The organism is Mycobacterium sp. 1245111.1, from assembly GCF_001673405.1.
Lineage (GTDB): Bacteria > Actinomycetota > Actinomycetes > Mycobacteriales > Mycobacteriaceae > Mycobacterium.
Genome location: NZ_LZLV01000112.1, coordinates 112714 through 170384 on the forward strand (window position 1 = coordinate 112714; position 57671 = coordinate 170384).

The following is a 57671-nucleotide window of genomic DNA, read 5'->3' on the forward strand; positions in this document are numbered from 1 at the left end:
TGAACATGGCGATGTCGTCGGCGGTGATCTCGGGGCGCAGGCCACCGGCCTTGCGGAGTCGAGTGGTGAACGGTTCGACAAGGTCGGCGATCAGCCGATGTGCGTGTGACCTGGCCCGCGGGCTCGTCGCCGCCAGCCGGAGAAACGTTTCGGTTTCGGTGTCGGAAAGATCGCAACTTCCGATGAACACCGACCGAAACGCTTCCAATGCGTCGGGGATGTCTGCGGCGGAGTCTGTGCCGTCGCGGGCGTCGGCGATCAGCTCGTCGAGAACAGCGATCACCAGATCGTCCTTGTCGGGGAAGTGGCGATAGAGCGTGGTGGGGCCAACACAGGCTCGCCGGGCGACCTCCTCGAGGGTCGTCCCGGGCCCCTGTTCGTTGAACGCCTCGCGGGCCGCACTGACCAATCGTTGGCGATTGCGCTGTACATCTTTCCGCGGCGCTCGCATCTGATCCTCCTTAACCGGTAGCGGAGATCCCATATTAGGGGCTACGGTTTCACGAAACGGAGGTACGACTACCGCATCGCCCCGGATCTTGGAGGTGTCGTGACAGCTTTCATGTCGTCGACTTCACGGATCTTCGCCCCGGGCACCCGCGCCGCCAAACCCCGGGCCGACACTCGATTGCAGGGCCACTGATGCCGCCAGTTTCACGCAACCCTCTGAGCTGCGAGGGTTCCCATTGGAGAGCAAGCGCCCTTGCATGTCACCGGGTGAGTTCGTTTAGCCTCGCGGCGTACCTCGTCCACTCTGGGGGTACGCGTGACTCCAGTGTTTTCCGCCGATCATCGTGAGCGCCTCATGCCTGTGACAGCTATCCGAATGACGCTGCAGCGCAGCTCCGTTCGGGCCGTCGTCGTGCCGTTGCGGATTCCGATCATCGCGGCCATCGGCCGATTTGAAACCTGGCCGCTGGTGCTCGTCGACGTGGAAATGTCCGATGGAGTCGTCGGCTCGAGTTACATTGCGCCGTATCGTGTCAGGTCGCTCTCGGCGGTAGTGGCCGAGCTTCGCGAGCTGCTCGACGGCCTGTGCGGTCACCACGTTGCACCTGGTGACGTGTTCGATTCGGCGCTGAAGTCGCTCAATGTCGTAGGGGTAGAGGGTGTCTCGACGATCGGGGTCTCGGCAATCGACATGGCATTGTGGGACGCCCTCGCCAAGACAGTCGATCTTCCGTTGGCCCGGTTGCTAGGCGGATCGATCGGACCAGTGCGGGCCTACAACAGCAATGGCTTGTGGCGCCACGAGGTCTCCACATTGGCCGCCGAGGCCGAGATGTTGGTCGGCGAAGGTGGATTTACCGCAGTGAAAATGCGTCTGGGCAACGCCCACCTGCGCGACGACTTGGCGGCTATCGATGCCGTCAGACAGGGCATGGGCCACGACATCGACCTCATGGTCGATTTCAACCAAGCCCTTGGCCTCGGCGATGCGATACGGCGATGCCACGAACTCGACGAGCATGGCCTTTACTGGTTCGAAGAGCCCATCGCCTACGACAACGTCCGCGGCTACGGGCAACTCGCCCGCAAGATTCGGACTCCGCTGCAGGCTGGCGAGAATTACTACGGCGCACGCAATTTACTCAACTCTGTTGATACCGGTGGCATCCACTACGCGATGGCCGACCTCATGCGGATCGGCGGTGTCACCGGCTGGATGCAGACTGCCGGCGTCGCGGCAGCCGCCGGCATCCAGCTCTCGAGCCATCTGTATCCAGAGTTCGCCGCGCACCTACTTCGGGTGACTCCCTCGGCTCACTGGCTCGAGTGGGTCGATTGGGCGTATCCGATCCAGGCTGACCCGGTGCAACCTCACGCGGGCACGCTCGCCGCCCCCGATCGGCCGGGCGCCGGATTGGTCTGGGACGAACGGGCAGTCAACAAGTACGCCGTCGCGGTCTGACAACACTTTCCGAACGCAGTCGAAAGGCAACCATGCCAACAGTACGAGAAGCCTTCTACGATGTCGCGCGCCGGCTGGCTCTCACGACCGTCTTCGGCAACCCTGGTTCGACCGAAGAGCCTTTCCTCAAAGACTTCCCGGCCGACTTCCGCTATATCCTTGCGCTTCAAGAAGCCTCGGCCGTGGCGATGGCCGACGCGTACGCGCAGTCGATAGGCCGAGCAGCACTGGTGAATCTGCACACCGCTGCCGGCATGGGCAACGCCATGGGGAATATCGAAAGCGCATGGTACAACCGCGCGCCGCTGATCATCACCGCCGGCCAGCAAACCCGCGAAATGCTTTTGCTGGAACCGTATCTGACCAATGTCCAGCCGCAGATCGTTCCGCAACCTTTCGTCAAGTGGTCGTATGAGCCAGCCCGCGCGGAAGACGTTCCGGCCGCACTGCTGCGGGCTTACGCGACGGCGATCCTGCCACCCGCCGGACCGGTGTTTCTCTCGATCCCGATGGACGACGCTGACCAGGAGTGTTTTTCGGTTCCACTCCTGCGCAAGGTAAGTCGTCGACTGCCCGCCGATCAGGAAGCCTTGGAGTCGGTGATTGCAGCCCTGACTGAGTCACGATCGCCGGCATTGGTCATCGGCGGCGCCGTCGATCAGGCCGGCGGCTGGGACGAGGCAGTTGCGCTCGCAGAGCGCATCCGGTGCGCCGTGTGGGCCGCGCCGGGGGAGGGGCGACCGGGGTTTCCCGAGACCCATCCGCAGTATCGCGGCACGTTGCCCCCAGCGATCGGCCCTCTGGCGAGGGCGTTATCGGGCCATGACGTGATCGTCGTCATCGGTGCACCAGTGTTTCGTTACTACCCGTATGTACCCGGCCAGTACCTTCCAGACGGCGCCGAGCTCTTCCACATCACCGACGACCCGTCCGAAGCCGCCCGCGCGCCCGTCGGGACGTCGATTCTCGCCGACCCTGGCCGATCGTGTGCGGTACTCGCTGCGGCTGTCCCACAGGCGAATTGGGCGCTTCCAGCCCCGCGGGCTGCTCGGGTACCCATGCAGAGTGGTGACGTCATAACTGCCGAGTGGCTGTATCACACAATTCAGACGGTCCGTCCTCCTGATAGCGTCATCGTTCAAGAATCGCTGTCCACTCTTCGTGAGCTGCGCGAGCAGATACCCACCGATCGGCCGCGGTCATTCTTTTCGATGTCCAGTGGAGTGCTTGGCTACGGCCTGCCCGCCGCCGTCGGCGTCGCGCTGGCCGAACGCGACGAGGGCACCAACCGGAAGGTCATCTGTATTGTCGGTGACGGCGCCGCGAACTATGTCATCCAAAGCATCTGGACGGCAACACAATACAGGCTCCCGATCCTGTTCGTCGTCGTGCGCAACGGCGCTTACAACATTCTGAAGTCGTTCGCCGAGCTTCTGGATACGCCGGGTGTTCCCGGCCTCGACCTGCCGGGGCTGGATTTCCTAGGCTTGGCCCAGGGCTACGGCTGCACGGCGGAACGGGTGACATCGACAGGCGCCGTCGCCGAGGCCGTCAAAAGTGGGATCGATGCTGACCGACCCCATCTCCTCGAGGTGCTGGTCGATGCGAGCGTTCCGCCGCTACTGGCACCGCAGTCATGAGCACAGTGTCGCCGCGCCCGATCGGTAGTGACGCTCAAGCCGACTACGAAGTGGTGGCTGAGTTCAGCAACCTAATGCCCACCGGCGTGACGGTCAGCGACGACGGCCGCATCTTCGTCTCGTTCCCTCGATGGGGCGACGACGTCGCTTACACCGTCGCCGAGGTCATCGATGGGAAGGCCGTTGCATTTCCCGGTGAACATGTCAACTCCTGGGGCGGCACCCGAGCCCGCGAGCGGCTAATCTCGGTCCAGAGTGTGGTCATCGACCCAGAAGGGTTTCTGTGGCTGCTGGACACCGGGGCACCATCGTTCTCACCTTATGTGGATGGCGGTCCAAAGCTGATGCGGGTTGACCTGGCCAGCAACGAAATTGACCGCGTGCTGGTTATCCCCGACACAGCGATGACCGCGACGACGTATCTGAACGACGTGCGTTTCGATTTCAGCGAGGGTCGTTACGCGTACCTCACCGATTCGCAGCCCGTCGGTGCTCTCATCGTTGCCGATCTCGACAGCGGTGAGTGCTGGGATCGGCTGCGGGGCCACCAGAGCACTCAGGCGCAGGATCAATTTCGCGCGGTCATAGAGGGCGAAGTGCGCGATCAGTACCGGGTGGGCGCCGACGGTATCGCGATCAGTCCGGACGGCGCGCGGCTCTACTACTGCCCCCTCTCATCGCGACGGCTCTACAGCGTCGATACCGCCGCGCTTAAAAGCCGCGATATCTCCGACAATCTCGTGGCTGAGGCGGTTCTCGATCATGGCGACAAATGCGCATCCGACGGCCTCGAATCAGACAGCGCCGGAACCCTTTACGCCACCGCCTACGAGCATGGCGCAGTATTACAGCGCAAAGCCACGGGGCAGTGGACGACGGTGCTGCAGTCTCGGAGGCTGCTGTGGCCCGACACTTTGTCGATTGCCTCGGACGGATATCTGTATGTCAGCGTCAATCAGTTGCCGCGCACCCCGCTGTTCAATCATGGGATCGACGATCGGGTACCGCCATATCTGATCGTCCGGGTCAAGGTCGGCGCCAAACCTATCCGGCTAAAGCCATGACTCCCACGCGAGCAAGCTGATCAACACATGAAAGGTTCCCGATGAAGTCGATCGTTTACACGCATGCTGGTGACCCGTCAGTGTTGACGGTCGTTGAAAGGCCTGTCCCCGCAGTAAATGACGGCGAGGTCCGCGTGAAAATGGCTGTCTCGGGGGTGAATCCGACCGATTGGAAGGCGCGACAAGATCGCACTGCCAACATCAGCGCCGGAGGCCAGGTGCCCAACCAGGATGGCGCCGGTGTCGTCGATGCCGTAGGCGATGGCGTTACCGGACTCAAACCCGGTGACAGGGTATGGGTCTGGGACGCGGCATGGCAGCGATCCGACGGAACCGCACAGCAATTCGTCTCCCTACCCGCCGCGCAAGTAGTGCCGCTGCCAGACAATGCCAGCTTCGACGTCGGTGCCTCGATGGGCATTCCGGCGCTCACCGCCCACCGCGCGCTCACATCCCATCGCAGCGCGCCGATGCAACTGCGCCCGGGTGCGCTGAGCGGATTGACCGTTCTCGTCGCAGGCGGTGCCGGCGCAGTCGGCCATGCCGCAATCCAACTGGGAGTGTGGGCTGGTGCGGCCGTCGTGACCACCGTCAGCAGTGACGAAAAGGCCGAGTTGTGCAACGCAGCGGGGGCCCATCAAATCATCAACTACCGCCGTCAGCAGGTTGCGACCGAGCTACAACGGCGACATCCTAGAGGCGCCGACATCATCGTCGAGGTAAACCTGCGCGCCAACGTGGAGCAAGATCTCGCGATGCTGGCCCGCGACGGGGCGATCACTGTATATGCATCGGACGATCAGGACACGATTCCCGTCCCCACGCGCGCGGGCATGATGAAAAATGCTCGTCTGCAATACATCCTGACCTATCTGACCGACTACGAGGCAAAGTTGGCATCCGTCCGAGCCGTCAACGCGGCGATCGCCGACGGGGCTATGGAGGTCGGTCGTCAGGCGGGACTGCCGTTGCATCGCTATGGGCTGGAACGCACCGCCGACGCCCATCGTGCATCTGAAGCCGGTGTCGTCGGCAAGGTTCTCATCGACGTACCCTGAGCAATGCCCGGCGTGATGTATGCGCTGAAAAGCGTTGGCCAAGAGCAGATTTCAGTAGCACCCCTGCCTGTTGGTTAGCGGTAGTACCACAACCATTTTGTGTGTATGATATCCGATAGTGATACTACCGTTTTTGGGGAGGGTGGAATGAGCGGCGAATCGACACGTGAAGATGCGGCTGACCGGTCGGGCTGCGAACCAGCTCGAATGCGGGGTTCCGACGCTGTACGCGTCGAACGCGTGACATTCAGCTCGTCCGGCGAGGTCCTTGTCGGAGATCTGTATTTGCCAAGTCTCGACGTTGACCAGCGGCGGCCCGCCGTCGTGGTAGCCGGGGCTTGGGCAACGGTCAAAGAGCAGATGGCCGGAGGGTATGCACGGCAGATGGCCGCTCGCGGACACCCTGCTTTGGCTTTCGACTTTCGCACCTGGGGGCAGAGCGGGGGACAACCAAGATCGATGGAGGATCCTTACGCCAAAAGCGCCGACATCGTCGCTGCCGCAGAGTTTCTCGCTCGGTACATCGCTGCGGACCAGGAAGCAATCGCAGGGCTGGGCATTTGCGCCGGTAGTAGCTACATGGTCGCGGCCGCGACCACAGCGCCGCTGATCCAATCAGTTGCCTTGGTTGCCCCTGCGTTACCGACGTCAGCCGATGTCAGGGAAAACCTCGGCGGAACGCAGAGCATGGCCACGCTGATTGGCGCGGCGAATGAGGCGCTGGCGGAATATCGCCGCACCGGCCAACAGGTGCTGGTACCCGCGGTCCAACTGCCGGCCGGAGATCCCGTATCCGCGGGCGACTACTACGCCGACAGGCGTCGTGGCGGTGTTCCTCAGTGGGATAACACCTTTAATCCAGCATCGTGGTCGAGCTGGATCCCTTTCGATGTGCACTCGTTCGCCGACAAACTCACCCAGCCACTTCTCATCGTCCATAGTGATGCCGCGGTCAACCCCGGCAGCGTCCGCGAGTTCGCGTCAAAAGTGCCCGGCCCGGTAGCTCAGTTGTGGCTCGACGGGATAAGCCAGTTCGATTTCTACGACCAGCCTGGACCGATGAAAGCAGCGTCGGACGCCGCGGCGGCTCACTTCAGTCGGAAGCAGAGTCCGTGATCGCGGCGCAAACCGGCACTGCGCGGCCGCGCAGGATTGGGCTGAAGTGCATCTAGCGCGACGGATTTTTCTCTGGTTGGTACGGCAGCATCGTCTTCGGCGAACTTGAGTGTCACAGTGACAAAACGGTCACGTAAGGCGCATAACTGTCATCACACAACCTCGCCCTCAGCCGCACTCGGAAGTGCTGACGACCGTTAACACGTTGCGCCACAATGCTTTGCGCGCTCCACAGTGCATGCGGTGAGGCGCGGATCTGTCACACACTTAGGCAGCGTAATGCCGAACCTGGCCACATCGCTATCACGAAATTAGGTGCTTCAGCACGGCTTTCCCGAAAGTGTCGCCGGTCGCCGCAGCCAATCGGCCCTGCGCCTCATCATTGAACGCCAAAGTGAAGCAAGCTCATGCGACCAAAAGCGGTGACTACCCGTGCCCACTGACGATCTGCTGGAATGCCGCTGAGCGGCAGTCGGGCAGCGAAGATTGAGGAGCCCCCGCGGGCCGCCGAAGTTTTATCAAACTAGCCGGGCGTGCCTTGTAATCTTCGTTGCATCTCGACATATAAGGACTAGCTGAGGCCGAAGACCTTGTGCTGCAAAACGATTCGTGGGTTACCGGTGTGGGTGAACACTCACGCTGGCAGAGCCACATTTGCAGATCAGGATGGATCGATCGTGTTTATCGGGCGCGCGGGTCAGATCGCTCCTCGCTCGATAGCAGTGCGCCGCGCGAATTGGGCGTAGGTGGTGGGTGGGCGATTGAGCAGTCCCGGCAGGTCGTCGAGATCGCCGGCCGGCAGACCGTGGCTGTCGTAATAGGTCATCATCGTGACGTAGGCATCTCGCGCCTCACGTGGCCAGCTGTTGATACCGCGGGCATTGGAGGCTTCACGCAAGCCCCGAATCACCCCAGTCAGCGCCCTGAGCCCGACGTTGCGCAGCGATTCGAACACGATGGTGGGCAGAGTCGAGGCAGCGGCGAGGGGATTGTTCACCGCGTCCGGCGGCAGCCGCACGGCGGTGACGTTGTGTCCGAGTGTTTCGGCCCAGATCTCGGCCATTTGGTCGCGGGTGAGTTCTTGGGCGGACAGGTCATAGGTTTTGCCGATGTGGTCATCGGGTCGGGCGAGCACATTGGCGGCGGCCTCGGCGACGTCCTCGACGTCGACGACCCCCATGACGCTGCCCGTCGATACCGGATAGGGCGCCAGTCCGGCCAAGATCAGCTGCCAAAACTCGAGGTAGTTCTGCATGTAGTGCGACGGGCGCAAAATGGTGAACGGGATCTGGGATTGGTGAAGCAATTCTTCGACCAGACGCTTCTGGTGGTGGTGCACCAATTGCTCGATATCGGGGTGGATCACCGAATGAAACCCGATGTGTTCCACGCCCGCTGCGCCGGCTGCTTTGATCAGCACCTCAGCAATGGGTACTTCGTCGATGACCTGAGTCGGAGCCACGTGATAGACCTGCCGAACACCGACGAGCGCCCGCTCGAGGTCAGCGGCGGCGCGTAGATCACCCACCGCGATCTCGGCGGCCCCGTCGGCCCGCGAGAGTTGGGCCTGGGCAGTGTTTTTGACGAACGCGCGGACCTTGAGGCCGCGCGCGGTGAGCCCGCGCACCAGCGGTCGGCCCACCCCGCCGGCAGCGCTGATGATCAGGATCATGACTGTGCTCCCGTGGCGGGCAGCGCCGAGCGGCCGAATGCTGTCACTGGATGCGTGCCGCGGCGCGGGGTGTCCAGGTCGTCTGCGGTACTCATGGATCTCCTGTCGTTGAGAGGTGGCCCCGATCCCACATAGGAACGGGAAGCGACGCCGGCGACGGTTGACGCCGGGAACCAGGGGGCGGTTACTGCAGTGGCACGGCGGCCACGGCCGCACTGCCGTCTTCTGAGCCGGGCGTTGTCGGCATCGGGTGGAGCATGCGAGCCACTATCGGGATCAATAGCCGGCGTGGGGTCAGTCCTGCGATCCGGGCGTTGATCGCGTTAGCCCGGCCAGAGACCACGTAGGGCGGCGAGCAACGGCGGTCAAGGGCGCGCATTCCGGTCGAGACCACCTGTTCAGGCGACTGCATAGCGCCGGCGACGGCGGCGTTATCGCCGATGACGTCGAAGAATTCGGTGCGGGTCGGGCCGGGCGCGAGCGTCACCACTTTGACGTTGTGCTGTTTAGCTTCAAACCACAATGATTGAGAAAAGCTGTGCGCGAATGCTTTCGCCGCTGAATATACCGCTAGGGTGGGAATCGGCTGAAACGCCGTGGTACTCGTGACGTTGATGATGGCGCCCCGTCGACGTTGCGCCATTGGCGCAAGGAACGCGTGGCACAGATCGACCATGGCGCTGACGTCCACGGCGATCACTCGCGCGAACTCCTCGCCGTCGCCGTCGAGGAACGGGCCTTGAGTGGCGAATCCGGCGTTGTTGACCAGCAAGTCAACCTCGCCGCGGACGCGTTCGCGCAGCCCGGCCCCCGGCCGGTTCACCGAAAGATCAAATTCGACGGTCTCGCAACGTACCGAGTAGGCCTGAGTGAGCTGTGTCGCCAGCCGGTCGAGGCGCTCTTTGCGGCGTGCAACCAAGACGAGATCAGAGCCCCGGGCCGCCAGCGCGTGCGCGAACGCCTCGCCAATGCCGGAGCTGGCGCCGGTAACCAGTGAGCGCCTGGGTTTGAATGACATCATCCTCCTGTCTGAGGCACCGGCTTGCGCCGCCGCGACTTAGGTGATTGCGTAGCCGGGCTGACCGGCTTGCGGTGGTCTCACAGCATGAATTCGCCGCCGTTGACGTGAATGACCTGACCGGTCACGAACTTGCCTGACTCGCCAGCCATGAATAGACACGCCTCGGCGATGTCTTCAGGGTCGCCGGTCTTCTTGATGGCCAGGCGCTGGGCGATCGCTTCGGTGTCGACATGGGTGTACCGCGACTTGTCGCGAATAGTGTTGATGGCGCCGGGTGCAACGGTGTTGCAGGTGATGCCCCAGACTCCCGCTTCGCGCGCGACGGCTTTGGTCAGTCCGTGCATGCCGGCCTTGGCCGCCACATTGTGTGCGCGTTGAGAGATGTGCCCGGTCCAGGCATCGTAGCCGGCGATGTTGATGATGCGGCCCCACCCGCGCTGCCGCATGCCCGGCAGTACGTAATGAACGACGTAGAATGCCGAGTTGAGGTTGTAGTTGATGGTTTCCTGCCACTCGGCGATGGAGATCTCTTCCAGGGGTTGACGTTTGCGTCGCGCAACGTTGTTGACGGCGATATCGATCGAGCCGAATCGCGTTGCACCCTCGGCAATCATGGATGCAACCGCGTCAGGGTCGGCTACGTCGGCCATGATGGCGATAGCTGTGCCGCCGAGATTTTTGATCTCGCGGACGGTGTCGTCGACCGCACTTTTGTGCTGATGTCCGTTGACGATGATGTTGGCACCCTCGCGGGCAAACAGCACAGCGATGGCGCGTCCGATGTTGCGGCCCGACCCGGTGACCAGTGCGGTGCGGCCTTCGAGGCGACGGCTCATGAGGCTCCTGGGGTTTGGCAGGCATTGCGTATCACGAAGCGACGTCAAGCGCGGCGCGTACGATACTGTCGGCGTCGATGCCGTGGTAGTGGTACACCGCGTCGAGGCCGCCAGCCTGCCCGAATGTGCTCACCCCCAACGATTTACAGCGCACCCGATTGATGGCGGCCAGGAAGGCGAGGGTATGGGGATGTCCGTCGAGAACGGTGACCATGGGTGCGGATCGCTCGGCGGGGAAGATTTGTTCGAGGATCCAGGAGGGCGCCTCGGCCAGCCCGTCGCGACTTCGAACGGCGCGGTGGAGGAGGTCTGGGCTTGTCACGCATATGATTTCGGCGTCAACACCCATGTCGGCGAGCCGGTCGGCGGCGTCGCTGGCCTCGGTGGCTAGCGCGCCCATCGCGGCGATGCAGACCGCCGGCGTGGCGACCGGACGTAGCGTGTACGCACCGGCGAGTACGTGACGGCGACGCCGTTCGCGGGCAGCAGGATCCTTCGGGATGCGTGCCAGCTCTTGGCGGACGGGCCGGGTGGACAGCCGAAGATAGGACGAGGCTCCCTCGGGGCGTCCCAAGAGGCCGAGGCAGTGCAGCAGGATCCACTCGACCTCTGCGGCGAAGGCCGGCTCATAGCTGATGCAGCCGGGTTGCTCGATGCCGATGGACGGCGTCTTGATCGACTGATGCGCACCGCCTTCACCGGCCAGGGAGACTCCGGACGGGGTGCCGACCAAAATGGACTGCCCGCCGGCGTAGATGCCGAACGACCACGGTTCGAGTGCACGCTCGACGAACGGGTCGTAGAGGACGCCGATGGGAAGCAGCGGCTGGCCCCACCGGCTCCATGTGGCACCGAGCTCACTGAGCAGACCCACCAGGTTGACTTCGGCGATGCCGAGTTCCATGTGTTGCCCGGTCGGGCTTTCACGCCAATGCATGATGGAGTCGGCGTCGTCAGCGAACCAGTCGGGCCGCTCCGAGGGCGACCACACACCCACCTTGTTGAGCCATCCGGCGAGGTTAGTGCTGGAGCTGACGTCGGGGCTCACCGTCACCACTCGTCGTGCGACCTCGGGTGCCTCCCGCGTCAAGTCGAGTAATGTGCGCCCTAGCGCGCTCTGGGTGTTCGACACAGCCGGAGGAGTGCGCCCGATGTCGGTCGGCACCGGCGGTGGTTCATCGGTGGGAATCTCGCCCCGGCGTAGTCGTTTGGCGGTCTGCTCGCAGAGCTGGCCGGGCGGTGAGTGAGAGTCGAAGCGCTGGAACGGATTTTGCGGGTCTTCGCCCAATGTGTGGGCCAGCTGAACGAACTGCTCATCGGTCAGCAGTGAGGAGTGGTTCTGCGGATGGCCTTGTGTGGGCAGCCCGTACCCCTTGATCGTGTAGGCGAGGATGATGGTCGGACGGGAGTCGTCGATCTGGTCGTAGGCCCGCTGCATTGCGGTGATGTCGTGGCCACCGAGGTTACCGATCGCCTTCAACAGAGTGGCATCGGCGAGATCCTCGATCACGGTGGCAACGGTGTTGGCGTCCGGCCCGGTGCCGGGTAGTCGTGAGCGCAGCTCGTGGGCTGAACAGCGCAGCAGGCGTTGATATTCGGGGTTGGGCATGGTCAGGATGCGGGTACGCAGCGCATCGCCGCCGGGTCGGTTGAACAGCTCTTCGAGCAGCATTCCGAATTTCACCGTGAGCACTTGCCAACCCGCGGCGGCGAACGCGTCCTGCAGGCGCTGGGAGGCGATGTGGGGTACGACGCGATCCAAGGACTGGCGGTTCATGTCGACGATCCAGACGATCTCGCCGAGTTCCTGCACGGTGGGGTCCATCACCGCTTCCCAGACCGCGCCCTCGTCGAGCTCTGCGTCGCCCACCAGAGAGTATTGGCGTCCCGTTCCGGCGCCCCCGAATACGGTGTCGACGTAGCGGCGAGCAAACGTGGCCCAAATAGGGGCGGTGGCACCGATTCCCACCGATCCGGTGGAGTAGTCGACCGGATCGGGGTCTTTGGACCGACTGGGGTAACTCTGCAGGCCGCCGAATTCCCGCAATGTCGTCATATACCGCTCGTCAAGGGTTCCGAGCAGATAGTTGATGCTGTGTAGAACCGGGGAGGCATGGGGCTTCACCGAGACCCGGTCATCGGGTCGGAGTCGCCCGAAGTACAACGCCGTCATGATGCCCACCATCGAAGCCGACGATGCTTGATGTCCACCAACTTTCAAACCATTGGGATTCGGCCGAATCAGGTTGGCGTGGTGGACCATCGCCGTCGACAACCACAGCACACGCGAGGCGATCAGATCGAGGTCGGGCGTAGTGCTCCGGTCGTGCGGGGACGGGGCGGAGCCCAGTGGATGAGCGATGGTCACGGTGCCTCCTGGAGGTTCGGCACCCGCGTCGGATAGACATCGGCCCACGCGTGTTCGATGAATTCCAGAAGCCGATCAGCCGCAGAGACGTCGATGTTCGTGCGCCACACCACGTGTCCGTCGGGCCGGGCCACGACGGCACCGCGGTCGCCGACCTCGAATAGCTCAATTAGCGCAGCGCGATCGTCAGTGTTCGCCGCACTCAAGGCGACCACCGTGATCGGCACCGTCATCGGTGTTCCGGCGAGGCTCGCGCTCCAGCCCTGCGGGTCCGCGGTGAACAACGTCAGCCCCGTCTCGGCGAGGACCTCGTGGGTCGATACCTGCGAACCGTCTTCGGTGGTGACGGACGCGTGCGGCAGCCGGGCGCCCGGATGGGTCGTCGGTTGATAGAACGCGACATCGCTGTCTGGGCAGGGTCCTTCGGAGGCGTCAATGAGCGAGCTGGTGTAGGCGTAGCCGAATTCCAGTCCGCTGGCTACGAAGTGTTCCTCTTGGCCCGGCACAGCATCAGTGATGTGTTGGCGCAGTCGCCGGCCGCGTTTCCCCTGCCGCAGCAAGGTTTTGGTGCGCGAAGTTTGGGCATAGGTCAGCGCGTCGGCGACGGCCGCTACTACTCGGTCGGGAACTCTTGTCAGGCGCAGCTTTCCCGCGAATTCGGTCGCTTGGTGCAGCGAGCGATTGGTGATGCCCAGTGGCTCGGTTACTTGGTCGAGTGTGAAGTGGTTGTTGGTGCTCTGCTCGGCGAAACGGGCGACGACGGGCCGCCGTTCGGTCTCGTAGGTATCCAGCAGTGTGTCCGATGTCCCGGCGCGCAAGACCGCCGCCAGCTTCCAGGCCAGGTTGTGGGCGTCTTGAACACCGCTGTTGAGCCCGAATCCACCGGTGTGCGGGAACCGGTGTGCGGCGTCACCGATGAGCAGCAGCCGTCCACGGCGGAACCGATCAGCCATCTGCGAGGTCATGGTCCATGTGCCCGTCGAGCGGATCCGATAATCGGCCGCGCCAATCACCTTGGGCAGGAGGCGATCCCAATATCGGTGACTGTCGCGCGCGATCAGTTGAGCCTCGTGCAGATAGGGGGTCATCAGCACGTAGTCGTCGTCGGCGTGGGCGATCATCACGCCGCTGAAGCGGGGATGGTAGATCCAACTGAGCAGTGGACGGTCGGCGCCGTCGGGATAGACCCCGGGCGCATGGAAGAAGACGCTGCCCATATTGGCCAGCACCGGGCCCTGCATGGTGATCCCGGCAGCGTCGCGCAACGTGCTGTTCGCACCGTCTGCGGCGATGATGTATCGCGGGGACACGACGGTCGGTGGAGAGCCCGCCGAGCGCAGGGTCAACCTCTCGCAGTCCATCTCGGCGCAACACCCCCGCCGGAAGTCGATCAAAGCCTCGTTGTCGAGGGCGTCCCACAACACCGGCATGAGCAGGTGCTGACCAATGTGGGAAATGAGATATGGGCTGTGCGTTCGCACTTCGGCCAGCCGGTCGGGTTGCGACAGCAGGTCGATCTCCCCGAGTGGCGCGGTGCGCACGTCGGTACACCAGCGAATGATGTTGACCGTGTCGATCGGCGGAGTGATCGATTCCAGGGCGCGCGTCAGAACGGGGGAGGCCCGGTTCCAGATCTCCAAGGTGCGCGCGTTGATGACATGCGCGGCCGGATGCAGGCGCGGGTCACTGCGTTGTTCGACAACCGTGCACGCAATGCCGTAACGGGCCAGCAGCAAAGCCAGGGTCGACCCGGCGGCACCGGCCCCGACGATGACGACAGCTTCAGTATGCATGTATCACAACGTCTTCCAGGTGATGGCACGCTTGTTGGAGCGGGGCTTGGTGCCGGGCCGGGTGCCCGCACCGCGCGTCAGCAGGTCCTCTCGACGTACACCTGCGCGCAGCTGTTCAAGAAGATAGTCCGGATCGATGTTCGTGCCGATCGGGTTCTCGCTGAACTCGTCACTGGAGAAGTACTCGGCGGTCTGCTGGGCGGTGGGAAAGTTCTCGGTCTGAAATTCCAGCCGGATGCCTTCTGGGTCCTCGTAATACAGGCTGGTCGTGGGCCCGTGGTTGATAGACCAGACAGGAATGATTCCCACCTTCTTCAACCGTTCATAGGTCAGCAGCAACCTCTCAACCGAGGTGAAGGTGAATGCCAGATGGTCGATGCCGTAGGCCTTGCGGCGCCACCGCGACAGCGGGAAGACGTACCGCAACGGCGGGGGGAGCTTCACCAGCGCCAACCGATGGCTCTCGTGATCCCAAGTGAGAAACGCGATCTGATTGTCCTCGTGGACGACGCGGGCACCGAATACGCGTCCGTACCACTCGATCATTTCGGCGCTACGAGCAGTCTTGACCACCCAGTGGGCGATGAAATCCGGCACGAGCCGGTCGGGAAGGTCTCCAAGGTTCGGTGGTCCCGAGACGGTGCCGTCGGAGCCCGCCGAATCGGAGGGTTGCAACGGACTTGGCGTGGCGCTCAACGTAACTCCTTTCTAACCGCTCGGGGCGACGATGACGTTTCGCTGCGTGCCCAGATCGAGAGTCCCGGCGGCGTTGCGTATCGAGGCGGTGACGATGTCACCGGGACGCAGATAGGGCTTGCGCTGGTTCTGCTTGATGAATGCCGCCCATAGCGTCTGTTCGGGCAGCAGGGCGGTTGCGAGCCGGCGGATCAACGCGGGCGGGGAGCTCGCCGTGCAACCGTGCGGGGTGCCGGTGAGTAGTACGTCACCGGGGCTGATGTTGCAGAACTCGGTCAACTCGGTCAGCGTCTCGGCGGGCCGGTAGAGCATGTTGGCGGTGTTGTCGCTCTGGCGTAGCGAACCGTTGACCTCCAGCCGTAATTCGAGGTCGTCGAGCAGGGCGAAGTCGTCGGGCTCGAGGACGGCCAGGACGGGCCCCAACGGACAGAATCCGCGATAGCTCTTGCCCTTCAAGAACTGCCCCTGTGGCAGCTGGACGTCTCGGGCCGAGAAGTCATTAGCGATGGTGACGCCGAAGACGTACTCGTGAATGTTGTCGGAGGTGACTGTCGTTGGCGCGTTGACCGTTTGGCGCAGGACGAGCGCCAGCTCGATCTCATAGTCGAGCAATGTGACATGGGCGGGGCGGATCACCGCATCGTGTGGTCCGGTGACGGTGGCGTCGGTCTTGTCGAAGAACAGGTTGAATGCGCGGTTGTCGGGGTCCATTCCGGACTCGATGGCGTGTTGACGGTAGTTAGCGCCCTGACACATCACCCGGCACGGCGTGGTGACCGGTGAGAGCGACTCGACGTCGGGCAGCACTACCTCGGCTGGTGCTCCCGCCGCCACGCTCCAGTCGGATTCACCGCGCTCGATGAGGTCGGCGGTGCTCTCGTATTGCCCGGTGAGCGGAGAGACGAGGTCGCCGGTGATGACGCCCCATGCGATTTGCTCGTTGTCCCGGTACCGGACGAGATGAACAACCACCGGTTTCTCCACTTCCGCTCGTCATTGGACAGGGCTCAGTGTCAGTCAAGTGGGCGGCAAGACATCGCCACTTGTACTCAAGCCCACAGTTACTTGGCTCGACTTGGACTTCAGCCCAACGTCGTTAGTGATGATCAGAGAACCGTGGGGCCCAGCTCTTCGGCGAGCGTGAGGGCGGCGTGCAGCTGCAGCCGGCGATCGGCCACAGGTTGGCCGCGAAGTTGCTGGGCGCGCTGCACCCGATAGGCCACGGTGTTGCGTGCGACGTGGAGATCGGCAGCGGTGGCGGCCAAACTCCTGTCACGGTCGAGGTAGCACTTGAGGGTGCGACGGATCGTCGCAACGGAATCTGCGTTAGCGGCCAAATCGCCGAGCTCGCGGGCCACGAACGCGCGGGCGGCGGGCAGGTCGGTACTGAGCATGGCGACCAAGTCGTGGTCCTGATAGCAGAAGGACCAGGTATCACGTGTCGTCATGGCGCCCACACGGGCCGCCTCGGCGGCCTGCCTGTGGCTGTTCCGGAACCCCTCGACGCCGGTGCCGGGAAGTCCGATTGCGATGCGCACGCCCGGAGGCGGCGGCGTGGTTGCGATCACCGACTTTGGCGGCTGCGACGTCCGTGAACCCCACGCCCACACTTGTTGCGCGCCCACGGGAAGCACGAGCGTCGAGACACACCCTGCCGCCGAAAGGACTTCGCAAGCAACAGTTTTCAGCTGTCTCGGCTCAGCCGGCGTCGCTGCACCAGTCCACACGACGACCGCCAGGTGCCAGCGGCTCAGGTCGTACCCGAGAACTCGGGTGACCCTCTCCATCGGCACGGCATTTCCCTGCAGGAGGTCCTCGACGATCTCCATGCGCAGGGCCACCGAACTGCTCAACCACGCTTCGTGGGCGCGGGTGTACTCGCCGGCCATTCGCTCGGTCAGGACGTCGACGATGCCGAACAGGACCTGGTCAATGCGCCGCATCTCGGCAAAGCGCTGTGACTCAGGAACCAGGCGTTCGGCGGTGTCGAGCAGCACGCGCGAGGCAGCGGCGTGGGCGACGTGGATGCTGCGCAGCATGTGTTCGATGCCGATGCCGCGCGCCACCACCTCCGTTGGACCCGTGAGCACCTCGGGCATCGCCGCGAACGTCACGTCGTCACCGAGCGCGAGTGCGGTCAGTGTGCCCAGCGCCACTGCCTCGCAGCCCTTGTGGACCTCGGACGCGACCGCATCGACGGCAAGCTCCGGGATAGCGGCGGTGACAGCGGCTGTCATCAGCGTGCCCAGTTCAACTGCCCAAGCGGCCGGCCCGGGCCCCAGGAGTGCGGCCAGTTCCTCGGCGCGCTCGGGGAGCACGGAAGTATCCGGAAATGCGTGTCGCGCAACCGGTTCGAGTTCGCTGAACCACGGACGCGTCAACGTCATCACCGGGCCGGGTTGATCAGTGCGATGGCGCTCCGCACCGCCTCGTCGGTGACAGTAGCCAGAGGTCGGCCACGTTCAACGGTGTGTGCCGCCAGTTCCCGAAGTCCGCCGATCAAGAGCACAGCTCGGACGTAGGGAACAGGCGCGATTCCCATGGCCTTCAGTTCGTCTGTGTCGCTGAGAGTTTGGACCAATTCGACAAACTGCTCCATCGCGGCGCGCTGCAGAGAACGTGCAGCGGGACCCAACGCGGGAACGTCCCGAATCCAGGTCAGTGTGAGGTGCCGACGACGCTCGGCCCACTCGAACCACGTCTCGACCGCTTGCCGAACTTGGGTCTGCCACGGCGCGGTGGGGTCGACCGCGTCGCTGACTGCCGCGAGGTTGTCCTCGTTGGTCTGCGACAGCAGAGCGACCAGGCAATCCTCACGGTCGGAGAACACGGCATAGAACTTCGACTTCGAGGTCCGTGCCCGGCGGACGACGTCGGCCACCATTGAGTTTCCATAACCGACCTCGGCGATGCATTCCTCCATCGCGTCAAGAATGCGTCGCCGGTAGATCTCGGAATCCGTCCGAGTGACTGGCGCGAGTCCGGCCTCGTGCACTGCGTTCACGTCAAAGCCCTTTCTGGACCCTCGGTACACTAATGTACTGGAGTTTAGTACGCTGGTGTACCAAAGGAGGTCTGATGGCTCAGGTCACTACCGACCCGGTGCGATTGCCGCCCGGTGTAGCAGTCCCCGGCATCATCCAAGGTGCGGCGATGTTGCTCAACCGCCGGCGCGCGCTCGAGTTTGCTCGCCGACGCCACGGTGCGGTGTTCAGCATCTCGCTTCCAATCGTCGGGCCCAGTGTCGTCCTCGCCGATCCTGCGCTGCTCAAGGAATTGTTCACCGCCGGCGATCTGGTCAAGACAGTCACCAACCTCGGCGACGTCATCGGACCGGGTTCGTCGTTCAGCCTTAATGGCCCAGAACATCTCGCCCGCCGCAGACTGCTGATGCCACCCCTGCATGGCAAGCGGATGCCGGTGTACGAGCAGATTATCGAACAAGAAGTCGCCAGTGCGCTGTCCGAATGGCCGGAAGGTACGCCGTTCGCGACGCTGCCGTCGATGATGAACATCACCTTGAACGTGATTCTGCGAGCCGTGTTCGGGGCAGAAGGGCCAGAGCTTTCAGGTCTGCGGGAACTGCTTCCGCCTGCGGTACTGCTCGCATCACGGATGACCGTGCTGCCCTCTGCGCTACGTCGCGACCTGGGGCGGTGGAGCCCGTGGAGACGTCTCGAACGTATGCGGCGCCAATGTGATGAACTCATTGCGACGTTGATCCGCCGTGCCCGTGCCGCGCCCGATCTCGCTGAACGCACCGATGTGTTGGCCATGCTGGTCACCGGCGAGGGACGATGACGGCCAGCCGATCCCCGACGACCACATCATCGACGAGCTTCAAACCTTGTTGGCCGCCGGTCACGAAACCACGGCCACAACGTTGGCGTGGGCGGTGGAGCGGCTACGCCGACACCCCGACTTGTTGGCCCAGCTGGTCGAAGAGGTCGACGCGGGAGGTTCGGAACTCCTGCAAGCTACGGTGTGGGAGGTTCAACGCAGCCGTCCGGTGATCCCGGTCGTCCTTCGCGTGACGACGGCCCGCACTCGATTGGGCGAGTGGGTTTTACCCAAGGACCACACCGTCATCGCTAGCATCGCTCTGTCGCATTCGTCGAAGCAGAATTATGCGAACCCGGAGCGCTTCGATCCCAACCGTTTTCGGAACGCGAAACCCGATACCAGTGCCTGGATCCCGTACGGGGGCGGCGTACGTCGTTGCGTCGGTGCGGCTTTCGCGAATACCGAAATGCTGATCACGTTGCGCGAAATGCTACGCACGTACACGCTTGAGCCCACCTCGGCGCCCGACGAGAAGCCACGGTCTCGCGGGATCGCCAATGCACCCGCGCGCGGAGCCCTTGCCGTAGTACATCGGCGCAGCTCACCGAACAACCGACCCAAGATGGTAGTCAGCGGCGAGGCTGCCGCCGCGCGCCTTCTGGCTCTTCAGCCACCCGGCAGATCGGATTGGTAAGCGCGAAATGCGATCGCAAACCCACAACGCGCGTCGTTTCGATGGTGGGCTCGATCTCACGAATCGGCGCGAATCGTCTTGCAATGCCGGCGCGCAATGCGTCTAGACTCACCATCAGGCCAAACGTTTGCTGACATCAGTACGGCGGGCGTGCCGGGCGACGTATGACATCGGCAATCTCTGTGCTGCAACAACTTTCAGAGCGCCCGCAGCTCTGCTTCACGCGGCGTCAGATACCGACGGCAGCATCGTCTTTGGCGAACTTGAGTGTCACAGTGACAAAACGGTCACGTAAGGTGCATAACTGTCGCGGAAGAACGATCTGGGGGCGAACGTCTCATTTGGGACGTTCTAGAAAAGTGGACACAGAAGTGAGACAAATCGGTGTGGACACGACGGCTCAACGGACTGGGGTCTTGCTGCGAACGCCGACTGTAAACACGACGCAGTTACTCAGGGTCATGCAAGCCTTATCTAGGACCGTCAATCTCGTACGTGCCGCGATCGTCGGTGACGAGAACGGCGATGTGACGGGCAGTGCCATTGACCGTGGCCTCGCAGGTGAAGGTCGTTCCTTGGCGTGCACTGGGATTGCGTCCGCCGTTGCAGCTGACATCAGCGATGGTATTGGCGCCGTACCCGCTGGCGGGATCCGAAAGGATCTGCAGCACGCCATTTTCGACTTTGGTGACATCTAGCTCGTTGCCACCCGAAATGCCGAGTGGTGCCACATTACCGATCAGCATCACCACAGCAATCAAAAGGGCCACGGCAGCCGCGCTGAGGAGTAGCCACGGCACCAACTTCTTGAAATCCCTTCGTGTATCAGGCTGGCGCCGCTCAACTTGCGATGCCGGGCGGTCCGGACGTTGCAAATACCATGGAATTTCCGGCGGCCGTTGCGGCGGGTTGGTGCTCGGCGGCCGGCTCGCGGACGGCGGCGGTGGGCGATCGGCTCGGCGTGGCAACGGTCGAGTGACACCAGTCGGTTCGTCGGGGTTGGGACGGCGCGGATACCCGCCCGGCGGCGGCGGCCGGTTCACGGGAAGTTCCCGTAACACTGAGTGGCGTTACCGACCAGACCTGAGCGAAACGCGGTAATCCGTGTGAAGCCCGCTGGCACGCTGTCGCCATTGGTGTCGCTGGCGACGAGATGATTTGTGAGCAAACCAGATATCGCCTCGTCGAGGTCACCGGCGTTCAACGTCAGAGTGTTGCCCGAGGGAACCGCGACCGGTGTAGCCATGCTGCGCTGGGCGACTCCGGTAAGGCATGCGGTACGTAGCGCCGTTCGTTCGCCGGTCAATGCAACGCCTTGCTGGCGCTGCATGGCCAGCATGTAACGCGAGGTGACCACAGAAAACGCGGTGTCGTCACCCTGCAGGAGTTGGTGACTCTCGCGGTCTGTGTAGGTGCCAATCGCGCGCAGGCCCGCTAGGTCGACGTTGATGGTGTTGGTCGACGGACAGTATGACGCCGGCGGGCTCGGCCGTGCGTCGGAGCATTCGAGCTTCCCGCCGATCGTCAAGGTCGGCGTTTTGTCGGGATGAAAGATCGCTGTGAGCGTCTCCATCAACAGCCCCAAAGACTCTTGGGTGATGGGCATTTCGCCGGCAGGGGAGTCGTCCGATGAATAGTTCTGCAGCGCGGGAGGCAGGCCGACGTGGCGCCGCTCTATCTCCTTGTGGTCGATCGCGGCACACACCGCAGGATCGCCGTTGAAGCCCTCTTGAAACGCACCTATCCGATCGAGCGCGGTCCCGTGTGCGCCGTGGCCGAATTCGGGCTCGTCCGTGGGGTCACGCAAGGTGATTCCGCCGGCGAGCACATGGTCGAGTCCATCGGTGGTATTCATCGCGAAGCGGCTGGAGTGGCCCTCGGCGACCCAGTGCAAGTACACCCCGGCGAAGCAGTCGGCCTGCTGCTCTTTTGTCAGCGTGTGGCTGAGGAAGTGGACGCTGTGCGCTCGGGTCTGCACCGCATGGCCGAGCTCGTGCGCCAGCGTTCCAGCAACGGCGATATCACCGAAGTATTTGCGCGTCAACGGAATCAGGACGCCACGGTCCCAGGCGATCGAGTCGTCGAGGCGGCAGTACGACGCATTGACCGACTTGTAGCCGTTGCGTCCGCCACAAGCGCCAACGCTGGACGGGATCCGCGAGTCGTAGGACCTGATTGCCTTAACCGGCTGGTAAGCGCCTGAGAAGTATTGGGGGTAGGTAGCGGTCCAGAAATCCTGAATGTCGTCGACGGCCAACAGCGCTAGTCGGTCGTCGTCGCTGTCATCGGTGCCCTCAACGGTGCCCTGGGGCTGTCCGGCGTCAGCTCGCCGGCCATTGAAGCCGCCCGTCGCGCGCAGACCGCCGACCCGATCCGGGTCGTACAGCATCGACGCCGGTCGGCCCGCCAACACCGTAGGGGAAGAGCATCCAGCGGTTGCCGGAACAAGACACAGTGCTGCCAGAGCGACGGCAACACCGGTACCGCGGCGCAACCGCCGCCCGGGACCACGGTGCTGGCGGTGCTTCATGCGCTCCCTCCCCAGCGATCACATGCCTCGCGCCGAACATGCTGACCGGCGCGCTCCCCTGCGGGCGACGGTAGTCGAATTGCCAACCGGCCGGTCGAAAAATCCTGATCGTCAGCTTGGCTCGTCCGGCGGGTTCGGCTGAGTCAGCCGGTGCGCGCCGTCGAAGATCGAATATCTGCGACCCAGGCAGTCACTGAGCGGAGGCAGACGTGTGTTGTCAATCTTCGCTGCATTTCGACACTAGTGAACAACAACGTACTAGTGACGAGCCCGGCTCCGAACAACGTTGCCGCCGAAGTGAAACCCATAACACAGGGTCACGACGATCAATACCGGGCGAAACTGGGGAAGTGCGATTAATACGCCGATCAGGGTTTCGACCGCGCCGTTGATGTAGGTGAATGTGCGCGGCCGTTCGGGAAAGCCGAGCCGCGTGATCGGCTCAAAGATTCCCGGACGCACGAAGTGCGCGAGGCCGACAGTGATAACGGGCAGCGCCAAGTGCAGCGGCCGCCGGTCACGGCTAGCGTCCTGCTTATCGGTCATACGTTACGAGCGCTTCTAGCTGTGAACCGTCGGACCATCCGCAATTGCCGACCGTCGCGCCCGGGTCCCCAAATAGCCACGGCGGCAGCGGAAACGAGAACGACGATGCCCAGCATGAAGAGGGACGAATGCATCGCGAGCATGAAAGCTTCTTTGGCGTGCCTGGACAGATCGTGTCCCTGCGGTCCCAGCCGGTCGGCGACCGCCAGTGCCTGCGCGAGAGAACCAAGAGCGGGTTCCCTGATCGTCGGTGGCAACATCGCGATGTTGGCGATGAGGGTGTGGTTGTATCCGGCGGCCAGGATCGAGCCGGCGAGTGCAATTCCCAGCGCGCCGCCGATCTCCCTTGTCGTGTCATTTATCGCGGAGGCCACGCCTTGCTTGCTCAGCGGAACTGCCCCCGTGATGGCAGTGGTCGACGGCGCATTGCAAATACCCATTCCGGTGCTGAGGATCAACATCGGCCATGCCAGGTCGAAGTAGTTCGAGTCGACGTCAAGCAGGCGCATGCACAACAGCCCCGCGGCCAGAATCGCGAGACCTGCCGCCACCGAAATACGTAACCCGAATCGGGGCAGGTACCACTGCGTGAGCGCAGCGAATACGAGTAGCGGGATCGCCAAGGGGCACAGCGCGATTGCGGTTTGGAGCGCGCTGTAGCTCATCACAAGTTGTAGGTACTGCATGATCAGGAAGAAGAATCCGAAAATGGCAAAGAACAGCGTTGTCATGCCGATTGATCCGGCGAGCATGTCAGGTTTGGTGAATACGCGGATGTCGAGCAGTGGATGCGCTCGGCGCAGTTCGACGACACCGAAGACGACGGCGAGCACGATTCCGCCGGCGAGGCAGCCGTACACAGTGGGATTGGTCCAACCACGTAGCGGAGCCTCGATGACGCCGAAGACGAAAACTGCGACCGCTGAACCGATGATCAGGGCGCCGTACCAATCGATGGGTGTTGCCTCGGGGTCCTTCGACGACGGGATGGTGAGGGCGAACACGAAGAGCAGGGCCGCTGCCGCGACGAACGCCCAGAAGATGGTTCGCCACGGACCGTACTGGGTGAGTATCGCTGTACCCATGAAGCCGACAATCGCACTCGACGCGCAGACGCCGGCCCAGATGCCAATTGCCTTGTTACGCTCCTCTTTCGGATAGGCTGCGGTCAACAACGAGAGGGTGGCGGGCAGGATCGCTGCCGCGCCGACTCCGGTGGCACCCCGGGCGATGATCAGCGACGTGGGGCTGGCGACGTAGATCGGCACCAACGATGCCGAGGCGAAGATGACGAGTCCGACAAGGAATGTGGTGCGCCTCCCGTATCGATCGCCCAGGGCGCCGGAAGGCAGCAGCAGGCACGCCATCACCAGCGTGTAGCCGTCGACTATCCACGTCAGTTGTGTTTGTGTCGCGAGGGTTTCCCTTGCGATGGCGCCCAACGCGGCGTTCAGAGCCACCATCGAAGAGATGACCAGAAGCACACCCATGGAGCAGACGATGAGAAGCCAAATCCTGGAACGCCCCGTCAGTACATAGGCATTGGTGCTCTCCGGAACAACGCGTGTCGAGGGTAGTTTTTCGTCAGTCTCATCCGTCGTCGCGTCAATGTTCGTAGCTATCTGGCCTAGTACGTGTCGCGCATCGGTCATGTGGCTGACGCGACTGGGATAAGCGCGCTGATGTCTTCGCCCTGGAGCAGTTTGACCGTGAGGTTGAGATCGAAATAGTCCGTCCACCGGGTGATTTTGCCGTCATCGCCGACGACGAAGGTCCCCATTACCGGAATGGCCGGCTTGTCCCCGGCAGGGGTCTGGATGTAGTCGAGACGTTCGGTCAGCACGATTGAACCGTCGTTGGCGATGTTGACGATCTCGAATGCGTAGGCGTCTGGGAACATCGAGAACTGCGCGCCTAAGTTGTCCACGATGGCATCGACGCCGGTAAACGCTGGCATACCCACGTTCTGATACACCGCGTTGTCGGCGAGAAACGGGCGTAGCGCGTCGGGATCTCGACGCTCCATGAGGGCACAAAACTTTCGGACCACGTCGACGGGATCGGACACGGTGAAACCTCCGGCTCGAGATTGCTCAATGGTGCATGCCTCATGTATGTGACCTGCCGACTGTATGTCACATACAGGTTGTATGCAATACGCTGTGACGATGGTGCGAGGGCACGAGAAGTTCGATACGAAGGCTCGCCGTGCCGCGCAAGCAGAGGCAACCCGCGGCGCGCTCGTCCGCGCAGCGCGGCGGCTGTTTGTCGAGAAGGGTTATCACCAGACCGGCACCGAGGAAGTTGTCGCGCAGGCCGATGTCGGCACGCGGGGCGCGCTGTACCACCACTTCGCGGACAAGCAAGCGCTTTTCGAGGCGGTATTCATAGCGGTCGAAGAGAGCCTTGTCATGGAGGCCGCGAAGAATCTCGCCGATCCAGCGGAGGGTGCTTTTAATCAATTGCGGCAGGGCCTGATTGGATTCCTTGACGCATCATTGACGCCCGAAGTCCAACGGATTCTTCTCATCGACGGACCGGCGGTCTTGGGGTGGTCGAGATGGCGCGAGTTAGAAAGCCGCTACGGATTGGGAGGTATTCGAGCCATGCTCGAACGCGCCGCTGAAGAGGGCGACCTTGCGGCGGACCAGCCGGTTGCGGTGCTCGCGCATGTGCTTCTCGCTGCAGCGGAGGAAGCAGCGATGTTCATCGCCAATGCACCCGATCAGCAGGTCGCGCGAAACGAAAGCGTGTACGCGCTCAATGCTTTGCTGGACGGACTCCGGTCTCGCTAGCGCCACGGCGCAATCGCGCCTACGAGTTTTGAGATACGTGGCAAGCATTTTTATTCACTGGTCACGGTTAGCGATACCCCGCAGGGTGGTGTCTCGAGCCAGCAGAAGCGAATTTCGGGTGCCGATGTGTTTCAGAATGTTCTCTGGAATCCACTGTTCGCCGATGATGCAGCGAGCCAGTTGTTCCGTTGCTGCGCTCTCGGTCCGTATCTCGCCTGCCCGAACACCTTTGGCGAGAAGTGATTTCATTTGCCGAATGCGGGTGGCGAACGACCACGCCGGAGTGGACGTATCGGGAGGTGTTTGGCGCAGCCACGCCAACTGAATTCGGAATTCGTCCGGAAATTGGTCGAGCGCATTGATGTTCAGCCAGCTCAGCGCGTCGAGCTTCTCAATGGTCGTCGAATCCGAACGGACAATATCCGCCCAAGCACCACCAACCTTGCGTCCGAACTCGAGCATGATCGACATCAGCAGCTCATCTTTGGAGCCGACCACCCGGTACACCGTCCCGGTGCACACCCCCGAGGCTGCGGCGATGTCGCGCACCGTCGTCATTTCGTACCCACGCCGACCGAATTCGGCGCGCGCGACCGCCCGCAAATGAGCGGCCTTGAGATCGGTCGCGTCTTCCGTGTCCACCCAACTGTCGATGACCTCCTCGGCCACCGCGAATGCTTCGGACTTGTCGAGGTCGGCGTCCGTAGGTGAATTGACCGCGAGGCCTTCTAACAGGATCCGGCATTTCAGTTTGGCCACTTCGTCGACGGAGGCATTGTGTCGGACGGGATCGAGACCAGCATGCAACATGCTCTGGCAGATACGGTCGGCCAAGGTGGGCAAATCGGAGTCGACTCGGATATACCCGCTCCATCGGCCAGCGCGGAGCGCTTGCAGCATCGCGGCCTGGATCTTGGCCGGCGGACGCTTTGCCAATTGGACAAGCTCGGGATCGTTGCTGGGACCTTCGTAGAACGACATCTGAAGTGCGGCACGGTGTTCCACAGCGCAGCGCGCGATTTCGCACGCGAGTGCTTCGATCTGATCGGCCACTGGACGACGGTCGGGTTCGTCGACGCGTGCGAGGGCAGCGTCCCCGATACGATCCAGATCAGCGTGATAGCGCCGAATAAGCTCGACGAAGATGGCCTCTTTAGACTCGAAGTGGTGATACAGACTGCCGGCCAGAATGCCCGCGGCGTCAGCGATCTGTTGCACGGACGTCCGTAAGCCCGTCGCGGCGACAACGGCGCTTGCCGATCTCAAGATTTCGGTGCGGCGGGTGTCGTCAACCGACCGTTGGTCCGACACTGCGACGAGCTTGCCATTGCGACGACTTTTATTGCTCCCCGCAGGCCGGCTCTGGACGGAACTTCGCTTCGCGCCGTCGGCCATGGCCAAGCCCTCCTCTGCCAGTCGTCGCACTGGTGCACACCTAGATATGGATTCTATCTAACGGAAACCGGGCTGCGACGATGTTGCGATGCGAGGGCCGGTTGCGGTGCTGAGCGGTTCGTCGAGATCCACCGCGGCCTACCCTAAGTCGCCAGTTTCGACGCCAAGTCGAGCACCGAGACGGTGTCTGTGCCCACTTTCTTCAATCGCTCTGACGATCGGAAGCCGAGATCGACATCGGTCGCCTGAGCACGCAACGCCCCAACGGTCAGCTGCTCTTTGGGAATGTGTTTGAACATGTCGAAGTCGTAGAGGCGCAGGGCGTTCTCGTGGGTGATCTTGTCGATATCGTGATCAGGGAGACCGTCGAGGTAGATATCGAGAGTTTCCGGCGCCAGCGGCCAAGTGGAGTCCGAGTGCGGGTAGTCGCACTCCCACGTCACCATGTCGATGTTCAGTTTGTCGCGGTTGGCGATCCCGAACTCGTCGTCGATGAAGCACAGCGCGACTCGCTCCAGGAACACTTGGCTGGGCGTCTTGTCGCCGAAGTTCTGATGGGTCCACGCGCGATGCATTTTGTAGACACGGTCCACACGCTCTAAAAAGTAAGGCACCCAACCGATTCCGCCCTCCGACAGTGCGAATCGCAGATCGGGGAACTTACGCAACATCGGCGACCAGACAAGATCCGCCGCTGCTTGCACGATGCTCATCGGCTGCAAAGTGATCATGGTGTCCACGGGTGCATCGACCGATGTGATCACGACACTCGAGGACGAACCGATGTGCAGGTTGACGATGGTGTTCTCGTCACTGCAGGCCTGCCAGAAAGGATCCCAGTGTGGGTCGTGCAGAGAGGGGTACTCGATCTTGGTGGGGTTCTCCGAAAAAGAGACGGCATGACAGCCCTTCTTCGCGACGCGGCGCACTTCCTCGGCCATCAGCTGCGGATCCCAGATCGGCGGCAGTGCTTGAGGAATCATTCTGCCTGGGTACGCACCGCACCATTCGTCGATATGCCAATCGTTGTAGGCACGCAACACCGCGAGTCCGAGGTCCTTGTCCTTAGCGCGGGCGAAGTACTGTCCGCAGAACTGAGGGAACGAGGGGAAATTCAGCGCCGCCGCCACGCCGTTTGCGTTCATATCGCGGATGCGCTCGTCGATGTTGTAGCACCCCTCGCGGATTTCGGACAATCTCGTAGGTTCGGCGCCGTACTCGTCTGGCGGACGTCCGGCGACCGCGTTAAGGCCCACATTGGTCGCCTCCGCACCCTCGAAGACCCACGCATCGGTGCCGTCCTTGCGCTGAATCAGCTTGGGCACGGCGTCCTTGTACTTGGCTGGAATGTGGTTGTCGAACAGGCCGGGCGGTTCGACCATGTGGTCGTCCACCGAGACCAGGACCATGTCATCCATCTTCATTGAGTACTTCCTTTCAGCTTCGATGGCACGGTGGGTAAGACATCGCCGATGTCGACGTTGCACTCGCGCCGGAGCAGTCCGCACCGCCAACTGCTGGCGCCGCTGTTTTCACTGACCCAGCTAAGCGGTCACTCGCTCTTCGCGGCGCTGCATGGCCGCCAGCATGATGTTGTTACCGCCAAATACGTTGGAAGGGTGGGTGACTCGTCGAGCACGCTCAGAGGGTGCGTCGTGAACGAAGTCGTTGATCACGGCTACCACCTTTCTGCCTTCGTCGCGAGACATAGAAACTGCGCCCACGCCGTCGGCGGCGACGTATTCAGGGGGTACGACAAATTCACGCTGTCCGAACGCCCTCATCTGGCATGGCGGTTGATTGACTCCAACGAAATCGGACTCTACGGTGAAACAAGTATTAGGTCAATGACGACAATGCGGTGAGGAGACTGTCCGGTGAGTGTCGACGACGATCACCAGCAGTCGCTCGGGATGTTGGCATCAGCCCTTGCGGGGCGCCCACTCGCCGTCGGCGCCGGCGTTGCAGGTGAGCCGTCCTGGACCGACGGACAGACGGTGTACGTCGATCCCTCCGCGCACCCTCGCGCAGCCCTAGAGGCGGTGGCCGTCCATGCATCGATGCTTGCGGCAGGCAGCCTGGCACCGGATATCGTCGACCGACTGGTACGGCATCCCAAGCTTTCTCGCCGCTACTTCGCCGTCGAAGCGCACCGGGCTTTAGTTGCCAACGACGACTTGCTGCCGGCGAGGTTGGCTGCGCTAGCAGATCGTGAGCTCGCCGCTCTCAGCTGCTCGGCCGCGGACTCTCTGGCCATCGCCGCAGGCAAGACCGTAGCCGCCGGGCCGCCACACAATTTCGGAGTTATACGCGCGAAGAAGCTCGTCGCGGTCATGAAGCACGCCGCGGCGCAGAAGGAAAAAGTGGGTCACGTTGCCCGAAAAGAGGCGAAGGGCGAACTGCACGAACTCTCCGACGATGCCGTGGACGACAGCGACGATCCCGACATGTTCAGCAGTCCGGTAGGCGGCGGCGGCTTCATTGGCAAGTGGCTCAAGAAGATGCTTTCTTCGTCCCGAAGGTCGGGGAACGACGGCGGCGGACCACCGGGGGCGGATACCCCGACGCACCGTACGAATTCAGCCAGGCGGGGCGCCTTTGCGGTTTCGTCGACTGCCTTGACTCCTGAAGCCTCTTCGGATGTCGAACAGGACGGTATGAAGTATCCGGAATGGGACGCGAACCGCGGCGCATACCGTCCCGATTGGTGCACGGTCCGAGAGGTCGAGCCGGAAATCAAGCCTGCTGCGACCGGGTTCATCGAGTGCGCTGGTGCGGTGCGGCGGCCACTCGCACGGCTCGGCATGGGGTTACACCGGCAACGCCGTCAGTACCAAGGCGACGACATCGACATTGATGCGGCCGTCGAAACGCGCGTCGAATTACTCGCGAGATCGGTGCCGTCTGATGCGGTCTATCTCGACAGCCTGCGGCGGCGGCGCGAGCTGTCGGTGCTGGTTCTGTTGGACATCTCGGGCTCGGCCGCTGAGCCCGGTACGCTCGGGCGGACTGTGCATCAACAGCAGCGAACGGCGGCTGCCAACCTCGTTGTCGCACTGCACGATCTCGGTGACCGCGTGTCCTTGTACGGCTACTACTCGCAGGGCCGGGCCGCGGTAAGACTGGTGCCAGTCAAGCGGTTCGAAGACCACCTCGACGCAGCCGTATTCAAGCGCTTGAACAGTCTGGAACCCGGTGCATACTCACGCCTCGGCGCAGCCATAAGGCATGGTTCGACCGTGCTCGATCAGCGTGGTGGAACGCCCCGACGATTGCTTGTCGTGCTGTCCGACGGGCTCGCCTACGACCACGGATACGAACTTGTTTACGGCGCCGCAGACGCGCGCCATGCACTCGACGAGGCCCGGCGTCGTGGAATCGGTTGTGTCTGCCTGACTGTAGGGGCGGCGACGGACGTCGGATCGCTGAGGAAGGTCTTCGGGAGCACCGCGCACGCCGCTGTTGGCCGGCCTGAACAACTTTCAGATGTCATCGGACCTCTGTTCAGATCCGCCGTGCGGTCCGCCGAAATGCAACGCCGTGCGTGCTGAGGGGGTCCGGCGGGTGAAGGCGCAAGTCGTCTCACCACTACCGGTCGAGCCGGGAGGTCTGCCAATTCCGCGCCATGGTTGAAAACAAACATCTGTTCCATCTAAGCTGCTGGACTGTGACCGAGGGCACGTGGCTAAACCACCGCTACAGGTCTCACACGAGGGAAGAGTCGGATGAATAACGAGGTCGCGCACGCGCAGCCCAATGGCGCCGCACCCCAGACCACTCACGCACGCCCGTATTACCGGTCGGTGGGCAACGAAGAGGCGGTTTTCAAAGCGGCTTACCGGCAGGGGCTATCGCTGGTCCTGAAAGGGCCGACTGGCTGTGGCAAGACTCGGTTCGTCGAGGCGATGGCCCACGATCTCGGCCGGCAATTGATTACGGTTTCCTGCCACGACGATCTGACGACCGCCGACCTGGTCGGGCGCTATTTGCTTCGTGGTGATGAGACAGTGTGGGTTGACGGACCGCTGACCCGCGCGGTCCGCGAGGGAGCGATCTGCTACCTCGACGAGGTTGTCGAAGCCCGCCAAGATACAACCGTTGTTCTGCACCCGCTCGGGGATCATCGCCGCCAGTTGCCGATCGAACGGCTGGGAATCACTCTCGATGCGGCACCGGGCTTCGGTCTTGTCGTCTCTTACAATCCCGGTTACCAGAGCGTGCTGAAGGATCTCAAAGACTCGACGAGGCAGCGCATGGTAGCTATCGAATTCGGCTACCCTGCAACGGAAGTCGAGGAAGCAATTGTTGTTCACGAGTCGGGTGTTGATCCGGCGATCTCGGCTGAGCTCGTTCGCTTCGGTCAGGCGATCCGCCGTTTGGAGACCGGTGGACTACGCGAGGTGGCATCCACCCGCGTGCTTATCGCGGCTGGTCAACTCATCAGCGAGGGTCTGTCCGTCGTCGATGCGGCGAAAGCAGCCATCGCAGGCCCGCTGACTGACGATGTGACCGTCTCTCGCGGTCTCAACGAGATGATCGATATCTATCTGGGACAGCCTGCGCGCCCGATTCGTTGACGCCGCGCGACGTGGACCGTTAAGGTATGAACAAATATTAGGTTGTAGCCCGGAGGTCAGTTTGTCTTACGAGAGCAAAGCCCATCCGATCAAGGTCGGATATCTGATGGACTTCACGCTTGCTGCGGATTTTCCAAAGGAGCTGCTGGATTCGTTTGTCCAGTCCTTGGACCTCGTATTCGAAGACGCCCTCGAGAAGGGGCTGTTGGATCGGCCGGTACAGGTGATCTACAAGGAGGTCGAGGGGCTGCCCAAGGGCACAGTCAAAGCGGTGATCGATGCCTATGCCGAGCTCGTCGACGAGGGTTGTCTAGTTGTGTTCGGGCCCAACATCACTGACAACGTGGTGCCGATGCGTGAGGCGATCGAAGAGCGTTTCAAGGTGCCGGCGATCAGCGTGACCGGGACCGATGACTGGCTGGGTGAGTGGACATTCTCGTTCCCCCAAGGCTCGATGACCGATGAGCCCATCTTCCTGGCTGACCTCATCGCCAAAAGGGGGCTGACCGACGTCGGTGTCTTGGTCGAGCAGAACCTGATCGGCGAGTCGTACCTGGGTAACTTTCGGCGCGCTTGCGCGCGCAAGGGTCTGCGGATTGTCGCTGAGGCACCAATCGCGCAGACGGCGCAAGACATTCACGCCGCGGTCAAGTCGCTGCATGACGCGCGAGCCGAGGCGATCGTCCACTTCGGTTTCGGCTTCGGCATCGTTTTAGTCAATCCTGCACTGGAAGCCGTCGATTGGGATCCTCCCCGCTTCTCGACCACCGCATGGCAGAACGCGTGGATCAATCCAGTGATGTGGCAGGCGTTCATGGGTTGGGTCGGTGTCGACCAATATGACGAAGCCAACCAACTTGGGCAGGAGTTCCTGGATCGCTATGAGGCAAAGCACGGCAACCGTCCCCAGTATTGCGTTTCCGTGGTCAACCACGACATCGCCTCAACCCTGGTGCGCGCGTTCGCCGATGCCCATCCGCTGAGCCCACGCGGAGTCAAAGAGGCACTCGAGCGAGTGAAGATGATGCCTGCGGCCTCGGGTGCGCCGGGTACGCGGGTGTCATTCGGCAAATGGACCCGCAGGGCCTGGATGGGCGCGGGCTACCTCGTCGCCCGCACATTGGACGCCGACGGCGTCAACTCGCACCTTGTCGACCGATTTGGTCAGGAGTAGTCGGATGAGTACCGAAGAATTCACGTCACCCTCAGCCAGTCCTACGAAGCATTCCCCTCCCGGGCGGTCAGGCGGTGGAAGCTTGGGTTCATGGCTGGCCGGGATCGGCCTGCTCGCATTCGTCGGGTTGTTTATTGCGGTTTCACGCACGAAACTCGATCCGCGAGTGGCCAACCCGAACACCGTCGGTAGGCCGCGCCCGGTCAAGTACCTCTTCGGGGTCACCGGCTGGATGGAGTACATCGAAATCGGTACGGCGCTGATGCTCGTGGCGCTGGTAGTCGTCTTCATCATCGGGTGGCGGCGTAATCCTGGCAGCCCGGTGATGCTGATGTTCTTGGTCACGACGCTGATTGTGTGGCAGGACCCGATCATGAACTGGGCGCCCTACGCGGTGTACAACCCGGATCTCCTGCACTGGCCCGAGTCCTGGATTCTGATCATGATGTCGCCGACGGTGGAACCGTTCATCGTATTCGGTTACGTGACATTCTATTTCGGGCCGTACTTCGTGGCTGTGTGGGTGTTGCGAAAGTTACAGGCTAAGCGCAGTCCCGATGCTTTCGTCAGCCGGCACCCGCTAGTCAGCTTGGGCGCTCTGGTACTAGTCATCGGCTTCGTGTTCGACGCGATCCTCGAAGTTGGTTCCATCGCGACCGGTCTCTACATCTATTCGCAGGTGATCCCATTCGGATCGATCTTTACGGGAACTCCGCTCCAATTCCCACTGATCTGGGAGTCGCTCGGGGTGACTTTCGTGATGATCCCGGCGGCGATTCTGGTTTACCGCGACGACACGGGAAAGTCGGTGGCAGAAAAGCTGGCTGCAAAGGTCAAGTTGTTGCCGACGAGGCCCGTACTGGGCACCTTCCTGGTGATGTTTGTGATCATCAACGTCTCGTACTTCGCCTACGGCGGCTGGTTCTGGGCAATCAAGGCCAGCGGCGCCGCGACGTCGGTGGCGTGTCCGTGGCCGTATCCAGAGGCCAAAGTCTTTGACCCACAAGGCTATTACGAGGAGAACGGGGCAAAGGGGCCCTACTCGGTGGGTAAGTGGTCGACCTGGCAGTACGCCCTGCCGCATGGTCGTCCCGACGTGCAGTTGGGTTCCAAGAGCAATCGCTGCGCAACTCAGGCTTTCAATGGTTGAGCGTCGTAGTGTCGTCATCACGGGTGCATCGCGCGGCCTCGGCTTCGCCTCAGCTGTACGTCTATACCGTGAGGGATGGCAGGTGGTCGCCACCATGCGAACGCCTGAGCGGGGGATGCCGTTATTGCGCGAAGCGACCGGGGCAGCTGAAGACGACGATCGGCTCCTCGGTGTCCAGCTCGACTTGATGGACGCGGCCTCCATTGCAGCGGCTGCCAAGACGATCGAAGAGCGGATTGGCGCGCCAGACGCGATCGTGCACAATGCCGGAATATCGGCGGCCGGAACGGTCGAAGAAACCGATACAACGTTGTGGCAGAACATGTTTACCACTCACGTAATCGCGCCGGTGACTTTGACCAAGGCGCTGTTGCCGTCGATGCGGGCGGCAGGACGGGGTCGCATCGTGCTCGTCAGCAGCGCGGCGGGCGTGCGCGGCCAGCCAGCTACGGGACCGTACTCCGCTAGCAAGGGCGCGATGGAAAGGTGGGGTGAATCGCTGGCCTTCGAGTTAGCGCCCTTCGGGATCGGTGTCAGCGTTCTGGTTACGGGAACCTACGAGACTGACATCATCACGGACGCAGGCACGACCGACGATCGCGACTTCACTGGCCCCTATGCGCGTCTGCATCAGACGATGAACAGCCGCGGCCGGTATGCGATCAAGTTCGCGCGCTCTCCCGAGCGTTTCACCGACGGATTGGTGAATGCACTGGCTGACCACGGCGCCTTCCGCCGCCATGGCGTCGGACCCGATGCGTCGATGTTGTTGACCTTGAACAGGGTGCTTCCTGCTTCCGGGATGCACCACATGTCTCGAATCATCCTCGGAATTCCTCGATTCGGCGCGATGCGTGACGGGGCGTGGCCGCTGACAACCACGCAGCGCGTGATGGTCGCTGCCGCCAAGGTGCTCCCGGAACAAGTCATGATCCGGTTGGCGTCGCTGGCGACGCGATTTTCTCGGACACAGTCCGCACCAATGGGGGGTCGAAGCGATGACTAACGCAACGACGGTGACGTTCGAGTCGAAGATGATGATCGACGGTGAGCTCGTCGACGGTGAGTCAGGCACATTCGCCAACATCAATCCCGCCAATGGAGACGCGCTCGGTGAGGTTGCGGATGCGTCCAAAGCCGATATGAATCGTGCGATCGATGCGGCGCGGCGATCGTTCGACGAGACCGACTGGTCGACTAATCGGGCACTGCGGAAGCGCTGTCTTTTGCAACTGCACGACGCGATTGAAAGCGAGTTGGAGGAACTACGCGAGGAACTCATCCTCGAGGTCGGCGCACCCAGAGCGGTGACGCATGGTCCGCAGCTGGACGCGCCCCTAGAGGATGGGTTGAAGTTCCCGGCCCGGTTCATCGATTCGTTTGACTGGGAAGTCGATCTCGGCGATGCGGTGGTGTCGTTGACCGGCGTGAACTCCGCCCGCCGGGTGTGGCATGAGCCCGTGGGTGTGGTCGGCGCAATCGTCCCGTGGAACTTCCCGTTCGAGGTGACGATCAACAAGCTCGGACAGGCGCTGGCCACAGGCAACACTGTGGTGCTCAAACCCGCCCCCGACACCCCGTTCAACGCCACCCGTTTGGGGCGATTGATCGCCGAAAAGACCGACATACCAGCCGGAGTCGTCAACGTGGTGACAGCGTCGGACCATCTCGTCGGTGAAGAGCTGACCTTGTCGCCGAAGGTTGACATGATCTCATTCACCGGGTCGACGGCGGTGGGTAAACGCATCATGGAAAAGGGTGCGGCCACGATGAAGCGACTGTTCCTTGAACTCGGGGGGAAATCGGCGACCATCGTGCTCGAGGATGCCGACTTCGCTACTGCGTGTTTGATCGGCATCGGTCCATTAATGCACGCCGGCCAGGCGTGCGCGGCGCCAACACGAATCTTGTTGCCTCGCAGCCGTTACGCCGAAGGTGTAGCGATTCTGCAGGGGATCTACGAGAACATCCAGCCTGGCGACCCCCAGGACCCGGGCACCATTTGCGGGCCGGTCATTTCAGCTAAGCAACAACAACGCATCCTGGGCTACATCCACAAGGGTGTCGACGAGGGCGCGACGATGCGTGTCGGCAGTACAGAACCGTCGACAGCATTCGACACAGGGTTCTGGGTCAACCCCACCCTGTTTACCGACGTTGACAACGCCATGACCATTGCCCAGGAAGAGATCTTCGGGCCGGTCCTGGTCGCGATCCCCTACGACGACGAAGACGACGCGGTCCGGATCGCGAACGACAGCGCTTACGGCCTTGCCGGCATGGTCATGTCGGAGTCGACGGAGCGGGCGTTGGCGGTGGCGCGTCGACTACGTGCGGGGTTCATCGGGCTCAACGGCACCGCGGGGTACGGCGCCGACATGCCCTTCGGGGGCTACAAGCACAGCGGTGTCGGACGCCAGAACGGACTGGCGGGATTCCATCAATACACAGAGGTCAAATCCGTGGCTTATCCCGCGAATTGATAGGAGCAACATGTCAGAGCTATTCGACGAACTCGAAGACTTCGCGGCATTCGACGACGTCGTATCGGGCGATGTACGCGACCCGTACCCGGAGTTGGCGAAACAGCGTCACGACACTCCGATTCAACGAATCGACATGTCGACGATGCCCGGTGAGGAAGGCAAACCCGTCTTCATCGTCTACCGCCACGAGGACATTCAGACGATGCTGCGGGACCACGACACCTTCTCCTCGAACGCCGTGATTCAGATATTCGGCGACGTTTTGGGCCACGGGGTGATGCTGGGCATGGATGAGCCCGTCCACGGCAGGCTGCGTTCGCTGGTAACCAAGGCGTTCACCCAAAAGGCTTTGGCGCGTTGGGAAGACGAGATCGTCGGTCGCATCGGTAACGAACTGATCGACGGGTTTGCCGCCGACGGTGCCACCAACCTGGTGAAAACCTTCACGTTTCCGTACCCGAGCCGCATCATCGCCGCGCTCCTCGGCCTCCCGGAGGAGGATTTCCCGCAGTTCCAGCGCTGGTCGGTGTCGATGTTGAGCTACACCATCAATCCCGAACGAGGGTTGGCGGCGTCAAAGGCCCTCGTCGACTACTTCACTCCGATCCTGGAGGCCCGTCGAGCGGAGCCCCGCGAGGATCTGATCAGCAGCCTCGCAGCAGCTGAAATCGACGGCGAAAAGCTTGCGGACGAAGACATTTACTCCTTCATCCGGCTCCTGCTTCCGGCCGGCGTGGAAACCACGTACCGATCCCTGGGCAGCTTGCTCTTTGCGCTCCTCACCCACCCCGACCAGCTTGACGCCATCCGCGCCGACCGAACCCTCATACCGCAAGCCATCGAAGAGGGTGTGCGATGGGATGCGCCTCTGCTCAACATCACTCGCGTCGCCACTCGGGATACCGAGTTGGCGGGCGTGCCCATCCCACAAGGGTCATCGGTGATGCCCATGCTCGGCGCGGCCAATCGTCAAGAAGATCGGTACACCAAACCCGATGACTTCGACATTTTCCGGCAGGCGAAGGTACCCATCAGCTGGGGCTACGGAGTCCATGTCTGCCTCGGGATGCACCTCGCTCGACTCGAGATGCGCACGGCCATCAACCTGTTATTGGATCGGTTGCCCAATCTTCGCCTCGATCCTGACGGTGACGACCCGCACATCCGCGGAATGGTCTTCCGCTCTCCGACGTCACTGCCGGTGCTGTTCGACCCGGCCTAACGAACCCGTTGCTCCGTGCCGGTGCGCGCCAGTGTCGCTCTCGCTGGGCCGACCGCGGGCGGATGTTCCTTGAAAGGATTGGAAGAAGCGCATGACCGACTTCGACGCAGTTGACTTTTTCACCGATGAAACTCTGGTGTCAGACCCTTACCAATACTTCGACTTTCTGCGCTCGAAATGTCCGGTGTCGCAAGCGACCCCGTTCAATGTTATGGCGGTCACGGGCTACAACGAGGCTCTCGCGGTTTACAAGGACCCAGCCTTCTCGTCGTGCAACTCGCTTGCGGGCCCATTCTCGGGATTCCCCTTTGGTCCCGACGGAGCTGACGATGTGTCCGACTTGATTGAGGAGCATCGCCACATCGCCCCGATGGCTGAGCACATCTCGAATCAAGACCCGCCGCTGCACGGTCGGACCAGAGGTCTGATGAATCGACTGATCACTCCGAAGCGCCTGAAAGAAAACGAAGAGTTCATGTGGCGGCTGGCGGACCAGCAGCTGGACACTTTCCTCGAACGAGGTCGTTGTGAGTTCCTAGCGGATTACGCAAAACCGTTCTCGCTGCTTGTCATTGCTGATCTGCTGGGTGTCCCTCAAGAAGATCATGAGGAGTTCGAAGCGCAATTCGGTACCCAAGTTGCGGGTGAACTCGGGGAGGGGACAACAGCGCTCAATCCCCTGCAATGGCTGAACGAGAAGTTCTATGCCTACATCGAGGACCGCAGGCGCTCGCCGCGCGGTGATGTGCTGACCGAGTTGGCTCAGGCAAAGTACGAAGATGAGTCCACGCCTGAGATCGAGGACGTGATGAACTTGTCGACGTTCCTGTTCGCCGCAGGCACAGAAACGACTACCAAACTTGTCAGTGCCGCGGTACGTGTCATGGGCGAGAACCCGGAACTTCAGACATCCCTACGCGAGGACCGAGCGAAAATTCCAGCGTTCCTCGAAGAGACGTTGCGCATGGAAAGCCCCGTCAAGGCGCATTTCAGAATGGCGCGAAAGACCACCACTGTGGGGGGTGTGGAGGTCCCCGCGGGCACGACGGTCATGCTGTTGCCGGGCGCGTGCAACCGCGATGATCGAAAGTTCGATGATCCCAACACATTCGACGTCAATCGATCGAATGTACGCGAACAGATCGCCTTCATCCGGGGTGCCCACTCATGCCCGGGTGCTCCGCTGGCGAGGGCGGAGGGCCGGATCTCGATGAACCGAATCCTGGACCGTATGGCCGACATCGGACTTTCGGAGGAACATCACGGACCGGAGGGTGCGCGCCGCTACGAGTATGAGCCGACCTTCATCCTGCGTGGCCTCCGCGAACTGCATGTGACCTTCACCCCTATCGGCTGAATCGAGACACCCATGTCGAAAACTGTTCTGGTTACAGGCGGGTTGGGGCTGGTGGGCTCAGAAACCGTGCGGCGGTTGGTCGAACTCGGTCACCGCGTAGTGGCCACAGATCTCGACACGCCAGCCAATCGGAAGGCCGCCGCCAAGATGCCCAGCCGTGTCGAATTCCGGTGGGCCGACCTCACCGATTCTGCGCAAGTGCAGCGTCTACTCGCCGATGTTGCGCCGGACGCAATCGTCCATCTCGCAGCGGTCATCGCACCCGCGATCTACCCGATACCCAAAGTCGCGCGACGGGTCAATGTGGACGCCACCGCAAATCTCGTTCGCCTCGTTGAGGGGCTACCGAAGCAGCCACGATTCGTCCATGCCTCGAGCATCACCGTGATGGGTCCCCGGAATCCGCACCGCACAACGCCTCCGCTGCGCGCGGAGGAACCGATGCGCCCCTACGACGTCTACAGCGGCCAGAAGTCCGAGGCCGAAGAGATTGTGCGGGGATCGACGCTGGAATGGGTGGTCCTGCGACTGGGAGCAGTGCTCAGCCCGGACATGGGAGCACTGCCGGTCACCACTGACGCGATGTACTTCCAAGCAGCACTGCCCAGCGACGGTCGGGTTCAGACCGTGGACGTGCGCGACGTCGCATGGGCATTTGCTGCGGCAACCACCGCCGACGTCGCTCGCGAGATCTTGTTGATAGGCGGCGACAATTCTCACCGGCTGACCTACGCCGAAGTCACCTCGGGCCTAGTGGCGGCTCTGGGCATACCGGGCGCGATCCCTCCGGGCCGGCCCGGTGATCCGAACAGCGACGATGACTGGTTCGTCACTGACTGGATGGACACCACGCGCGCTCAAGAGGCGTTGCAGTTTCAAAATCATTCGTGGCCCGACTTGAAGGCCGAGTTGGCGGAGAAGTACCGGTTGCTGCACTATCCAGGTCGACTCATCGCCCCGATCGTGCGACTCTTCATGGCGCGCCGCTCGCCGTACCGCAACGCACCGGGTCAGTATGCCGACCCGTGGGGTGCAATCCGCGCCAAGTTGGGCGAGCCCGCCTGGGATCGACTTCGACAGTGAGTGCGACGGCAAGCTCTGACCCGCGGGCACATTGGAGGCATCGCAGGTGGATTAAACGACATTGCAAGGGGTGAGGAGAGGACATTATGCGAGTGCCTCGTGCCGTGGCGAAATTCCATCGTCGTGTTACCAATCCTGTGGCTCGCTCACTCACGCCGTGGCTCCCATGCTTGGGGACTCTCGAGCACACTGGCCGCAAGTCAGGGAGGCGATATCGAACGCCGCTCCTGGTTTTCAAGACCCAGAACGGTTACGCCATCCTTGTCGGATACGGGCTCGAATCGGACTGGCTCAAGAATGTACTGGCGGGCGGGCCGACAGTGCTGCACAAGCGGGGCAAGGCTGTCACGCTGGCCGACCCAAAGATCGTCGAAAAGGCCGAGGCGGCAGCGCTTGTCACGCCGGCGCCTCGGCTGCTGTATCGCTTATTCCCTTACAACGAAGCAGCATTGGTGTTGACGAGGCCCACCGATGCAACGTGACGGCCTTCTTCACTGAATCACAAACGCAGTCACCGGACGTGTGATGTCCTACGAAACAGATTCCGGCACAGAGGGTCTCGCTCACTTGCCGACAACCGACGGGAGCGTTGGAGTGATTACCCTCGGCCCGTATGCAGCTGCTTGCTTCGAGGATGCGGGCGGTATACGATTTCGGAACAAATATTTGGCCAGAAGATAGATCAGCGCGAGGAGGTTCGGATGGCGGGTCGTTTGGAGGGAAAAGTCGCTTTCATCACGGGGGCGGCTCGCGGCCAAGGGCGCGCCCACGCTGTCGCGATGGCGAGGGAGGGGGCAGACATCATCGCCGTCGACATCTGCCGCGACATTCCCTCGAACCCATATCCTTTGGCCTCGCCCGACGATTTAGCCGAGACCGAGCGGGCGGTGAAAGAAGTAGGCCGCCGCGTCGTTGCGCGGGTCGGTGACGTGCGGGAGCGTCACGAACTGCGGGAGGCTGTCGAAGCCGGGCTCGTCGAGTTCGGCAAGATCGACATCGTCGTCGCCAACGCCGGAATTCTTCCGATGGCCATGGGCCGCCCACACGATGCCATGTCGTTCGTTGACGCGTCCGATGTTGATCTTCTCGGTGTGATGAACACCGTTGCGGTGACTGTTCCGCATCTGACTGACGGGGCTTCGGTGATCATCACCGGGTCGACCGCGGGCATGATCACCGGCACCACCGACAACCCGGCGATGGGTCCCGGCGGTCGGGGCTACGGCTGGAGCAAGCGGACCCTGATTGGGTACGTCGAAGAGATGTCGATGGCCTTGGCGAGCCGCATGATTCGGGTCAACGCGATCCATCCCACCAATTGCAACACGCACCTTCTGCAGAACGACGGCATGTACAGCATGTTCCGTCCTGACCTTACGCAGCAGGGTAAACAGGCCAGTCGCGAGGACGCCGAACCGCTATTCACAATTTTCCAGGCAATGCCTATTCCGTACATCGAGCCAGACGACATGGCGAACCTAGGCGTCTTCCTCGCCAGTGAAGAGAGCCGTTACATCACTGGGCAGCAAATCCGAGTCGACGCCGGCTCATTGCTCAAGTGGCCCAACGGTCCCGGCGGCTAATCCGGCCGACCAGACGCCTGTGTAGGTGAGCGCGGTTCTGTTCGAGGCGGAAAGGACTAGTCATGGCGAGTAAGTCACCGGAGGAGCACGCCGAAAACCTCGATCTTCGCCACCAAGACTTCAACGACCCGGAATACCTCTATGAGGTCTACGAGGTGATGCGCGCCAACGCGCCTTTCTGTCACCAGGATTCTCCGTTCGTGGGTCCCACGCCGGGTGGCGCGTGGGTTGCTACCGGGTACGACGACTGTTACGAGATCGCGCGTGATTGGCGGAGCTTTTCGAGCAGGCCCGTGACTCCGGACGGCTCACTGATGTGGTTCGGCGACATCGTGATCACCATCGATCCGCCACGCCAGCAACAGCTTCGCAAGATTCTCAACCCGTATTTCTCGCCGGGCCGGATGAAGCAACTGGAGCCGCAGGTGCGTGCGGTCACCGACGACTTGATCGACGACTTTGTCGAATCGGGCCGCGGCGACCTCGCCAACGTGGCCTGGCGGCAGCCCGGGATCGTCTTCTTTCGGTATCTACTGGGCATGCCCGTCGAGGACGTGCCGCTGTACATCGAGACGACGGACGTCGCGATCAATGGTGACAGCGAAGAGATCCGACAAGCGGCGATGAACGATTTGTACCAGCGGGTACGCGGGGAGATTGAAAAGCGCCGTGATGAGCCGTCGCGTGACGACCTCATCAGCGTGTTACTCGACGCCGAGATCGACGGTGACAAGCTGAGATTCGACGACGTGGTCGCGAATGTCATCTTGCTGGTGCAAGCGGGACTCGAAACAACGTCGAGTGCAATGTCATTCGCGTTCTTCTACCTGGGCACCCATGCCTCAGAGCGTGACCGGCTACGCGGCGAACCCGAACTGATGTCCACCGCGATCGAGGAATTTATCCGGTTTGCCGGTTCGATCCACGGACTGAATCGCGCTGTCGTAGAAGAGGTTGAACTCAGCGGCCAGAAGTTCTGCCCCGGGGAGACGGTCGTCGTGAACTACGCGGCCGCCAACCGCGATGCGAGCGAGTTCGACGAGCCGAACAAATGCATCATCGATCGACAGGCAAATCGGCACCTGGGATTCGGAGCGGGCGTCCATCGTTGTCTGGGCTCCAATCTCGCCCGACTCGAGTTTCGGGTGGGCGTCGAACAGATCCTGAAGCGCATACCCGACTACGCCATCCCGCCTGGGGCGAAAGTTGATTTTCACGGGAACTCGGTCACTCGGGGTTATCGCGCGCTGCCTGTCGTCTTCACGCCGGGCACCCGCGTCAACCAGTGAGGCACGACGGGCCAACGCCCCTAGCACGCTTTGGGTGTCCTCCTACAGTGCCGTGATGGCAACACCTGATAGGTCGCCCGCGTCACGCCAATCCTGGAGGAGTTTCTCGAACGCGTAGTAGCCGAGGCCGTACAGCTCGCCGGTGTAGGAGCGTGGTCGCAGTTGACCGGTCCTGTCGGCGACCTCTTGACCGTCGTTGTTGAAATAGCCAGGTGTGCATTCGCGGATGAAGTCGGTGGTGTCGACGGCGACACTGCGGACGTGATCCACATAGGCATCCTGGGCTTCCGACGTGGGCTCGACCGTCGCGGCATTGCGCTTGGTTGCCTGTTCGATGATCCAGGCGATGTGCCGGGCCTGATTGTTGAACGTCTCCGTTGTAGAGGCGTTGAATCCGCCTTGGAAGAAGCCCATGTAGAACGAGTTCGGGAATCCGTGGGTCATCACGCCGTGCAGCGTCCGGAACTCCTGCGCCCAGTTGTCGTAGAGCGACCGGCCGCCACGCCCGGAGATCTTGTCGATACCCCACCTGCGCTGGAGGTCGCTTGTCACCTCGAAGCCGCTGGCGAAGATCAGGCAGTCGATCTCGTACTCGGTGCCTTCGAAGATGAAGCCGCGCTTGGTGATGCGTTCGACGCCCTGTGTCGGGGATACGTCGAAGAGTGTGACGTTGGGCCTGTTGAACGTCGGGTAGTACACGTCGCTCGAGGCCGGGCGCTTGCACATGTGGCGGTACCACGGTTTGAGAATCGCTGCTGTCTTGGGATCCTTCACCGATGCGTCGACGCGCGCTCGCAGCCGCTCCATCACGCGGTAGTCCATGACCTCACGGACCGCGAGGAACTCCTCCGGTGTTTGCGGCCATCCGGTTTGCTCGAACTGTGCGGACAGGTTGCGGTTGATCTCAGTCCAGATGTCACAGATCCGGTCTGGCTCACCGGGCACGAGTCCGTCGATGGCGGCGCGGTGGAAGTTCATCTGGCGTTCCCGTTGCCAGCCCGGTTGCAGGCCGGCGAGCCATTCCGGATCGGTTGGGGTGTTGTGACGCTCGTCGACAGTGGAAGCGGTGCGCTGCAGGACGTACAGCTCTTGTGCGTACTCGCCCAGGAACGGGATCGCCTGGATCGCCGAAGCGCCGGTCCCGACGATCGCGACCCGCTTGTCGCTGAGCTTGTCCAGCACCGGCTTTTCCTGACTGCCGCCGGTGTAGCTGTAATCCCAACGGGCGGTGTGGAACATCGCGCCCGCGAAATCCTCGAGACCCAACACCCGCGGCACCTTCGGCGTGTTGATCGGCCCCATCGCCAGGATGATGAACTTGGCCCGAAGATCGTCACCTCGATCTGTTCCGATGCGCCACCGGTCGATCGACTCGTCCCAACTCAACGCGTTGACGCAGGTGTGGAACAACGCGCCTCGATAGAGATCGAACCGCTTGGCGACACTCTGGCAGTAGTTCCGGATCTCGAGGCCGTCGGCGAATTTCTTCGACGGAACGAAGCCCATCTCTTCCAGCAGCGGCAGATAACAATAGGAGTCGTTGTCGCAGGAAAGACCGGGATAGCGGTTCCAATACCAGACTCCGCCGAAATCGCCTGCCTGCTCGATGATTCGGCAACCTTCGATACCCGCCTTGCGAAGGTGGTAGCCGGCCAGGACCCCAGCCCACCCGCCGCCGAGAATCGCCACGTCCATCTCGTCGTGGAGCGCCGGGCGCGAGGCCCGCGGCATATGAGGGTCGGTGTAGTCGAGCGCGGTGATGGTGTCCGATGCGGCGGCGTACTGCGCCTGCCCTTCGGGCCGGAGCCGACGGTCGCGCTCCCACCGGTAGCGCGCGCGCAGCGTTGGGATGTCCACATCATCCGGATCGGGGACGGTGGTGGGTTCGCACGTCATCGGGTCTGCTCACCTGTCGGTCGCGAAGTAAAGGTCAGTGGAAGGCTTTCCATCGCCAGCAGGGCGGCGTTGGGGAGATATTTGATGTCCTCGATCGGCACCGCAAGCTGCAGGTCGGGAAGCCTCAGCGCGACCTGTCGTGCTGCGACGAGCAATTGCATGCGCGCCAACGCAATTCCCAGGCACAAATGGGTGCCGGCCCCGAAGGTCATGCTCTTTCTGAGGTTGATGCGGCTGGTGTCGAACTGTCGCGGGCACTGGAAGACGGATTCGTCGTCGTTGGCCGAAGCGAACAAGATCAGCAGATGCGCACCTTCGGGAAGGTCGACACCACCGAGGTTCACCGGCGCGGTGGTGACCCGCGACAACGCCCTGACGGGTGGTTCGAGGCGCAAGAGCTCCTCGATGAATTTGGCCATCTTGGAGTCGTCGTAACCGGCTGCGTAGAACTGCTCGCCGATCTCCGGGTTGGTCGCGACCTGGAAGAGAATGTTGGTGAAGGCCGTCGACATCGAGTCGTGGGTGTTGATCAACAACGCACGGGCCGTGGCGACCAGCTCGTCGAAGCTCAGCGGTTCCTCGTCGTCTGATCCGGGGGCGGTGATGATATCGGAGAGCATGTCGTCTCCCGGTTCCTCGACGCGTCGGCGAACCAGATCGATGAGATAGCGCTGCATCTCGGCGAGTTCGCGCGCCGCGGCGAGCATTTCTTCACGAGTGTTCTGCAAGCTGAACTGGGAAAGGTAGGCACTGCCCCAACGCTTAATCGTGCCCTTGTCGAGATCGTCGACCTGCAATTGCTGCTGGCTGAACGCGATCGCCATCGGCAGCGCGAGATCGTGCAACCCGTCAACGCGTCCACGGTCGACGAAACCGTCGATCAAGTCGTTGACGAGAGTTTCGAATTGCGGCTGAAGGGAATTCATCCGCTTCTTGCTGAACGCCTGGGACAACAGCCGGCGCACCCGGGTGTGCTTTGGGGGATCGATGTTGGCGACATCGGGAAAGAAGCCCCCGCCCTCGCGCTCAAGCACTTCTTTGATCGCGTCGAGGTGGCCGCTCGCCATCTGCTTGTAGTAGCCGAGCTCCTGAGAGAACACCACCGGGTCACGAAGCACCGTCATCAGGTCTTCGTGGCGTGACACCAAATACATTCCCAGGTCCTCTTCAAAGTGAACCGGGTCGCAGTTACGCAGCGCGCGATAGTAGTCGAACGGCTTCTCCTGGACGGCCGGGTCGATGAAGGACACCTTCTCCAAGAGATCCGAATGTCCGCCGTTGGCAGGGCAGTTCGCGCCTTCGGAATGTTCAGTCGTCACGGGCATGCCTACTTTCGATCACTTGTTGGCAGTCGCGCTCGCCGATACGCGAGCCGTCTGGTTCTGGCTGTCCCAGGTGTGCGGTCCGATTCCGCGTTGCCTAAGATCGGCCTTGATCACACGCAACGTTGCTTGGGTCTTGGGCAGTTCGTCGATGAACTCGATGTAGCGAGGCACCATGAAACGGGTCATCCGGCTCGCGAGGTCCGCTGCCAACTCGGGCGCGGTGATCGAAGAACCCTTGCGGCGCACCGCAAACAGGAGAACCTCGTCTTCCACCGAGTCGGCAGGAACCGCGACCGCGGCGCACTCGACGATTTCCGGATTCTGCAGCGCGTCGGCTTCGACTTCGAATGACGAGATGTTCTCTCCCCGTCGCCGGATCACGTCTTTGAGCCGGTCGACAAATGTGTACTCACCGTCGGCGTGACGGACGAGCGCGTCCCCGGTGTGGAACCAGCCGTTACGCCACGCGGACGCGGTTGCGCTGTCGTTGTTCAGGTATCCGGCGTTCAGCACCCACGGCTCTCGCGCCCTGATCGCGCATTCTCCAGGAGTGCCGTCCGGAACTTCGTAATCGTTGGCGTCCACCAGCCGGACCTCGAAACCCGGATAGCCCTGGCGGAGCTGGCCCACGGTGTGCTCGTCGGCGGGGTTCCACCCCGACCGGATCGCCACGCCTCCCTCGGTGCTGTTGTACACGGTGCAGATGCGTACACCGAATCGTTCGCCGAACTGTCGATAGCTGGCGCCGAGCGGAGCCATGAACAAGTTGGTCAGCGTTGTGGCGCCCTTCGGGCTACTTGGGTCGCGCAACAACACGTCGGCCATTGACCCGACCAACATGCCTGTCGTGACGCCGAACTCGTCGATGTCGCTCCAAAAGCTGCTCAACGCGAAGCGTGATCGCATGACGACTTGACCACCGATCATCGCCGCGTTGTACGGGATCGACTTGGAGCCGAAGTGAGCATGTGACGTCGTGCAGTAGAAGACATCGTCGGACGTGAGGTCGTCCAACGGAAAGGTTCCGGAATTGATTGAGTGGAGCTGGCCCCATGGCAGGCGCACGGCCTTGGAGGGCCCGGTGGTTCCCGACGTGTAGGTGATACAGGCAATGTCGTGGAACTGCGGCTCGGTCATCACGCGCTTCGCCGCCGTGATGTCCACGTCGATGTCTTCCGGCCGGGTCGGGACAGGGAGCGAGGTTGCCGGGATGGATGCGACGTCACGCTCATTGATGACGAGAACCTGTGTCACAGTGCGCAATTCAGCGGCGACCGAGTCCACGACGCCGAGGTGGCGTGCGGCGACGACGAGCAGCGCCGGTGCGCAGTTGTTGATGGCGTAGGCGAGCATACGGCCACGGAATTCGGGATTGGTGGCCGCGTCGACCGCGCCGATGCTCGTCAGCCCTAGCCACACAGCCACCGAGTCCAGGCCGGCGTCGAGGACGGTGACCACGACATCACCGCGGCCGACGCCCAATGCGAGGAAACGAGCCGACCACAGCGTCATCGACTCCTGTAGTTCGGCCCACGTTGCCGCGTCGCCGTCGACGGTCCGGATGAAGTGCCGATCCGGATCGGTCGCGGACATCCGATTGACGATGGCCGGCAACGTTTCCTGGGACGGCAAGGTCATGCGTACTTCCAGAAAGCACGCATCATCGAGATCTTGCCGGCGTCGTTGAAGGTGAAGTGGTCGATCAGTGGGCCGACATGCTGCAAGGCACCGTTGCGGGTGACGACGCCCTGCAATATGGCGATCGCCTCGTTGCCACAGATGACGATGTCGCGCTCGAGCCACAATTTCATCGGCGACAGATCAGATACCATGCCCCAGAACGTGGTTCGCAGGCTCTCGATTCCGGTGTAGGTGTCGACTCCGACCGGGTCTTCCAGAACGGTGTCATCGGCCCACAACGCCAGCCAGCCCTCTTTGTCGTGATTGCTCAGCGTTTCACAGTGACTGTTGATCGCTGCGACGATCGCGTCAGCATCGGGCATTGGTGTTACCTCTCTCGACATTCATTCGTTGCGCACAACATGGCCACGTCAGACTTTGCTCACCTCGTCGTCCCAGCCCGAGTCACGCTCCTGCACAGCAGCTTTGACACCTTTCTCGTGGATGACACGGAGGTGGTGTTCCTTGGCGAGAGCCGCTTGCGCGTCGGGCACATAAGGGTCTCGGCCCACGTCCACCATCGCCGAGAGCCCAGCCGCCTCGTAGAGGCGGTGTGTACCGCGCTTGTTGGCGATCAGGTCGCCGGTCTCCATTCGCGCGATCTGCTCGGCGAAACGCATCGCGACGGCTTCTTCTTCGCCCAGCGGGACGACGCGGTTCACATAGAACAGGTCGCGCGCGGTGTGCGCGTCCAGCCATCCCCCTGTCATCCACAACTGCTTCATCACGCGGATGGGGAAGTGGAACGGCATCAGCGCGTATGGCCCGTAGGGAGCACCGACCCCCACCCGAGACTCTTCCCAGCTGAAGCGGGTGTTCTCGGCCGCGATGACCACGTCGGCGGCGAGTAGGAACGTGTTCGCGTGGGGTCCGACGAAGCCTTTGGCCGCGACCACGAGACCTTTGGTGAATCGCCACGGAGGCAACAGGTCTCCGGTGTGGACCCAGTACTTGTCCTCGATTGTCGCGGGTTCCTGTCCGCCGACGGTCTCGCTGGCTACTTGCTGGATGTCGTGCCCCGACGAAAAGTTGGGACCCTCTGCGGAAAGCACCACGCATTTGACGCTGTCGATGCGGTTGCAGTCGGCGAGGACAGAGTAGAACTCCTTCTCCATGCCGCTGTTGATGGCATTCATTTTCGCCGGCCGGTTCAGGCGGACCGTGACGATACCACCGAGCCTACGCACCACCAGGAATTCCATTCCTGGCCAATCAGACTCAGCCACAGCGCTTCTCCTGTCCTACGACGTAATCAGCCACGGGGAAGACCGAGGACGTGTTGAGCGATGATGTTGCGCTGGATCTCCGACGTTCCGCCCGCGATCGTGGCTGCCACACCCCGGGTGTAGCGCTCGAAGCCGCTGGCGAAATATTCGTCGTTGTTCATGTGCTGATACCGACCGGTGACGGGATGCTGCAGACCGTGGATTCCGGACGTCGACAGCACGAGATCAGCGGCGCGACACTCGGCTTCGGAACCCAGGAGTTTGAGTAACGAGACCGACGCGGTGTCGGCTTCACCGCGCGCTGCCCGGCCCAACGCGGCTGAACCCAGTGCGCGTAGCGCGTGGTAGTCGATGATCATCGACGCGTACTGGTCCTGTGCGACCGGCGACTGTGGCCGGCAGTCGGCGACCAGGTTGTCGAGCCGGTCGGCGAACATCAGCCACATCATGGTCCGCTCGTGGCCGAGTGAACCGTTGGCCACTCGCCAACCCTGATTCAGCTCGCCGACCAGGTTCTCGGCGGGGACGCGGACGTCGGTGAAGAACACTTCGTTGAAATCGAGATTGTCCGCGCTGGCGATGTCGCCGAAAGGTCGGCAGACTAGGCCGTCGCTATCTGTCGGGATCACCAATGCTGAAATGCCCTTGTGCTTGGGCGCATCGGGATCGGTTCGCACGAAGGCCAGCAGGAAGTCGGCGTCGTGGGCTCCCGACGTCCACACCTTCTGGCCGGTGACGATGAAATCGTCTCCGTCGCGGACAGCGCGTGTCCGCAGAGAGGCAAGGTCGGAACCGGCATTGGGCTCGCTCATGCCCAGCGAGGCTGTCTTCTCACCGCGTAGCACCGGTATGGCCCACCGCTGCTTCTGTTCGGAGGTGCCGAACGAGATCAACGACGTCGCAATGATGTTGACGCCTTGAGGGTTGAAGCTGTGGAAGATCCTGCGCCGACACAATTCGTCGAGATGGACGAATTGCTGGAGGACCGTGGCGTTGCGCCCCCCGAACTCCGGTGGTTGGGCGGGCAGCAGCCACCCTTGGTCGAACAGCAGGCGCTGCCAGTCCCTGGCCCACTGCGGCATGTGCGACACCGAGCGCGGTCGCTCGCGTGTGACGGCCTCCGATGGCGTGTGTTCGTCGAGGAACGCCGCGAACTCGGCACGGAAGGCTTCGACGTCGTCGTCAAAAGTCAGCTGCACCATACTCCTTCGCGACGAATGCGCGGTGCTCTTCAGCGCCGCCCAGCAACACCTCACCTGCCCGGGCACGCTTGACCGCGAACTGCAGGTCGTTCTCCCACGTCAGTCCCATCGCACCGAAGCACTGCATCCCGCTTCGTACGACCCGCGACTGGGCCTCGCCTGCAGCGGCTTTCGCCATCCGCGCCAGGAGGCGGCGGCGCGGGTCGTCCTCGGCGATGGTGAGCGCCGCGAAGTAAGCCAGCGCGCGGGCGCGCTCGATCGCCACGTACATGTCCACGGCCTTGTGCTGGAGGGCCTGAAATGACCCGATCACGACCCCGAACTGCTGGCGCTGCTTGAGGTGATCCAAGGTCAGATCGAGAATGCGTTGACACGCACCGACAGTCGTGATCGCGGCACCGGTGAGCGCGATTTGCAGCGCCCGTTCACCGTCGGCGGTGACTCGGTCCTGCTCGCCGACCGGGACGGAATCAAACCAGAGGTCGGCGACATGGAGGACAGGATCGAATGTCGAGACCCGGCGGGCGAGTACCGCGCTTCGGTCGACGATGAACACCCCCGATGCAGTGGCGACTGCGAGGCGATCTGCGCGATCACCGTCGAGGACGAATCGGGCCACACCGTCAAGGAGCCAGCCGTCGCGTTGACTGCGGGTGGTGACCCCGTCCCAAACCGCCGTGCCTGCCTGGGACGGGTCGTAGTGATCGCCAGCCAGGGGCGCGAACTGGGTGAGTGAAGCAAGAAACGGTGTCGGATCGGACGCGCGTCCCAATTCCTCGAGGACGAGGATCAGTTCGATCACGTTGTCTGCGTCGGCCAGCTCCGTCCAGCCCTGATTGCGGTACCACTGCCACAGGTCGTCGGGGGTCGAACGCCCTTCGGCGATCTGGCGCACCAAGGAAGGTGGACACTGCTTGTCCACCGCTTCCCGGACCGTGTCACGCCAAAAGCGCTGGTCGTCGTCGAGCTCAAGAAGCACGCTCGCTCCGTCTCCGTTGAAGGTCTGACGCGAGAATAGTGTTCTCCAGAAGTGAAAGTCAACGTAGGCCATGGTTGACAATCGCCGTGAGCGGATAGCAGCATTCATCGTTAGCGGACGTCGTCATGGGCGGTATTCGCTGACGGATATCACCTCGCTGCACGAACCGGCGGCCCCGCCGGTCATCGCGGCCACCGCTACCACCGAACAGGAGAGGCATGATGGCAAGGCAGCCGAGTTCGGCAGCGGACCAAGGGTCGCGTGTCGAGTTGGATGTGTCCGACGTCGACCATCGGGTCGGAAAGCCCATTGGTGGCGGACAGCTGTGGGATCCGTGCAGCTCGTCGGACATTCGTCGCTGGGTCATGGCGATGGACTATCCGAACCCCTTGCACTGGGATGAGCGATTTGCTCGCGAGTCGGCCTTCGGCGGCCTCATCGCGCCGCAGTCCATTGCGGTCGCACTCGACTACGGGCACGGTGCGGCACCTGCCTGCGTCGGTCACATCCCGAAGAGTCACTTGATCTTCGGTGGCGAGGAGTGGTGGTTCTACGGCTGCCCCGTGCGCCCGGGTGACCAGCTCTTCCAGCAGCGTCGCTTCCACGACTACAAAGTGGTCGAGACGAAATTCGCTGGACCGACGATGTTTTCGCGAGGCGACACCGTCCACAAGAACCAGCACGGTGTGTTGGTGGCCCGTGAACGTTCCACTGCTATTCGCTACCTCTACGAAGAGGCGACCAAGCGCGGGATGTTCGAAAGCCAGCTAGGCGAGATCAAGCGCTGGACGCAGTTGGAACTCGAGGAGGTCGACCGGATCCGCCGGGACTGGCTGGAATCCAATCGGGCCGGCATTTCCCCACATTTCGACGAGGTCAAGGTGGGGGATACGTTGCCGCGGCGGGTCATCGGGCCGCACAGCATCGCCACTTTCACCACCGAGTATCGGGCATTCGTCTTCAACACCTGGGGCTCGTTCTACTGGGTCACACCAGAAGGTGTCGACGACCCGTGGGTGTATCAGGATCCGGGCTTCGGGAAAGACTTCGCGTTCGACGAGGAAGACGCGTTTATCGATCCGCGCAAGCGTGACGGCCTTTACCTCGGTCCGTCACGAGGCCACATCGATGCCGATCGCGCGAGCGAAGTTGGTATGGCCCGCGCGTACGGTTACGGCGCGACGATGGGCGCGTGGTGTACCGACTATCTCGCCTACTGGGCGGGCCACAACGGAATGGTGCGGCACAGCAAAGCCGACTTCCGCGGCCCCGCGTTCGAAGGCGACGTGACGTACTTCGAGGGTGAGGTCATCGAGAAGCAGTCAGAGTCGGCGTGGGGTATGCCTCTCGTCCAGGTGAGGGTGCACCTGAAGAACCAGAACGGTGAAGAGCTCGTCAAATGCACGGCCGAGATCGAATTGCCGTTTTGAGCGACCCAGACCCTCGATGACGACCAACATCGCACCAGCTCCGTCGATCTCGGCAGGTCCGCCGCTGAGCGAGGAGCCCGGGCTCGGCGCGCTGACTCTGCCCGGTTTCCTGCGTGATGTCACATCGATGTACGGGGAGCGCGAAGCTCTGGTGTTCCACTCGGCGGACGGGGACACGCGCTGGACGTATGACGACCTGTGGGAGCAGGCTCTGCAGGTGGCGGCCGCCCTGCGAGCGAGTGGTGTCGGCAAAGACACCCGGGTGGGCCTGCTGATGACCAACCGTCCCGAGTGGGTGGCTGCGTTCTTTGGCATCTCAATGGCCGGCGGTGTTGCTGTGGCTTTGAGCACCTTTTCCACACCGGACGAGCTCGAGTATCTGCTCACCGCATCGAACGTTGCGTTGTTGCTCTTCGAACGTCAGGTGCTGAAGACGGACTTCCTCGCGGTGCTGACCGACCTCGTGCCGGAGCTGGCTGAAAAACACTCTGCGCCACTGCAATCGGAGAAATTCCCGTTCCTGCGCGATCTCGTGCTGGTCGGTCAGCAGGGTCCCGGCGCCGACGACTGGGCCACCTTCCTGACTCGCGGCGCCGGGCAACCGCGCGAACTGATCATGGCAACGGCTACTGCGGCGAAGCCGAGTGACGCAGGCGCGCTGTTCTTTTCGTCGGGTTCGACCAGCAAGCCCAAAGGCATCCTCAACGCGCATCGCGGCATGACCATCCAGATGTGGCGTTTCCGGAGGGTATGCGGCTTCGAACCGGGAGACAACATTCGCTGCTGGTCAGCCAACGGGTACTTCTGGTCGGGCAACTTCGTCATGTCACTGGGGGCGACGCTGGCGACAGGCGGATGTCTGGTGTTGCAGCCGACTTTCGCCGCGGTCGAAGCGCTGGAGTTGATGGCCGCGGAGCGGGTGAACTATCCGTTCGCATGGCCGCACCAGTGGGCTCAGATCGAGGCCGCGCCCAACTGGCACTCCGTTGATCTGAGCAGCATGCGATTCGCCGACGTCAAGACCCCGATCGCACGTCACCCGACGGTCACCCATGAGTGGCATCTGCCGGATCATGCTTACGGCAACACTGAAACATTCACAATCTCAACGATTTTCGAGCTCAACACACCGCCGGAGCAACACGCCGACAGTTGGGGGGTGGCCCTGCCCGGTGTAACGCTCAAGATCGTCGATCCCTTGACCGGCGAGGTAGTCCCACGAGGCATGAGCGGCGAGATCTGCGTCAAGGGACCCACCCTCATGCTCGGCTATATCGGGATTCCACTGGATGAGACGCTCGACGCCGAAGGCTTCTTCCACACCGGTGACGGCGGGTACCTCGATGAGATCGGCCGGTTGTTCTGGACGGGTCGGCTCACCGAGATCATCAAGACGGGCGGGGCTAACGTCTCACCGCTGGAAGTCGATGAGGTCTTGGCACGGCATCCGGCCGTCAAGGTGGCGAAGACCGTCGGTGTCCCGCACGAGACGCTCGGAGAGGTCGTCGTGGCCTGCGTTGTCGCGCGTGCTGATTCGACGATTGAGGGCGAGGAGATCCGGTCGTTCCTTCGCGAACGCCTGGCCAGTTACAAGGTTCCGCGCCACGTGCTGTTGTTTCACGATGACGACATCTCGCTGACCGGTAGCGACAAGATCCGGGTCGGCGAGCTGCGGGAACTCGCCGCCGCTCGTCTGGAGTCGGCGCAGCGGGCGACCGAGCCGGCCAAGGCCTGATTCCTGGCGTGGCCGCAGGTACCTCGAGCCGGCCGGCCAAGCGCTCACCCCGAGCCGGCGACCGCCTGCTTGCACCACGACCAGACGACGTCCTCGGTCAACTCGGTCTCCTGGATGCCTCCGTGCAGTGCGTTGTACTGCCCAAGCGACGTCATCGTCGAACCCAGCAGTGACGTCAACTGTTTGACGCTGAGGTCCTGGCGGATCAAGCCCGCCTGCGAACACTCGGTCAGGATCTGGGTTAGCAGCTGACGATGAGGTTCCCACACTTTGGCGAACGCCTCTGGGTTCTCCAACTCCAGGCTGAGGTTGTAGATCAGCACCAGCCGACCGCCCACCTCTTGCGATGCTCCAGGCCGCGAGAGAACGGCACGGCACCACGCCTCGAGTTGTGCCATCGGACCGTCGGCGGCCTCCATCTGCACTCGTATTGCCTCGGTGAAGTCCGCGGTCACGTCTTCGTATAACGCCAGCAGAAGGTCGTCCTTGCCAGCGAAATGTTGATAGAAGGTGCGAACACTCAGGTTGGCTCGATCGGCCAGATCTTGCAGTGTGAAGTTGGCTTGGCCCGACTCCTGGACCAACTCCAAGGCAGTCGCCATGAACTGCGTACTGCGTTCCACCGCCAAGGCTCGCGCCTCGCCCAGCCGGCGCTCGATAGCCCGTTCCTGCCAGCTCTTGGCGGTCTCTCCGGCCGTCGTGCCAGCGGTCGTGGGGGAGTCGCCTGAACTCACGATTGTCCCCCTGCCCGGAAGAACCTCATGGTGACACCCTATTGGCACCTACCCGCGGATTCGGTGACGGCTGGCGCCCGAGTACATCGGCGCCGCCGCATCGGACCACGGCAGGCAACGAGAAGCTTACTCTCATCGGCGAACATTGGCGTTTCCTTGCAAAGAAATCCGGGATGCACGGCACGCGGTATTGGTCGTTATCTCAAAATGATAAGGTCGGTTGGTTCGCGGCACGCCCCCGGAGTGTGCCCACGACCGCTGTGCCGATCAGACAAGGCGGTCTCGGCTTCGAGGTGCCGGATGGAGGAACCGATGGCTGAAGACCTCACCGCGGTCAACTTCTTTCGAGACAAGCGGGTTACCGACAACCCCTACCCGTTCTTCGAAGCACTGCGTAACCGCTCGCCGGTGACTCCGGAAAATCATCACGGCGTGGTGATGGTGACCGGATGGCAGGAAGCTGTTGACGTCTACAACGACGCCGACACGTTCTCATCCTGCGTCTCGGTGAGCGGCCCCTTCCCCGGCTTTCCGGTGCCACTGGAGGGCGACGACGTCACTGAGACGATCGAAAAGCACCGCGACGAACTGCCTTTCAGCGACCAACTGCCAACGTTGGATCCACCGACGCACACCAACCACCGTGCCTTGCTGATGCGGCTGATCACCCCCAAGAGGCTCAAAGAGAACGAAGACGCCATGTGGGCGCTCGCCGACGAGCTCCTCGACGGCTTCCTCGTCGGTGGCCAAGGCGAGTTCATCGGGGGATTCGCCGGCCCGTTCACGCTGCGAGTGATCGCCGACCTCCTCGGAGTCCCGCACGAAGACCGGCCCGAATTGATCGAGCGCCTCGCCCGCGGCACTCACGGTGGAGCCCTCGGCAACGCCGACAAGACGCTGAACCAGACGCCGCTGGAATACCTGTACGACATTTTCGCGACCTACGTCCAGGACCGACGGGACGAGCCGCGCGACGACGTACTGACCGGCTTGGCCACGGCATTGTTTCCGGACGGAACCACGCCGGACGTCGCCGACGTGGTTCGGGTGGCGACCAATGTCTTCTCCGCCGGTCAGGAGACCACGGTTCGGCTTCTGAGCAGCGCGCTGCAGATCATCGGGGAGCGCCCCGACATCCAGCGCAGCCTGCGCGACGACCGCAGTAAGTTGCCAAACTTCATCGAGGAATGCCTGCGTATCGAAAGCCCTGTGAAGGGCGACTTCCGGTTGTCGCGTCGGCCGACGACGATCGGCGACAAGACAATTGGCGCTGGCACCACGGTGATGGTTCTCAATGCGGCGGCGAACCGAGACCCCCGCCGGTTCGACGACCCGGGCACTTTCGACCTAGATCGAAAGAACGCCCGCCAGCACCTGGCGTTCGGTCGCGGCATACACAGTTGTGCAGGCGCACCGCTGGCGCGTGCCGAGACCCGCGTCGGTATCGAACGGTTGCTCGACCGCACCACCGACATCCGAATCAGCGAAGCTCACCACGGGCCACCCAGTGACCGTCGATACCGCTACATCCCGACCTACGTCCTGCGTGGACTCATCGAGCTGCACCTGGAATTCGACGTGAACGGCGAGGGATCGTGAAGGTATCCGTCGACGAGGACCGCTGCCGTGGCCACGGGATGTGCCTGACACTCTGCCCCGATCTCTTCGAGCTCTCCGACGACGGCTACGCCGTCGCAACCTCGGCCGAAGTGCCCGCGCATCTAGAGAGCACGGCCACCGACGCCGTGGCGAACTGCCCCGAACGAGCAATCGTCATCACTGACCACTGAGAAGGAGACGTAGTGTCCACGGGCCACAACAGCAAGTTCCAGGCGCTCATCGCGCGAAAACAAGAGGATCGCATCGAGACGCAGGTCGAGACACTCGACACCTCCGAGCTGCCGCCTGGAGAAGTGCTCGTCAAGGTGCACTACTCGAGCGTCAACTACAAGGATGCCTTAGCGGTCACGCCGAAAGGCGCTGTGGTACGCGAATATCCGATCGTGCCCGGTATCGACCTGACCGGCGAGGTGGTGGAATCAGACTCCGACGACTTCGCCGTGGGCGAGCTGGTGCTGGCGCACGGTTATGACATCGGCACCGCCAGGCACGGCGGTTACGCCGAATACGCTCGCATTCCAGCGGATTGGGTGGTCAAACTGGGATCGCTCAGCCCGCACGAAGGTGCTGCGATCGGAACCGCCGGATTCACCGCCGCGATGAGCGTGGCTGCCCTCCAGCGACACGGAATCACACCCGACGACGGGCCGATCGTGGTGACGGGTGCAACCGGCGGCGTTGGCTCGGTCAGCATCGACCTGCTCAGCGCGGCGGGCTTTCACGTCGTCGCATCGACCGGCAAGCCCGAGGCCGCCGACCGCCTCAAGGCCCTGGGTGCGGCCGAGGTCATCGGCCGCCTGCCCGAAGACCCCGACGCCAAGCCGCGTCCCCTCGGCAAGACGCGATGGGCCGGAGCGGTCGACTGCGTCGGAGGCGCTACGCTCGCCGACGTTCTCAGCACTGTGCGTTACGGCGGTGCGGTCGCGGCGAGCGGGCTGACCGGAGGCGCCGGCCTTCAGACGACGGTCATGCCGTTCATATTGCGCGGCGTGGCACTACTCGGC

51 protein-coding genes (2 of these 51 only partly in view) are annotated in these 57671 nt (G+C 62.4%); 26 read left to right on the forward strand and 25 right to left on the reverse strand.

All coding sequences use genetic code 11. From position 1 onward, the window contains the following. Positions 1 to 451, reverse strand: the 5' portion of a protein-coding gene (locus A5658_RS17150; RefSeq protein WP_067337630.1) for a TetR/AcrR family transcriptional regulator. 131 nt of this gene lie to the left of the window's left edge; only the first 451 of its 582 coding nucleotides appear in the window; its start codon is at positions 449 to 451; its stop codon lies beyond the left edge, outside the window. A 354-nt stretch (positions 452 to 805) separates the two neighbouring features. Here A5658_RS17150 and A5658_RS17155 point away from each other — a divergent pair, with 354 nt between their 5' ends. The 5 genes from A5658_RS17155 (at position 806) to A5658_RS29390 (ending at position 6790) form a co-directional block, all read left to right on the forward strand. Then, positions 806 to 1912, forward strand: coding sequence for an enolase C-terminal domain-like protein (locus A5658_RS17155; protein WP_082993268.1), 1107 nt, complete (start codon positions 806 to 808; stop codon positions 1910 to 1912). 32 nt (positions 1913 to 1944) lie between these two features. Next, positions 1945 to 3552 carry a benzoylformate decarboxylase gene (mdlC, locus tag A5658_RS17160; RefSeq protein WP_067337637.1) on the forward strand — a complete coding sequence of 536 codons (1608 nt, stop codon included), beginning with the start codon at positions 1945 to 1947 and terminating at the stop codon, positions 3550 to 3552. After that, complete coding sequence (locus tag A5658_RS17165; RefSeq protein WP_067337640.1) at positions 3549 to 4616, forward strand: L-dopachrome tautomerase-related protein; 1068 nt, start codon at positions 3549 to 3551, stop codon at positions 4614 to 4616. Before mdlC ends, A5658_RS17165 begins: the two co-directional genes overlap by 4 nt. A gap of 41 nt (positions 4617 to 4657) precedes the next feature. Continuing rightward, complete coding sequence (locus tag A5658_RS17170; protein ID WP_067337643.1) at positions 4658 to 5674, forward strand: NADPH:quinone reductase; 1017 nt, start codon at positions 4658 to 4660, stop codon at positions 5672 to 5674. Between the two features lie 207 nt (positions 5675 to 5881). Continuing rightward, positions 5882 to 6790, forward strand: coding sequence for an alpha/beta hydrolase (locus A5658_RS29390; protein ID WP_067337647.1), 909 nt, complete (start codon positions 5882 to 5884; stop codon positions 6788 to 6790). Between the two features lie 697 nt (positions 6791 to 7487). Here A5658_RS29390 and A5658_RS17180 read toward each other — a convergent pair. The 9 genes from A5658_RS17180 to A5658_RS17220 form a co-directional block, all read right to left on the reverse strand. Next, complete coding sequence (locus tag A5658_RS17180; protein ID WP_067337650.1) at positions 7488 to 8462, reverse strand: SDR family oxidoreductase; 975 nt, start codon at positions 8460 to 8462, stop codon at positions 7488 to 7490. Positions 8463 to 8646: 184 nt separating this feature from the next. After that, on the reverse strand, positions 8647 to 9480 hold the full coding sequence (locus tag A5658_RS17185) for an SDR family oxidoreductase (protein ID WP_067338428.1): 834 nt from the start codon (positions 9478 to 9480) through the stop codon (positions 8647 to 8649). A gap of 80 nt (positions 9481 to 9560) precedes the next feature. After that, a complete protein-coding gene (locus tag A5658_RS17190) occupies positions 9561 to 10319 on the reverse strand; it encodes an SDR family oxidoreductase (protein WP_067337653.1) in 759 nt (252 codons plus the stop codon). A 31-nt stretch (positions 10320 to 10350) separates the two neighbouring features. Then, positions 10351 to 12669, reverse strand: coding sequence for a pyruvate dehydrogenase (locus A5658_RS17195; RefSeq protein WP_369830543.1), 2319 nt, complete (start codon positions 12667 to 12669; stop codon positions 10351 to 10353). 14 nt (positions 12670 to 12683) lie between these two features. Continuing rightward, a complete protein-coding gene (locus A5658_RS17200) occupies positions 12684 to 14480 on the reverse strand; it encodes an FAD-dependent monooxygenase (protein WP_067337659.1) in 1797 nt (598 codons plus the stop codon). A 3-nt stretch (positions 14481 to 14483) separates the two neighbouring features. Beyond that, positions 14484 to 15176, reverse strand: coding sequence for a VOC family protein (locus tag A5658_RS17205; RefSeq protein ID WP_082993237.1), 693 nt, complete (start codon positions 15174 to 15176; stop codon positions 14484 to 14486). Between the two features lie 12 nt (positions 15177 to 15188). Further along, a complete protein-coding gene (locus A5658_RS17210) occupies positions 15189 to 16148 on the reverse strand; it encodes a fumarylacetoacetate hydrolase family protein (protein ID WP_067338434.1) in 960 nt (319 codons plus the stop codon). A gap of 134 nt (positions 16149 to 16282) precedes the next feature. Next, positions 16283 to 17563: a CdaR family transcriptional regulator gene (locus tag A5658_RS17215; protein ID WP_067337663.1), complete on the reverse strand. Its 1281-nt coding sequence runs from the start codon at positions 17561 to 17563 to the stop codon at positions 16283 to 16285. Beyond that, entirely contained in the window at positions 17563 to 18180 is a 618-nt protein-coding gene (locus A5658_RS17220) for a TetR/AcrR family transcriptional regulator (RefSeq protein ID WP_231997351.1), read from the reverse strand. Before A5658_RS17220 ends, A5658_RS17215 begins: the two co-directional genes overlap by 1 nt. Positions 18181 to 18254: 74 nt before the next feature. Here A5658_RS17220 and A5658_RS29395 point away from each other — a divergent pair, with 74 nt between their 5' ends. Together A5658_RS29395 and A5658_RS29400 are read left to right on the forward strand one after the other, a co-directional pair. Continuing rightward, positions 18255 to 18977 (forward strand): cytochrome P450, encoded by a 723-nt coding sequence (locus A5658_RS29395; protein WP_067337666.1) that lies wholly within the window; start codon positions 18255 to 18257, stop codon positions 18975 to 18977. Further along, positions 18940 to 19653, forward strand: coding sequence for a cytochrome P450 (locus A5658_RS29400; RefSeq protein ID WP_369830544.1), 714 nt, complete (start codon positions 18940 to 18942; stop codon positions 19651 to 19653). The genes A5658_RS29395 and A5658_RS29400 overlap by 38 nt, the downstream gene beginning before the upstream one ends. Positions 19654 to 20123: 470 nt before the next feature. Here the strand turns inward: A5658_RS29400 and A5658_RS17235 are convergent, their stop codons facing one another. The 5 genes from A5658_RS17235 to A5658_RS17255 all read right to left on the reverse strand — a co-directional run bounded on the left by A5658_RS17235 (position 20124) and on the right by A5658_RS17255 (position 24797). Further along, on the reverse strand, positions 20124 to 20453 hold the full coding sequence (locus A5658_RS17235) for a DUF4333 domain-containing protein (protein ID WP_231997352.1): 330 nt from the start codon (positions 20451 to 20453) through the stop codon (positions 20124 to 20126). Between the two features lie 239 nt (positions 20454 to 20692). Then, positions 20693 to 22183, reverse strand: coding sequence for a neutral zinc metallopeptidase (locus A5658_RS17240; protein ID WP_082993238.1), 1491 nt, complete (start codon positions 22181 to 22183; stop codon positions 20693 to 20695). Between the two features lie 258 nt (positions 22184 to 22441). Next, a complete protein-coding gene (locus A5658_RS17245; protein WP_082993239.1) occupies positions 22442 to 22729 on the reverse strand; it encodes a hypothetical protein in 288 nt (95 codons plus the stop codon). Then, positions 22726 to 24219: an MFS transporter gene (locus tag A5658_RS17250; protein ID WP_369830537.1), complete on the reverse strand. Its 1494-nt coding sequence runs from the start codon at positions 24217 to 24219 to the stop codon at positions 22726 to 22728. Before A5658_RS17250 ends, A5658_RS17245 begins: the two co-directional genes overlap by 4 nt. Before the next feature lie 158 nt (positions 24220 to 24377). After that, the gene (locus tag A5658_RS17255; protein WP_082993241.1) at positions 24378 to 24797 is read right to left on the reverse strand and encodes a limonene-1,2-epoxide hydrolase family protein; all 420 of its coding nucleotides are present in this window, start codon (positions 24795 to 24797) and stop codon (positions 24378 to 24380) included. A 100-nt stretch (positions 24798 to 24897) separates the two neighbouring features. Between A5658_RS17255 and A5658_RS17260 the strand changes: the two genes are divergently transcribed. After that, complete coding sequence (locus A5658_RS17260) at positions 24898 to 25524, forward strand: TetR/AcrR family transcriptional regulator (protein WP_067338454.1); 627 nt, start codon at positions 24898 to 24900, stop codon at positions 25522 to 25524. Between the two features lie 54 nt (positions 25525 to 25578). Here the strand turns inward: A5658_RS17260 and A5658_RS17265 are convergent, their stop codons facing one another. Continuing rightward, positions 25579 to 26919 (reverse strand): TetR/AcrR family transcriptional regulator, encoded by a 1341-nt coding sequence (locus A5658_RS17265; protein ID WP_067337676.1) that lies wholly within the window; start codon positions 26917 to 26919, stop codon positions 25579 to 25581. Positions 26920 to 27062: 143 nt separating this feature from the next. After that, positions 27063 to 28343, reverse strand: a complete 1281-nt coding sequence (locus tag A5658_RS17270) for an amidohydrolase family protein (protein ID WP_067337679.1) — start codon at positions 28341 to 28343, stop codon at positions 27063 to 27065. A 30-nt stretch (positions 28344 to 28373) separates the two neighbouring features. On the opposite strand from A5658_RS17270, the gene A5658_RS17275 reads away from it, so the two are divergent. The 13 genes from A5658_RS17275 (at position 28374) to A5658_RS17335 (ending at position 42840) form a co-directional block, all read left to right on the forward strand. Continuing rightward, positions 28374 to 28784 (forward strand): hypothetical protein, encoded by a 411-nt coding sequence (locus A5658_RS17275; RefSeq protein ID WP_156751517.1) that lies wholly within the window; start codon positions 28374 to 28376, stop codon positions 28782 to 28784. A gap of 48 nt (positions 28785 to 28832) precedes the next feature. After that, positions 28833 to 30470, forward strand: coding sequence for a nitric oxide reductase activation protein NorD (locus tag A5658_RS17280; protein WP_067338457.1), 1638 nt, complete (start codon positions 28833 to 28835; stop codon positions 30468 to 30470). A 174-nt stretch (positions 30471 to 30644) separates the two neighbouring features. Further along, positions 30645 to 31496: a CbbQ/NirQ/NorQ/GpvN family protein gene (locus tag A5658_RS17285; RefSeq protein ID WP_067337686.1), complete on the forward strand. Its 852-nt coding sequence runs from the start codon at positions 30645 to 30647 to the stop codon at positions 31494 to 31496. 61 nt (positions 31497 to 31557) lie between these two features. Further along, on the forward strand, positions 31558 to 32670 hold the full coding sequence (locus A5658_RS17290) for an ABC transporter substrate-binding protein (RefSeq protein ID WP_067337689.1): 1113 nt from the start codon (positions 31558 to 31560) through the stop codon (positions 32668 to 32670). A gap of 4 nt (positions 32671 to 32674) precedes the next feature. Then, positions 32675 to 33820, forward strand: coding sequence for a spirocyclase AveC family protein (locus A5658_RS17295; RefSeq protein WP_067337692.1), 1146 nt, complete (start codon positions 32675 to 32677; stop codon positions 33818 to 33820). After that, positions 33813 to 34826: an SDR family oxidoreductase gene (locus A5658_RS17300; protein WP_067337695.1), complete on the forward strand. Its 1014-nt coding sequence runs from the start codon at positions 33813 to 33815 to the stop codon at positions 34824 to 34826. The genes A5658_RS17295 and A5658_RS17300 overlap by 8 nt, the downstream gene beginning before the upstream one ends. Beyond that, positions 34819 to 36303, forward strand: coding sequence for an aldehyde dehydrogenase family protein (locus tag A5658_RS17305; protein WP_067337698.1), 1485 nt, complete (start codon positions 34819 to 34821; stop codon positions 36301 to 36303). Before A5658_RS17300 ends, A5658_RS17305 begins: the two co-directional genes overlap by 8 nt. 10 nt (positions 36304 to 36313) lie before the next feature. Further along, entirely contained in the window at positions 36314 to 37528 is a 1215-nt protein-coding gene (locus A5658_RS17310) for a cytochrome P450 (RefSeq protein WP_067337701.1), read from the forward strand. Between the two features lie 91 nt (positions 37529 to 37619). Further along, on the forward strand, positions 37620 to 38885 hold the full coding sequence (locus tag A5658_RS17315) for a cytochrome P450 (protein ID WP_067337704.1): 1266 nt from the start codon (positions 37620 to 37622) through the stop codon (positions 38883 to 38885). A 12-nt stretch (positions 38886 to 38897) separates the two neighbouring features. Beyond that, positions 38898 to 39968: an NAD(P)-dependent oxidoreductase gene (locus A5658_RS17320; protein ID WP_067337707.1), complete on the forward strand. Its 1071-nt coding sequence runs from the start codon at positions 38898 to 38900 to the stop codon at positions 39966 to 39968. 86 nt (positions 39969 to 40054) lie between these two features. Beyond that, on the forward strand, positions 40055 to 40450 hold the full coding sequence (locus A5658_RS17325; protein WP_067337710.1) for a nitroreductase family deazaflavin-dependent oxidoreductase: 396 nt from the start codon (positions 40055 to 40057) through the stop codon (positions 40448 to 40450). Positions 40451 to 40669: 219 nt separating this feature from the next. Beyond that, positions 40670 to 41551, forward strand: a complete 882-nt coding sequence (locus A5658_RS17330) for a mycofactocin-coupled SDR family oxidoreductase (protein WP_067337713.1) — start codon at positions 40670 to 40672, stop codon at positions 41549 to 41551. A 62-nt stretch (positions 41552 to 41613) separates the two neighbouring features. Then, a complete protein-coding gene (locus tag A5658_RS17335; RefSeq protein WP_067337716.1) occupies positions 41614 to 42840 on the forward strand; it encodes a cytochrome P450 in 1227 nt (408 codons plus the stop codon). A gap of 42 nt (positions 42841 to 42882) precedes the next feature. Here A5658_RS17335 and A5658_RS17340 read toward each other — a convergent pair whose 3' ends face one another. Genes A5658_RS17340 through A5658_RS17370 form a run of 7 tightly spaced genes read right to left on the reverse strand, consistent with a single transcriptional unit; the run spans position 42883 to position 51148 of the window. Beyond that, positions 42883 to 44736: an NAD(P)/FAD-dependent oxidoreductase gene (locus tag A5658_RS17340; protein WP_067337719.1), complete on the reverse strand. Its 1854-nt coding sequence runs from the start codon at positions 44734 to 44736 to the stop codon at positions 42883 to 42885. Next, on the reverse strand, positions 44733 to 46055 hold the full coding sequence (locus tag A5658_RS17345; RefSeq protein ID WP_067338460.1) for a cytochrome P450: 1323 nt from the start codon (positions 46053 to 46055) through the stop codon (positions 44733 to 44735). The genes A5658_RS17340 and A5658_RS17345 overlap by 4 nt, the downstream gene beginning before the upstream one ends. Before the next feature lie 18 nt (positions 46056 to 46073). Further along, positions 46074 to 47699: an AMP-binding protein gene (locus A5658_RS17350; protein ID WP_067337722.1), complete on the reverse strand. Its 1626-nt coding sequence runs from the start codon at positions 47697 to 47699 to the stop codon at positions 46074 to 46076. After that, positions 47696 to 48064 carry a nuclear transport factor 2 family protein gene (locus A5658_RS17355; RefSeq protein ID WP_067337725.1) on the reverse strand — a complete coding sequence of 123 codons (369 nt, stop codon included), beginning with the start codon at positions 48062 to 48064 and terminating at the stop codon, positions 47696 to 47698. Before A5658_RS17355 ends, A5658_RS17350 begins: the two co-directional genes overlap by 4 nt. 48 nt (positions 48065 to 48112) lie before the next feature. Beyond that, the gene (locus A5658_RS17360) at positions 48113 to 48967 is read right to left on the reverse strand and encodes an enoyl-CoA hydratase/isomerase family protein (RefSeq protein WP_156751518.1); all 855 of its coding nucleotides are present in this window, start codon (positions 48965 to 48967) and stop codon (positions 48113 to 48115) included. A gap of 26 nt (positions 48968 to 48993) precedes the next feature. Beyond that, on the reverse strand, positions 48994 to 50166 hold the full coding sequence (locus A5658_RS17365; RefSeq protein WP_067338464.1) for an acyl-CoA dehydrogenase family protein: 1173 nt from the start codon (positions 50164 to 50166) through the stop codon (positions 48994 to 48996). Further along, positions 50150 to 51148, reverse strand: a complete 999-nt coding sequence (locus A5658_RS17370) for an acyl-CoA dehydrogenase family protein (RefSeq protein WP_067338467.1) — start codon at positions 51146 to 51148, stop codon at positions 50150 to 50152. Before A5658_RS17370 ends, A5658_RS17365 begins: the two co-directional genes overlap by 17 nt. 221 nt (positions 51149 to 51369) lie before the next feature. Here A5658_RS17370 and A5658_RS17375 point away from each other — a divergent pair, with 221 nt between their 5' ends. Both A5658_RS17375 and A5658_RS17380 read left to right on the forward strand, forming a co-directional pair. After that, positions 51370 to 52578: a MaoC family dehydratase N-terminal domain-containing protein gene (locus A5658_RS17375; protein WP_067338470.1), complete on the forward strand. Its 1209-nt coding sequence runs from the start codon at positions 51370 to 51372 to the stop codon at positions 52576 to 52578. A 16-nt stretch (positions 52579 to 52594) separates the two neighbouring features. Next, positions 52595 to 54313, forward strand: coding sequence for a class I adenylate-forming enzyme family protein (locus A5658_RS17380; RefSeq protein ID WP_067337732.1), 1719 nt, complete (start codon positions 52595 to 52597; stop codon positions 54311 to 54313). 44 nt (positions 54314 to 54357) lie between these two features. Here A5658_RS17380 and A5658_RS17385 read toward each other — a convergent pair whose 3' ends face one another. Beyond that, the gene (locus A5658_RS17385) at positions 54358 to 55047 is read right to left on the reverse strand and encodes a TetR/AcrR family transcriptional regulator (protein ID WP_067337735.1); all 690 of its coding nucleotides are present in this window, start codon (positions 55045 to 55047) and stop codon (positions 54358 to 54360) included. A 312-nt stretch (positions 55048 to 55359) separates the two neighbouring features. Between A5658_RS17385 and A5658_RS17390 the strand changes: the two genes are divergently transcribed. The 3 genes in view from A5658_RS17390 to A5658_RS17400 are tightly spaced (at most 12 nt apart) and all read left to right on the forward strand, a layout consistent with a single transcriptional unit that may run on beyond the window. Beyond that, on the forward strand, positions 55360 to 56646 hold the full coding sequence (locus tag A5658_RS17390) for a cytochrome P450 (protein ID WP_067338473.1): 1287 nt from the start codon (positions 55360 to 55362) through the stop codon (positions 56644 to 56646). Then, positions 56643 to 56837 carry a ferredoxin gene (locus A5658_RS17395; protein WP_067337739.1) on the forward strand — a complete coding sequence of 65 codons (195 nt, stop codon included), beginning with the start codon at positions 56643 to 56645 and terminating at the stop codon, positions 56835 to 56837. The genes A5658_RS17390 and A5658_RS17395 overlap by 4 nt, the downstream gene beginning before the upstream one ends. Positions 56838 to 56849: 12 nt before the next feature. Beyond that, on the forward strand, positions 56850 to 57671 hold the 5' portion of the coding sequence (locus A5658_RS17400; RefSeq protein ID WP_067337742.1) for an oxidoreductase. The gene runs 192 nt beyond the window's last position; 822 of the gene's 1014 nt are visible here — the first part of the coding sequence; its start codon is at positions 56850 to 56852; its stop codon lies beyond the right edge, outside the window.

Coding starts and splice junctions, on each gene's coding strand:
- A5658_RS17155 (WP_082993268.1), top strand. CDS start 806: ATGCCTGTGACAGCTATCCGAATGACGCTGCAGCGCAGCTCCGTTCGG.
- mdlC (WP_067337637.1), top strand. CDS start 1,945: ATGCCAACAGTACGAGAAGCCTTCTACGATGTCGCGCGCCGGCTGGCT.
- A5658_RS17165 (WP_067337640.1), top strand. CDS start 3,549: ATGAGCACAGTGTCGCCGCGCCCGATCGGTAGTGACGCTCAAGCCGAC.
- A5658_RS17170 (WP_067337643.1), top strand. CDS start 4,658: ATGAAGTCGATCGTTTACACGCATGCTGGTGACCCGTCAGTGTTGACG.
- A5658_RS29390 (WP_067337647.1), top strand. CDS start 5,882: ATGCGGGGTTCCGACGCTGTACGCGTCGAACGCGTGACATTCAGCTCG.
- A5658_RS17180 (WP_067337650.1), bottom strand. CDS start 8,462: ATGATCCTGATCATCAGCGCTGCCGGCGGGGTGGGCCGACCGCTGGTG.
- A5658_RS17185 (WP_067338428.1), bottom strand. CDS start 9,480: ATGTCATTCAAACCCAGGCGCTCACTGGTTACCGGCGCCAGCTCCGGC.
- A5658_RS17190 (WP_067337653.1), bottom strand. CDS start 10,319: ATGAGCCGTCGCCTCGAAGGCCGCACCGCACTGGTCACCGGGTCGGGC.
- A5658_RS17200 (WP_067337659.1), bottom strand. CDS start 14,480: ATGCATACTGAAGCTGTCGTCATCGTCGGGGCCGGTGCCGCCGGGTCG.
- A5658_RS17215 (WP_067337663.1), bottom strand. CDS start 17,563: ATGACGTTGACGCGTCCGTGGTTCAGCGAACTCGAACCGGTTGCGCGA.
- A5658_RS29395 (WP_067337666.1), top strand. CDS start 18,255: ATGGCTCAGGTCACTACCGACCCGGTGCGATTGCCGCCCGGTGTAGCA.
- A5658_RS29400 (WP_369830544.1), top strand. CDS start 18,940: ATGTGTTGGCCATGCTGGTCACCGGCGAGGGACGATGACGGCCAGCCG.
- A5658_RS17240 (WP_082993238.1), bottom strand. CDS start 22,183: ATGAAGCACCGCCAGCACCGTGGTCCCGGGCGGCGGTTGCGCCGCGGT.
- A5658_RS17245 (WP_082993239.1), bottom strand. CDS start 22,729: ATGACCGATAAGCAGGACGCTAGCCGTGACCGGCGGCCGCTGCACTTG.
- A5658_RS17250 (WP_369830537.1), bottom strand. CDS start 24,219: ATGGGTGTGCTTCTGGTCATCTCTTCGATGGTGGCTCTGAACGCCGCG.
- A5658_RS17260 (WP_067338454.1), top strand. CDS start 24,898: ATGGTGCGAGGGCACGAGAAGTTCGATACGAAGGCTCGCCGTGCCGCG.
- A5658_RS17265 (WP_067337676.1), bottom strand. CDS start 26,919: ATGGCCGACGGCGCGAAGCGAAGTTCCGTCCAGAGCCGGCCTGCGGGG.
- A5658_RS17270 (WP_067337679.1), bottom strand. CDS start 28,343: ATGAAGATGGATGACATGGTCCTGGTCTCGGTGGACGACCACATGGTC.
- A5658_RS17280 (WP_067338457.1), top strand. CDS start 28,833: ATGTTGGCATCAGCCCTTGCGGGGCGCCCACTCGCCGTCGGCGCCGGC.
- A5658_RS17285 (WP_067337686.1), top strand. CDS start 30,645: ATGAATAACGAGGTCGCGCACGCGCAGCCCAATGGCGCCGCACCCCAG.
- A5658_RS17295 (WP_067337692.1), top strand. CDS start 32,675: ATGAGTACCGAAGAATTCACGTCACCCTCAGCCAGTCCTACGAAGCAT.
- A5658_RS17300 (WP_067337695.1), top strand. CDS start 33,813: ATGGTTGAGCGTCGTAGTGTCGTCATCACGGGTGCATCGCGCGGCCTC.
- A5658_RS17305 (WP_067337698.1), top strand. CDS start 34,819: ATGACTAACGCAACGACGGTGACGTTCGAGTCGAAGATGATGATCGAC.
- A5658_RS17310 (WP_067337701.1), top strand. CDS start 36,314: ATGTCAGAGCTATTCGACGAACTCGAAGACTTCGCGGCATTCGACGAC.
- A5658_RS17315 (WP_067337704.1), top strand. CDS start 37,620: ATGACCGACTTCGACGCAGTTGACTTTTTCACCGATGAAACTCTGGTG.
- A5658_RS17320 (WP_067337707.1), top strand. CDS start 38,898: ATGTCGAAAACTGTTCTGGTTACAGGCGGGTTGGGGCTGGTGGGCTCA.
- A5658_RS17325 (WP_067337710.1), top strand. CDS start 40,055: ATGCGAGTGCCTCGTGCCGTGGCGAAATTCCATCGTCGTGTTACCAAT.
- A5658_RS17330 (WP_067337713.1), top strand. CDS start 40,670: ATGGCGGGTCGTTTGGAGGGAAAAGTCGCTTTCATCACGGGGGCGGCT.
- A5658_RS17335 (WP_067337716.1), top strand. CDS start 41,614: ATGGCGAGTAAGTCACCGGAGGAGCACGCCGAAAACCTCGATCTTCGC.
- A5658_RS17340 (WP_067337719.1), bottom strand. CDS start 44,736: ATGACGTGCGAACCCACCACCGTCCCCGATCCGGATGATGTGGACATC.
- A5658_RS17350 (WP_067337722.1), bottom strand. CDS start 47,699: ATGACCTTGCCGTCCCAGGAAACGTTGCCGGCCATCGTCAATCGGATG.
- A5658_RS17355 (WP_067337725.1), bottom strand. CDS start 48,064: ATGCCCGATGCTGACGCGATCGTCGCAGCGATCAACAGTCACTGTGAA.
- A5658_RS17375 (WP_067338470.1), top strand. CDS start 51,370: ATGGCAAGGCAGCCGAGTTCGGCAGCGGACCAAGGGTCGCGTGTCGAG.
- A5658_RS17380 (WP_067337732.1), top strand. CDS start 52,595: ATGACGACCAACATCGCACCAGCTCCGTCGATCTCGGCAGGTCCGCCG.
- A5658_RS17390 (WP_067338473.1), top strand. CDS start 55,360: ATGGCTGAAGACCTCACCGCGGTCAACTTCTTTCGAGACAAGCGGGTT.